The sequence below is a fragment of the Pseudomonas sp. S04 genome (assembly GCF_009834545.1).
Taxonomy (GTDB): Bacteria; Pseudomonadota; Gammaproteobacteria; order Pseudomonadales; family Pseudomonadaceae; genus Aquipseudomonas.
Genome location: NZ_CP019427.1, coordinates 5,444,646 through 5,500,581 on the forward strand (window position 1 = coordinate 5,444,646; position 55,936 = coordinate 5,500,581).

Consider the following 55,936-nt stretch of genomic DNA (forward strand, 5'->3'; position numbering starts at 1 on the left):
ATTGGCAATCCAGCAACTGGCCCGCCAGCAATACGACCCGGCGCTGGACTCGCTGCTCAAGTTGTTCATCCGCAACCGCAGCTACAGCGAAGGTTTGCCGCACAAGACCCTGCTGCAGGTGTTTGAGCTGCTGGGCAACGATCACCCGCTGGTCACCACCTACCGCCGCAAGTTGTTTGCTGCGTTGTACTGATCGCTACCGGAGCGTCTACAAAGGCTCTACCCAGCTATAGAGCGGTGTATCGCCGCCGCTCAGCACCTTGACCTCGGCGCAGTGGCGCAGGCGCACCAATAGGCGCTTGCCAGCTACTGCGCTGCCGGTCAGTCCTTCCAGTTGCTCGAGCAGATCCGGCCCACTCAGTTGCCCGGACTTGCGCAGCAACGCCTTGGCCAACTGCCACTGGGCGTCGTCCGGATTGGCCGGTTTCGCCGCAACGCTGGCGGCGGGCTCTACGCCGTCGACCTTGCTCACCTGCAACTGCGCGCCAAGTTTCGCCCAATCGCCATCATCGAGCTCCAGGGTCAAGTCCACCGGCCAGTCGCCGATGCTTCCACGTATGCGCAACATTGGGCTTTCCTCAGGTTTATGACGAACATGCTCCCACGCGTCTTGCGCAACGCCAAGCATGCAGTCAAACTCCCGCCGATATTGTTATAAGATCACATAACAAAACAGTTAACTTCCGCCCCGGAGACTTTCCATGCGCCGTCTGCTCCTCGCTTTGCCGTTTGCCCTGTTGCCGCTGGCCATCGCCCAAGCGGCCGACGAACATGATCATGATCATCAACACGCCAGCCTCGGAGCTCACGAACATGGCGTCGGGCGCTTGAACGCGGCGCTGGATGGCCAGACCCTGGAGCTGGAACTGGACAGCCCGGCGATGAACCTGGTGGGCTTCGAACACGCCGCCAATACGCCGGCAGACAAGGTCAAGGTTGCCGCGGTACGGGCACAACTGGAGCAGCCGCTGGTGCTGTTCAGCCTGCCGCAGGCCGCCAACTGCGTGCTCAGCCAGCAGGAGCTGAACAGCCCGCTGTTCGGTGACAAACCGGACGCCGACGATGACCACGACCACGCAGACGCCAAGGACGCCGAGGGTCATGAACACCACCATGACCACAGCGAAATCCACGCACATTACCAGTTCACCTGCAGCCAACCGGATGCGCTGAAGAGCCTGGACCTGGCCCAGGTGTTCAAGACCTTCCCCGCCACCCAGAAAATTCAGGTACAACTCATCAGCCCCAACGGCCAGCAAGGGGTCGAGGTGACGGCCAAGGCGGCTGCGCTTAAATTCTGAATCCACCGAAGATCCCCTGTAGGAGCGAGCCTGCTCGCGATGGAGTGTCAGATACTTTGGTATCGACTGATACACCATCGCGAGCAGGCTCGCTCCTACAGGGGTTCACCACCAACCAGACCGGTTTCACATGACCCAAGCACTCATCGAACTGACCGACCTGGGCTTCCATTGGCCCGGTCACCCGCCCTTGCTGGACATCCCGGCGTTTCGCCTGGAGGCCGGTGAAACCCTGTTTCTCAAAGGCCCCAGTGGCAGCGGCAAGACCACCCTGCTGGGCCTGCTCGGCGGCGTGCAGAAGCCCAATCGCGGCAGCATCCGTTTGCTCGGGCAGGAACTGACGGACCTCTCGGCCGGTGCCCGGGATCGTTTTCGGGTCGACCACACGGGCTACATCTTCCAGCAGTTCAACCTGCTGCCGTTTCTCTCGGTGCGCGAAAACGTCGAGTTGCCCTGCCACTTCTCCAGCGTGCGCGCCAACCGCGCGATCCAGCGTCATGGCAGCGTCGACAGCGCCGCCGCGACGCTGCTGGCGCACCTGGGGCTCAAGGATCCAGGCCTGCTTGGTCGACGGGCCGACTCCCTGTCGATTGGCCAACAGCAACGCGTCGCCGCTGCCCGCGCACTGATCGGCCAGCCGGAATTGGTGATCGCCGACGAGCCGACCTCGGCCCTCGACTACGATGCCCGCGAGGCCTTCATCCGCCTGCTGTTCGCCGAATGCCGGGAAGCCGGTTCCAGCCTGTTGTTCGTCAGCCACGACCAGAGCCTGGCGCCGCTGTTCGATCGTCACCTGTCGCTGGCCGAACTCAATCGCGCCGCCACGCCCGCAGAGGTCTGAGATGTATCTGTTCCGTCTAGCCATGGCCAGCCTGGCTAACCGCCGCTTCACCGCCATCCTCACGGCCCTCGCCATCGCCCTGTCGGTCTGCCTGCTGCTGGCCGTGGAGCGCGTGCGCACCGAAGCCCGCGCCAGTTTCGCCAGCACCATCAGCGGCACGGACCTGATCGTCGGCGCCCGCTCCGGTTCGGTGAACCTGCTGCTGTACTCGGTGTTTCGTATCGGCAATGCCACCAACAACATCCGCTGGGACAGCTTCGAGCACTTCGCCAACAACCCCAAGGTGAAATGGGCAATCCCGATTTCCCTTGGCGACTCCCATCGCGGCTATCGGGTGATGGGCACCACTGACGCCTACTTCCAGCATTACCAATACGGGCGCCAGCAACACCTGCAACTGGCCAGCGGCCGGGCCTTTGCCACGGATCCGTTCGAGGTGGTACTGGGCGCGGAAGTGGCCGACGCGCTGCACTACAAACTCGGCGACCAACTGGTACTGGCCCACGGCGTGGCGGTGATCAGCCTGGTCAAGCATGACGACAAGCCCTTCACCGTGGTCGGCATCCTCAAGCGCACTGGCACCCCGGTGGACCGCACGCTGCACATCAGCCTCGGGGGCATGGAGGCGATCCATGTCGATTGGCACAACGGTGTACCGGCGCGTGGCGATGGCCGGATCAGCGCCGACCAGGCGCGCAACATGGACCTCACGCCCCAGGCCATCACTGCGTTCATGCTCGGCCTCAACAGCAAGATCGCGACTTTCTCCCTGCAACGCGAGATCAATGAATTTCGTGGCGAACCGATGCTGGCGATCCTGCCGGGCGTGGCCTTGCAGGAACTCTGGAGCCTGATGGGCACCGCTGAAAAAGCGCTGTTCGTGGTGTCGCTGTTCGTGGTGCTGACCGGCTTGATCGGCATGCTCACAGCGATCCTCACCAGCCTCAACGAACGCCGACGGGAAATGGCGATCCTGCGTTCGGTCGGCGCCAGGCCCTGGCATATCGCCACGCTGCTGGTGCTGGAGGCCTTTGCGCTGGCGCTGTCGGGGGTGATCGCCGGCCTCGGCCTGCTGTACCTGTGCATCGCCCTGGCGCAAGGTTACGTGCAGTCCAACTACGGCCTGTTTCTGCCGTTGTCCTGGCCAAGCGAGTATGAATGGACGCTGCTCGGTGGCATCCTGCTTGCCGCGCTGCTGATGGGCAGCGTGCCTGCCTGGCGGGCCTACCGGCAATCGCTGGCCGACGGTCTGTCGATCCGTTTATGAGGACGTAAAATGCCCCGCGCTCTGCTTGCGCTGTTGATGCTGGTCGCCCTGCCCCTGTGGGCGGCCGAACCCAGGGACCTGACCTGGTCGGAGATGATTCCGCCGGACGCGCCCGCCGAAGTGCCGAACATGAAGCCGCTGCACGACCTGTCGCAGATGAGCGACGCCTTGTCGGCCGAGTCGGCGCCGGCCGCCCGGCAGGACCTGCCCAACGCGCCGGTGGTGCAGAACCTCGACGGCCAGGCCATTCGGTTGCCCGGCTACATCGTGCCGCTGGAGGTCAATGAGGCAGGACGCACCACCGAGTTTTTGCTGGTGCCGTATTTCGGCGCCTGCATCCACGTGCCCCCGCCGCCGTCGAACCAGATCGTGCATGTCCGGAGCGAGATCGGGGTCAAGCTCGAAGAGTTGTACCAGCCGTACTGGATTGAAGGCGCAATGCAGGTCAAAGCCTCCACCAGCGAACTGGCGGATGCCGGATACCAGATGGATGCCCAGAAGATCTACGTGTACGAATTGCAGGAGTGAAACTGCGAAGTTTTCATGGACTGACCTGAACTTGCGTCTACGCTCAAGCCGGCGCTGACGACGACCGCTCATCCGAGCAACGATCTTAATGCGCCATCACGCTTTCATTGAGCTGCGTCAACGTCCCAGGTCGGATCCCTCCATAAAATGGGATATAGAATTCAAATTGTCCCTTGGAGCCCCCATGCACAAGTCATTGCTTAGCGCTTCCCTCATTGCATTCGCGCTTGCAGCCCCGTCCGCCCAAGCCCACGAAGCCGGCGACATCATCGTCCGGGCGGGTGCCATCACCGTTAATCCGAAGGCCGACAGCTCCAGCGTCAAGGTCGATCGCGGCCCGCTGGCGGGTACCGACCTGGGCGGCAAGGCGACAATGAGCAGCGACACGCAATTGGGCCTGAACTTCGCGTACATGATCACCAACAACCTGGGGATCGAACTGCTGGCGGCAACGCCGTTCGAGCATGACGTCAAACTCAAAGGCACCGCACTCCCTGCGGCCAACGGCAAGCTCGGCTCCTTGAAGCACCTGCCGCCGACCCTGAGCCTGGTGTACTACCCGCTGGATCACAAATCGGTGTTCCAACCCTACGTGGGCGCGGGCATCAACTACACCTGGATCTATGACGAACACGTCGGCAGCCAGGCCAGCGCCAACGGCTTCGACAACTTCCGGGCGAAAAACACCTGGGGCGTGGCATGGCAGGTCGGTGCCGACTACATGCTGACCGACAACATCATGATCAACGGCCAGGTGCGCTACATCGACATCGACACCACCGGTTATGTGGATAACAACGCTGTCGCCCCAGGCACCCGCGCCAAGGTCGACATCGATGTGGACCCATGGGTCTACATGGTTGGCCTGGGCTACAAGTTCTAAGCCACACCCGCAAAAAAAAGGCGCCTCTAATCAGGCGCCTTTTTTGTTCTCGTAAAACCCCTAGCGACCCAGCAGGCGGGCCAGACCGACGTTCATTGGCGTTTGCTCGGGGAAGGTGAAGCGCTGCAGCAGGCGCTGGTTGTTCGCCCGCGAATGGCGGATATCGCCCGAACGGGCCGGGCCGTAGGTGATCGGCGGCAAGTCGCCGACCACTTCGCGCAACGCCTGGAGCATTTGCTTGAGGGTGGTGGCCTGGTTCCAGCCGACGTTGACCGCACCGACTTCCAGCGTAGGCGCTTCGATAGCCTGCACCAGCAGGTCTACCAAGTCTTCGACATAGACAAAATCACGAGTCTGCTCGCCATCGCCGAACACGGTGATCGGCAGCCCCTTGACCGCGCGCTCGCTGAAAATGCTGATCACCCCGGAGTACGGCGACGACGGATCCTGGCGCGGGCCGAAGATGTTGAAGAAGCGAAACACCGCGGGCTCCAGGCCATGCTGGCGGCGGTAGAAATCGAGGTAGTACTCACCCGCCAGCTTGTCCGAAGCGTAGGGCGTGAGCGGCGCCTTGGCGGTGTCTTCGTCGATCGACTGACCTTCGCCATTGTTGCCATAGATCGCCGCGCTCGAGGCAAACAGCACACGCTTGACCCCAGCCTGGCGCATGGCTTCACAGACGTTCAGGGTGCCAATGAAATTGCTCTGGTGCGTACGCACCGGATCGTCCACCGAGGCCTGCACGGAAGCCACGGCAGCCAGGTGCGCCACGGCACAACAACCGACCATCACCTTGGCCACCAGGGCAGCATCGGCGACGTCGCCTTCGATCAACTCGATACGTGGATCGTCCAGTTGCAGGTTGCTGCGCTTGCCGGTGGACAGGTCATCGAGCACACGCACCGAGTAGCCCTTGGCAAGCAAGGCGTCGGCGAGGTGCGAGCCAATGAAACCGGCACCGCCGGTGATTAATACAGGGCCTTCAGCCATGACGATAAAACCTATCCAGTAAGCCCGGGAGCGCGGCACGCCAGGCGCGCGGCTTGATCCCGAAGGTGTGCAGAATTTTCTTGCAGGCCAGGACCGCGTGTTGCGGTTCTTCGGCGGCATCCGGGCGCGCGGCATGGGCCTGCGCAGTCGGTGCTTCGATGGCCAGCGGATGCAGGCTGCGGGCCTCGGTCAAAATGGCCTGGCCCAGCGCCAGCGGCGTGGTCGCCTCGTGTCCGGCGTAGTGATAGGTGCCCCACAGCGGCGCCGCGCAATCGAGTTGCTTGAGCACCGAAATGATCACCCGTGCAGCATCGTCCACCGGGGTTGGGTTGCCCCGCCGGTCGTCGGCCATCAGCAGCTCTTCAGGCTGTTCGGCACGTGCCAGGAAACGCCCCAGCGCGCCGTCGGCACTGTCATCGAGCAACCAGCCAAACCGCAGCATCACGTGTTGCGGGCAGGTTGCGCGCACGCTCTGCTCGATGCGCCACAACGCCTGGCCACGCAGGCCCAGTGGCACCGGCTCGTCCTTTTCACTGTAGGCAGTAGCCCGCGAGCCATCGAACACTCGATAGCTGGAAGGCTGGAGCAGGACGATGTTGTGGTGCTGGCACAATTCCGCCAGGCGCTCGACTGCTCGTTCCTGCCCGGCCAGGCGCGCCTCGGGCACCTGCTCGGCCTGGAACCAGTCGAAGTAGTAGGCGAGGTTGATCAGCGCGTCCGGGCGAGTGTCGTCGAGCAGTTGGGTCAGGCTCGCGGCATCCCAGCCGTCTTGCGGTGGACGGGGGGCGAGGAAACCGATGTCTTCCTCCGCACCGAGGCGAATCAGCGCCTGCCCAAGGGCATTTCCGCCACCCAGTAACATAAGGCGCATTCGCATAGAGTCAGCAGGCCCAGTCTGTTTGAAACGATGAGTGTAGCGACAGCGCCCGCAGGCGTTGTCGTTGAGAGTTGCCGGAATCGTTACATTTTGCGGGTTTAATACGCAACCGTCACTTATAAACTGCCAACCGCAGCCTTTGCAGTCGCAGCCAGGGGCAGCGCTGGGCCGCACTGCGCGCGCACTTGCAACTTGGGCCGGGCCGTCGCATAACTGAGCCCATGAATCTCCCCGAGTCCGCCAACAGCGTCCTCGACGGCTTTCACCCCGCCGTCAGCGCCTGGTTCAGCAGCACCTTCGCGACGGTCACTGCCGCCCAGGCGCGCGCGTGGCCCTTGATCCGCCAGCGCCGCTCGACCCTGATTGCCGCGCCCACCGGCTCCGGCAAGACCCTCACCGCGTTTCTGGCGGTCATCGACGACCTGGTCCGGCAAGGCCTGGCCCTGGGCGGCGAGTTGCCTGACGAAACCCGGGTGGTCTACGTCTCGCCCCTCAAGGCGCTGTCCAACGACATCCAGCTCAACCTGCAGACCCCGCTGGCCGGCATCACTGCGCAACTGCAACAGCAGGGACTGCCCGAATTGCAGATCAGCACCGCGGTGCGCACCGGCGATACCCCGCAAAAGGAGCGCACGGCGATGCGTAAAAGCGCGCCGCACATTCTGGTGACCACCCCGGAATCGCTCTACGTGCTGCTCGGCTCCGACTCGGGCCGACGAATGCTCGCCAGCACCCGCACGGTGATCGTCGATGAAATCCACGCCATGGCCGCCAGCAAGCGCGGCAGCCACCTGGCCCTGAGCCTGGAGCGCTTGCAGGCGTTGTGCCGCGAGCCGCTGCTGCGCATCGGCCTGTCTGCCACGCAAAAGCCCATCGACGCGGTGTCGCGGTTCCTGGTGGGCACTGGACGCCCCTGTGACATCGTCGACATCGGCCACGCCCGCCCCCGGGACCTGGACATCGAAGTGCCGCCCGTGCCGTTGTCGGCAGTGATGGCCAACGATGTCTGGGAGCTGGTCTATGAGCGCATCGCCACCCTCGCCCGCGAGCACCGCACCACCCTGGTCTTCGTCAACACCCGGCGCCTGGCCGAACGCTTGAGCCGCCACCTCAGCGAACGCCTGGGCAAGCACGCGGTGGCCGCGCACCACGGCAGCCTGGCCAAGGAGTTTCGCCTGGATGCCGAGCAACGACTCAAGCGCGGCGAGCTGCAGGTGCTGATCGCCACTGCGTCGCTGGAACTGGGGATCGACATCGGCGACGTCGAACTGGTCTGCCAGATCGCCTCGCCGCGTTCGATTGCCGGGTTCCTGCAACGGGTCGGCCGCTCCGGGCACCAGGTTGGCGGCACGCCCAAGGGGCGCCTGTTCGCCACCACCCGCGACGACCTGATCGAATGCGCCGCCCTGCTCGACTGCGTGCGCCGAGGCGAGCTCGATAGCCTGCTGATCCCCGTCGCGCCGCTGGACGTACTCGCCCAGCAGATCATCGCCGAAGTCAGTTGCCAGGAATGGCCGGAGCAGGCGCTGTTCGACACCCTGCGCCGCGCCTCGCCCTACGCCGCGCTGGACCAGGCGCATTACCAGGCCGTGCTGAAGATGCTTGCCGAAGGCTACAACGGCCGCCAAGGCATCCGCAGTGCGTACCTGCACCGCGACGCCGTCAGCGGTTCCTTGCGCGGCCGCCGCGGGGCCCGGCTGACCGCCGTGACCAGCGGCGGGACGATTCCCGACAACGCCGACTACAGCGTGTTGCTGGAGCCCCAGGGGCTGAACATCGGCAGCGTCAACGAAGACTTCGCGGTGGAGAGTATCGCCGGCGATGTCTTCCAATTGGGCAACAGCTCCTACCGGATCCTGCGGGTCGAAACCGGCAAGGTGCGGGTCGAGGACGCCCAGGGCCAGCCGCCCACCATCCCGTTCTGGCTGGGCGAAGCACCGGGGCGCAGCGCCGAGTTGTCCTACGCCGTGGCGCGCCTGCACGCCCAGCTCGACCAACTGCTGGGCGCCACGCCCGGCGACTTGCAACCGAGCCTGGCCTGGCTGACCGCGACCCTTGGCCTGAACCTGGCCTGCGCCGAACAACTGGTGGACTACCTGGCCCCCGCGCGCCTGGCCCTCGGCGCCCTGCCGTCCCAGGACACGCTGCTGATGGAGCGCTTTTTCGATGAGTCCGGCGGCACCCAACTGATCATCCACACGCCCTTCGGCAGCCGCATCAACCGCGCCTGGGGCCTGGCCTTGCGCAAGCGCTTCTGCCGCACCTTCAACTTCGAATTGCAGGCCGCCGCCAGCGAGGACGCCATCGTCCTGTCGCTGTCCACCAGCCACAGTTTTGAACTGCAGGACGTCTGGCGTTACCTGCACAGCAACAGCGCCGAGCAGATCCTCGTCCAGGCAGTGCTCGACGCCCCGCTGTTCGGCGTGCGCTGGCGCTGGAATGCCGGCGTGGCCCTGGCGCTGCCGCGCTACAGCGGTGGCCGCAAGGTGGCGCCGCAGATCCAGCGGATGAAAAGTGAAGACTTGATCGCCAGCGTGTTTCCCGACCAGATCGCCTGCCTGGAAAACCTCGCCGGTGAACGGGAAATTCCCGATCACCCACTGGTAGAGCAAACCCTCGACGACTGCCTGCACGAAGCCATGGACTGCAACGGCTGGCTGGCCTTGTTGCGGCGCATGGAGCAGGGCGAACTGCGGTTGATCAGTCGCGACCTGCCCGCCCCTTCGCCCCTGGCGGCGGAAATCCTCAACGCCCGACCCTACACTTTTCTTGACGATGCGCCTCTGGAGGAACGTCGCACGCAAGCGGTGCTCAGCCGCCGCTGGAGCGATCCGCAGGCGACCGATGACCTCGGCGCCCTGGACCCGCAAGCGATCGAGTCGGTGCGCGAAGAGGCCTGGCCGCAACCCGCCAGCGTCGATGAAATGCATGAGGCGCTGATGAGCCTGGGAGCCATCACTGACAACGAGGTGCAGCAGAACGATCGATGGCTGCCGTGGCTACGGGAGCTGGCCGAGCAAGGCCGCGCCAGCCGCCTGGCCATCGATGCCGAACATGGCCTGTGGCTGGCGCTGGAGCGCCTGAGCTGCCTGCAAGGAGTTTATCCACAGGCGCTGCTGCAACCGCCGCTCCATCCGCTACCCGGCTTTGACCAGCTGTGGGCACCTGATGAGGCGCTGGTGGAGCTGCTCCGCGCCCGGCTCAGCGCCTTCGGCCCACTGCCCCTGAGTGAGATTGCCGCCGCCCTGGGGCTGATGCCGCTGTTGGTCGAGCAAGGCCTGGCCCAACTGGAGCGCGACGGTTACGTATTGCGTGGGCGCTTCAGCCCAGGCGCGACGCAGGAACAGTGGTGCGAGCGGCATTTACTGGCGCGGATCCATCGCTACACGGTCAAGCGCCTGCGCCGGGAAATCGAACCGGTGGCCCTGCAGGACTTCATGCGATTTCTGTTTGACTGGCAGCACCTGTCCGCGACAACCCAAGGCCAGGGTAACGCCATGTTGTCGGTGATCGTCGCGCAGTTCGAAGGCTACCCGGCGGCGGCTTCGGCCTGGGACAGTGATCTGTTGCCGGCGCGACTCAAAGGCTACTCGGCCACCTGGCTGGATGAACTGTGCCGCAGCGGCAAGCTGGTCTGGACGCGCTTGAGTGCGCGCCACAAGACCGCCAGCGTGGCCCTGCGCAGCACACCGATCGTGTTGTTGCCCAGGGCGCAAGCGGCACTCTGGAGCAGCTTGACCGAACAGGCACAGGTCGAGGATTTGTCGCCCAAGACCCAGAAAGTCCATCAGGCCCTGAGCCAACACGGCGCGCTGTTTTTTGATGAGTTGCTGCACGAGGCGCACCTGCTGCGCAGTGAACTGGAGATCGCCTTGCAGGAGTTGGTCGGCGCCGGCCTGGTGAATGCCGACAGCTTCGCCGGCCTGCGCGCACTGATCACCCCGGCGAGCAAACGCCAGGCCCGCAGCAGCCGACGCGGGCGCGGGCCCCTGGTCGGTGGGATGGACGATGCCGGACGCTGGGCCCTGCTGCGTCGCACAGCCGCCCCCGTCAGCGATGCCCCGCGCGGCACACCCGCAGGCACCCTTGAACACATCGCCATGATCTTGCTGCGCCGCTACGGCGTGGTGTTCTGGCGCTTGCTTTCGCGCGAAGCGGACTGGCTGCCCAGTTGGCGGGAATTGCTGCGCACCTTTCATCGCCTGGAGGCACGCGGGGAGATCCGCGGCGGACGTTTTGTCAGTGGCCTGGCCGGCGAGCAGTTCGCCCTGCCCGAAGCCATCCCGCTGCTGCGCGAAGTGCGCCGCCGCCCCCATGACGGCAGCCTGGTCAGCGTCTGTGGGGTTGATCCGCTGAACCTGGTCGGCACCTTGCTGCCGGGGCAGAAAGTCCCGGCCCTGGCCAGCAATCGACTGGTGTACCGCGACGGCTTGCCGGCGGCGGCCGAGATCGCCGGCGTGCAGCATTTCTGGCTGCAACTGGACCCGCAACAACGCAGCGCGCTGCAGCAGAAGCTGACCCAGTACCGGCTCGCGCCAGTCGCCGACCCTGGTCTGCCGAGCGCTTAAGAACTGTGGCTCGGATTGGGCATCAGCAGCGCTGAGTTGTCCTTGGCGGCGACCGCCTCCTCATGCTTGTCTTCGGGTCGGTCCAGGTGTCGCTCGTGCAGCAGCACCTGCTGTGGATAAGTCTGCGCGAAATGCACCCATGGGCTGTTATCCACAAGCTTTTTCAAGCGCAGGTTGAACGCCCGGTTCACCGCATATTGGCCGCCGGAGACCGTGCGAAACTGCGCCGTCAGGATCACCCCGTTGAGGTCCATCTTGTCGACCCCGAACACTTCCAGCGGGCCTTGCAGGTTGTACTTGAGGAACGGGTCTTCGCTGATCGAACGGCCCGCGTCGCGGATCAGCGCGATGGCCTGGTCGACATCGGTGTCGTAGGTGAACTGCACCGAGAAAAACGCAAAGGCGAATTGCCGCGACTGGTTGGTGACCGCCTTGATCTGGCCGAATGGCACCGAATGCACGAAGCCCTTGCCGTCGCGCAGGCGCAGGGTCCGGATGGTCAGGCCCTCCACCGTGCCGGCATGCCCCGAGTCGAGCACCACCCAGTCGCCGATCGACAGGGTGTCTTCGATGATGATGAACAGCCCGGTGATCACATCCTGTACCAGTTGCTGCGAACCAAAACCGATCGCCAGCCCCACCACCCCGGCACCGGCCAGGAACGGTGCGACGTTGATCCCAAGGTTGGCCATGGTGGTGATTGCGCAGATCACCACCAGGATGATTTTCATCGCGTTGCGCAGCAGCGGCAGGATGGTTTTGATCCGGGTACTGGGCTGGCGCGCATTGCGCTTGTTGACCGGCGGCTTCAAGGCTTCCTGAATGGCCGTGTCGAGTACCACCCACACCAGCCAGGTCACCAGGAAGATCAGGCCGATGCGGCTCAACGAATCGCTGATCGCCCGGCCAATCGCGTTGCTGACCGCGAACTCGAACAACGATACGCCCCAGATCCGCCCCAGGATGTCGATGAAGGCGATGGCCATGACAATCCGCAGCAAGGCGTGGGACAGGCTCAGGAAACGCTCCTTGTAGGCACCGCTGCGCTGCACCGCGAGCGCGCTGCGGGACTTGAACAGGTGTTGCAGCATGGTGCTGATAAACACCGTGGCAATCAGCAGCAACGTGGTGAACAAGGCACAGCGCAGGACCTTTTGATTGTCATCGCCGATGCCGATCAGGTTGATCAGCGACACCAGCACCATCAACAGGATCGGCCAGTACCAGACCCCGGAAAAGATCCGCAGGGTCTCGCGCAATGCCGGTTGTTTCTGGCGCTGGGCCAGCGGCAGGATGCGGATCAACTGACCCACCGGCCTGCGCAGGCGAATCACCAGCAGGCCGAAGATGATCGACGCCGACATACCGGTGAACACCGCGATACTGCTGGTCAGGTTGTCCCCCAGGCGATTGGCGATCTGCGAGCTGGTCAAGGCGTCGCTCAGGGCCACCAGAAAACCCATGGCGAACAACGGCCGCGGGCTGTTCTGCAGCAGGATGCGCACTGCCTGGCGCTTATGCCCGACGTTGAACAGCACCACCAGCGACAGCAACAGCGAGGCGACAAAGATCCCGGCGCTGGTGGCGTAGGCCAGGCTCAAGGCGAGTGCGCGGCCTGCCGATGCGGGCAGGAAATGACTGAGGTAGAGGGTCAGGGGCAAGCTGATCAAGGCGGGCAGCGTGTAGGGCAGCAGGTAACCGAGCAACGCCTGGCCACGCTCCCGGGTGAGCAACAGGCGATGCCGTGCCAGGCGTCGGGCCAGCAGGCCACCGAGTAACCAGAGCAGCGCAAACACCCCGCCCCATACCACGCTCAGCAGGAGGAAATCGCCGACCACGCTCCAACTCGAACGCGGCGAAGGCTGATTGACCAGTTGGTCCACCTCATCCACCGCGCGGTCCGCGCGCAGGCGCCAGGCTTGTACCAGGTGCTCGTTAAGATCGAGCTTTTCCTGGACATCGTCGATGCTCGAACTGATGGCGCCCAGCAGGCCGCCCTGCACCAGCGGTTCGGGTTTGGACGCTGCGGCCGGCTCTTTACCGGTAACCGCCGCAATGGCCGGTAGCGCATTCGCCTGCAAGGCAGGACTGGCGCAACACAACAGTAGCGCGAGCCAGATCGCGGTTTTGATTGGAGACAAAACGCGGTGCTCCTTTTTGACCAGGTGATGTGTGCAGAAGATCGCAGCCTTGAGCGATCGCTACAAGCGTAGATCGGCAAAACCCCATGAAGGTTTCACTGCCCAGGCGTTTGACCGCCTGTAACGCCGTCGAAACTTTCCGCCCTGGCCCACAGTCATCAACAAACAGGGGGCAGCCCGACGATCATCAGGCGGGATCACACATGGCGGCGTTTGACATCAGCGGCGAGCAGGCCGAGCAACCCGATGCAGCGAGTGCAAGCCGCACCGCGGTACGCCGTTTTACCGTGCTCACGGTCAATACCCACAAGGGCTTCGCCGCCCTCAATCGGCGCTTCATCCTGCCCGAACTGCGTGAAGCGGTGCGCAGTGTCGGCGCCGACGTGGTGTTCCTGCAGGAAGTGCACGGCGCCCATGAGCACCATCCCCGGCGCTACAGCAACTGGCCCAGCATGCCCCAGTACGAATTCCTCGCCGACAGCCTCTGGCCGCAGTTCGCCTATGGGCGCAACGCGGTGTATCCGGCAGGCGACCACGGCAACGCCCTGCTGTCGAAATTCCAGATCATCCGTCACGACAACCTCGACGTCTCCATCAGCGGCCATGAAAGCCGTGGCGTGCTGCATTGCGTGTTACGCCTGCCCGGTGACGGCCAGCAGGTGCATGCCATGTGCGTGCACCTGGGCTTGCATCAGGCCCATCGCGATGAACAACTGCAACTGCTGATCAAGCGCCTGCAAGAGTTGCCAGCCGACGCCAGGGTGATAGTCGCCGGCGACTTCAATGACTGGCGCCAGCGCGCCGACGATCTGCTCAATCCGTTGGGCCTGCGCGAGGTGTTTCGCGAGCACCATGGTCAGCCGGCGCGCAGTTTCCCGGCCCGCCTGCCCCTCCTGCGCCTGGACCGCATCTACGTGCGCAACCTCAAGGCCCATCGCCCGCAGGTGCTGGCGGCGCGGCCCTGGTCGCACCTTTCCGATCACGTTCCGCTGTCGGTGGAGATTGAGCTATGAGCAGCGCCCCGCTGGAAAAAAACCTGCTCGAACCCCAGGCCTCCGCCGCCGAATCGGTCACAGCCAGACGCGCCCTCGTCGACCTCGACTATGGCTGGCACGGCAACAACTGCGTGGTCTTGCTGGAAAATGGCGAGGCCTACTTTCCCAAGGTGTTCGAGGCTCTGCGCCAGGCCAAGAGCGAAATTCTGCTGGAGACCTTCATTCTGTTCGAGGACAAGGTCGGCAGCGAGCTGCAGCAGATCCTGATCGAGGCGGCGCAGCGCGGGGTGCGTGTCACCGTCAGCCTCGATGGTTTTGGTTGCGGCGAACTGGCCAGCGAATTCCTCCTGGCGATGTGTGATGCCGGCGTGCACTTGCAGATGTTCGACCCGGCCCCACGGCGCCTGGGCATCCGTACCAACTGGTTCCGCCGCCTGCATCGCAAGATCGTGGTGGTGGACGGCAGCATCGCCTTTGTCGGCGGCATCAACTTCAGCGCCGATCACCTGGCCGACTTCGGCCCCCAGGCCAAGCAGGATTATGCGGTGCAGGTAGAGGGGCCGGCGGTGGTCGACATCCATCACTTCGCCCTGCTGCAAAGCGGCCGCCATGCCCGGGCGCGCTCTGGCTGGCTGCGGCGCAAGCACCGGCGCAGCGAGCTGGCGTTCAGCGATCACGATGGCCAGGTGCGCCTGGTCTACCGCGACAACCGCGACCACCCCCGGGACATCGAAGACGTGTACTTGCAGGTGCTGCGCAGCGCCCAACGCCGGGTGATCATCGCCAACGCCTACTTTTTCCCCGGCTACCGCCTGCTGCGCGAAATTCGCAACGCCGCCCGCCGAGGGGTCGAGGTGCGGCTGATCCTGCAGGGGCAACCGGACATGCTGGTGGCCAAGCTGGCGGCCCGCCTGACCTATGACTACCTGCAGCAAACGGGGGTGAAGATCTATGAGTACTGCGACCGCCCACTGCACGGCAAAGTCGCCTTGGTGGATGAGGACTGGAGCACGGTCGGATCGAGCAACCTCGACCCCTTGAGCCTGTCGTTGAACCTGGAAGCCAACGTGCTGATTCGCGACCGGGCATTCAACCGCGAGCTGTGCGAGCGCCTCGACGAACTGAGCGACCATCACTGTAAGGTCATGCCGGCCAACCAGCGCCCCCGGGGATTGCTGTGGCGCATGACCATTGGCTTCCTGGTGTTCCACTGCCTGCGGCACTTCCCCGCCTGGGCCGGTTGGCTGCCGGCGCACAAACCGCGCCTGCAGCCTTTCACGCCAGCAACTCAGGTGCAGGATGACGCCCATGAATCGCGCTGAAAGCCAAGACGCCCCCGCCGTTGCCGAGCATCCGCCGTCCCGTTGGCGGCGCCTGAAAAAGCCGCTGACGGCGCTGTTTTTCCTGCTGCTGATTGTGTTGTTCACCCTGCTCGCCCACCGCATCGATTGGAGCGAAGTGTTCGACACCCTGCAGGACTTCAAAGTGCGGACCCTGATCATCGCCTCGACGATTACCGTGCTGAGTTTTCTCACCTATGCCTGCTTCGACCTGATCGGCCGCACCTACATCGGGCAAAACCTGACATGGCGACAAATCCTGCCGGTGGGGGTGATCAGCTACGCGTTCAACCTCAACCTGAGTGCCTGGGTCGGCGGTATCGCCATGCGTTATCGCCTGTATTCGCGACTGGGGGTCAGCAAGGGCAACATCGCCAAGATCCTCGGCCTGAGCCTGGCCACCAATTGGTTTGGCTACATGCTGGTGGCCGGGGCGATCTTCAGCAGTGGCCTGGTGCACATGCCACCGGGCTGGAAGCTCAGCAGCGCGGCCTTGCAGGGCGTGGGCCTGCTGTTGCTGCTGGTGAGTGCCGGCTACCTGGCGGCGTGCCGCTTTTCCAGCCGTCGTGAATGGTCGATTCGTGGGGTTGAGATCAACCTGCCGTCACTGCGCATGGCGATGCTGCAACTGGCTCTGGGAGCATTGAACTGGTCGCTGATGGCGGCGGTGATTTTTACTTTGCTGCCGAGCAAACTCGACTATCCGCTGGTGCTTGGGGTGCTGTTGATCAGTGCCATCGCCGGGGTAATCACCCATATTCCGGCCGGGCTTGGGGTACTGGAGGCGGTGTTTGTCGCCCTGCTGCAACACCAGGCCTCTCGCGGCAGCCTGGTCGCCGGATTGCTGGCCTATCGGGCGATCTACTTCCTGTTGCCGCTGTTGATCACCGTGGCCATGTACCTGGTGGTGGAAGCCAAGGCCAAGGCGCTGCGGATCGAGAAAAAACCCTCCTGAACGCCCACTTACACTGTAGGAGCGAGCGCCCGCTTGCGGCCTGCTCGCGATGGTCGCCAACGATGAAGTGCCAAGCCTGATTCCCCGCGGTGTCCTTGCGGGCATCGCGAGCAGGCTCGCTCCCACCCCAAAAACGCCTGTCAGCTGGACTGGATGATGCTCAACCGCTCACCCACCACCATCTCGGTAATCCAGCCCACCAGGATCGAGGTGTAGGCCTGTTGCGCCACGGGCTCGCTGAGGGCGTGATCGGCGCCATCGATGATGCGGTGGGTCAGGGAGTGGGTCTGCTGGCACGCCGCGCGGTAACTCATGATGGTGGCATGGGGTACGTAATCATCGGTTTGCGACTCCACCAGCAACACATCGCCGGTGAATTGCGCGCAGGCATACAGGGCCCGATTGCTGTCGGCATGCACCAGGGTGCTGCGGTAATCGAGCAGGTCTTGCTTGTCGAGATCGCGCTTGGGGGTGTGCCATAGCTCGTCGCGGTACAGCGCGGGCACCCGTAATGCCAGCCAGCGCACGGGGCGCAAGGTGGTGAGGATCGCCGCCAGGTAGCCACCGTAACTGGTGCCCACTACCGCCACCGCTGAAGTATCGATGGCCGGGTGGGCCAGCAGGCGGTCATAGGCGGCCAGGAGGTCCTTGAGGTTATCTTCGCGGGTCACTCGGCTCAGTGGGATGCCCGTACCGCCGGTGTGTCCACGCAAGTCGAAGGTCAGGCACACGCAGCCCAGGCCGGCAATGCCCTTGGCCCGCTCCAGGTCGCGCTCCTGGCTGCCGCCCCAGCCGTGTACGAACAACACACCGGGGACCTTGGATTTGGGACTCAGGAAGGTCGCGCTCATGTGTTCGTCGTCGATCTCGATTTCAATGGTTTCGCTTCTAGCCGTCATAGGGTTTGACCGTCACATACTTGAGGAGAAAATCACTGTTTTCTGCCGGGCCGCGGTACACCTCGATGGCCCCGGCCGGCAAGGGCTGGTCCTGGTAAGTCTCCACCGACGACACGCGAATCGCCGGCAAACCCGGCTGGTTGAGGAAACTCTGCACCGCCGCCACCTCCGCACTGCTGGCCCCGCCCATGCGCCACGACTGCTCAAGCACGCCGCTGCAGCGCTGCCCCCGGGCATCGAGGCCCTGGGCGATGTCGTAATTGCGCCGCGAGGCATAAAAGCCCGGGTAAGCCTCGTCCGCCGCGACGTCGAACACCTGAGCCTGTTCAATGGCCAGGCGCACGTCGTCGGCCAATGGCAACTTGAGCAGGTCGGCGTAATAGCCCTGGACCACCAACAAGTCCGAACCGCCATAGACTTTTTCGCCTAGACCGTCTTCGGTCAGGTATTGCTCGCCGCAGTAACTGAGTACGGTGTCAGCAATGAAACTCTGGCCGACGCTGTGGGTGACGACCTTCTTGAGGTCCTGCTCCAGCACCACGCCACTGGCGAACAAGTCGGCAGCGTCGGCACGGCCGAGGACCTGCCGGAACGCTGCGAGGCTGCTGATCACTTCCTGGCCGCGTCCGGCACATGCGTGTATCGGTTTCAGGCGCAGCGGACCACGCTCGAGCAGTTGCTCGGCCGCTGGCAGGGCGTCCTCGAGGGAAAACACACTGATGCCCTCCAGCACCACCTGGCGCACTCGCTCCGCAAACAAAGGGGCCCAGCCTTCGGGCGCCTTGGCCTGCCTGTTCAATAGACCATGGGTGATAGCTTTGGTGCAGATGAACGAGTGGTCGACGTAGCCGCCCCACAGATCGTCCGGCCCTTTGACTCCCAACTGACGGGCCGCCGCACCTCCGACCAGGGTCTGGGTGGGCAGCAGGTACAGGTCGCGCCCGGCATGGGTGTCCGCGTCGTAACTGCCGCCATATGGCCAGCCGAGAATCTGCGCCAGCCACTGCGCCAGCGCCCGGTTGGTCTCGACCTCGTGCTGCGGCGCCTGGGGCCGCACGGAATGGGCCACCACCAGTTTGTTGCGATTAGTCGGGGTCATGCGTCCCCCTGCCATCTGCGCTTGATGAATGTAGCTCAGGGCGGTGCAGGGATCAGGCCAACCCTGGCTATTGGCGGATGTGCGGTCGATTCGCGTGCTGTGGGGGGCACGGCTGGCAACTGGCTTGTCTTATTCTGCACGACCAGCGCCAACGCTCCGGCATTTTGCACGATCGATCCACGCTGTTACCGCGCCAGTACCGCCGTTGGCGACACCCCGAATTTGCTGCGGTAATCGCTGGGCGCCAGCCCGGTGATTTTCCTGAAGGTCGCGCGAAACGCGCTGGGGTCCGTGTAGCCGACGGTCCAGGCGATATGGTCGATGGTGCCGTTGGTGAACTCGAGCATCTCCCGAGCCTTGCCCACCCGCAGGTGCTGACAGTATTCGGTAGGTTTCAAGCCGGTAGACGTGCGGAAGCGGCGCAGGAAAGTCCGCTCCTCCAGGCCCGCCTGCTGGGCCATCACGCTCAACGAGACTTCCACCGCGCCGTTGGCTTGCAGCCAATGCTGGACCTTGAGGATCGCCGCGTCGCCATGGCTGAGGATCGGCGCGAAGTTGCTGCCGCACTGGCTCGCGCTGTCACTGTGTTCGACCACCAGGAACCGCGCCGTGCCGGTGGCAATGCTCGGCCCGAGCAATCGATCCACCAGGCGCAGGCCCAGTTCGGACCAGGCCATCAGGCCGGCGGTGGTGATCAAATCGCCGTCATCGACGATGGGGGTGTCGGCGTTGAGCTTGACCTGGGGATAACGCTCGGCGAACTGCTTGGCCGAGGTCCAGTGAGTGGTAGCGCTACGGCCATCGAGCAGACCGCTTTCGGCCAGCAGAATCGACCCCACGCAGACCCCACCCAAGGTTGCCCCGCTCGCGTGTTGCTGGCGCAACCAACCGATCAGCGGCGCTGACGCCTGCCCTTCGCAAAAACCGCCGATCGACGGCGGAATCAGCAGCGCCACCAAGCCCGCATCGGGACCAGGATGACTGTCGTAGACACGCTGCGGAGCGTGTCCGGGCTCTGCCTGCCAGTGGCTGACCCGCAACCACGGCAACTGCGCGCTCTGGTGCTCGGCGGCAATGCGATTGGCGACGCCAAACAGATCGGTCAAGCCGTGTACTGCTGCCATCTGCGCACCGGGATAGATCAGCACGCCCAACTCGGCGACTGCGCGTTCTACACCCATTGTCAGTTTTCCCCCTTCTATTGTCGGTGCGGCCAATCCTCGTAGCGTCCGTGCACGGCAATACTGGCGCCCACACCCACTCCAGAGGAAACACCCATGGCCAAGCAAGCACTCATCGTAGTCGATATCCAGAATGACTACTTCCCCCAGGGTAAATGGCCGTTGGTCGGCGCCGATGCCGCTGCCGACAACGCGGTAAAACTGCTCCAGGCGTTCCGCGAAGCCGGCCACCCGGTGGTGCACATCCGCCACGAGTTCACTTCCAGTGACGCCCCGTTCTTCACCCCCGGCTCCGATGGCGCCAAGTTGCACCCCAAGGTGCTGAATCGCAGCGACGAGCCGGTGGTACTCAAGCACTTCGTCAACTCGTTCCGCGAAACCGAACTACAGTCAATCCTCGACCAGCAAGGCATCGAGAGCCTGGTGGTGGTCGGCAGCATGAGCCACATGTGCATCGACGGCATCACGCGCGCTGCGGCGGACCTTGGCTACAACGTCACGGTGATCCACGACGCCTGCGCGTCCCGCGACCTGGAATTCAACGGCCAGGTGGTACCCGCCGCCCAGGTGCACGCCGCCTTCATGTCGGCCCTGGGTTTTGCTTACGCCAGCGTGGTGTCCACCGCAGAGTTCCTGGCGGCACAGCCCTAAGCCTCATTCCCTGAGCATTCATTGGAGACGATCGACATGGCTACTCTCACGACTCGCGAAGGCAACACCCTGTACTACAAAGACTGGGGCAGTGGGCAACCGGTAGTTTTCAGCCATGGCTGGCCGCTCTCCAGTGACAGCTGGGAATCACAGATGCTGCACTTTGCCGACAATGGCTTTCGCGCCATCGCCCACGATCGACGTGGGCACGGACGCTCCAGCCAGCCGTGGGACGGCAATGACATGGATCACTACGCCGACGACCTCGCCGAACTGATCGAACAGCTGGACCTGAAGAACGTGATTCTCTTCGGCTTCTCCACCGGCGGCGGTGAAGTCGCCCGCTATATCGGCCGGCACGGCACTCAACGACTGGCCAAGGCCGGGCTGATTTCAGCGGTGCCGCCGCTGATGCTGAAAACCGAGACCAACCCCAAGGGCCTGCCAATCGAAGTCTTCGACGGCATCCGTGCCGGCTCCATCGCCGACCGCTCGCAACTCTACAAGGACGTTGCCGGCGGCCCATTCTTCGGCTTCAACCGCCCCGGCGCCACACCGTCCCAGGGGCTGATCGACGCATTCTGGATGCAAGGCATGATGGGCGGCCATAAAAACACCCTCGACAGCATCAAGGCCTTCTCGGAAACCGACTTTCGCCAGGACCTGAAGAAATTCGACATCCCTACCCTGATCATCCATGGCGACGACGACCAGATCGTGCCGATCCAGGCCGCGGGGCTTGAGAGCAAACGCTTGATCGAACACGCCGAACTGATCGTCTACCCAGGGGCTCCCCATGGGCTGACGGATACGCATAAAGCGCAGGTGAATGCGGATATGTTGCGATTTGCCCAGCGTTAAGCGGCAAGCGAAAGCAAAAAACCCGCGTTTCGTGGACCGAAACGCGGGTTCTTTCAGCTTGCAGCTTGTGGCTTGAAGCTTGTTGCTGCGTTAAAACGGAATATCGTCATCAAAGCTATCGAAGTCTGCAGCCGGCTGCGGTGCGGCCTGTTGCTGTGGCGCTGGACGCGACTCACGCTGTGGCTGTTGCGACGGAGCCGGACGCGGTGCCTGCTGGCGTGGAGCGGCTTGCTGGTAGTTGTTACCGCCGCCCTGGCCTTGCTGGTCGCCCTGTGGACGGCCGCCCAGCAGTTGCATGGTGCCTTGCATGTCGACCACGATTTCGGTGGTGTAACGCTTGATGCCGTCTTTTTCCCACTCGCGGGTCTGCAGCTTGCCTTCGATGTAGACCTGCGAACCTTTACGCAGGTATTCGCCGGCGATCTCTGCAACCTTGCCGAACATCGATACACGGTGCCATTCGGTCTTTTCGACTTTCTGGCCAGTTTGCTTGTCGGTCCATTGTTCGCTGGTCGCCAGACTCAGGTTGGTCACGGCGTTACCGTTAGGCAAGTAGCGAACTTCGGGATCCTGGCCGCAAGTGCCGACCAATATGACTTTGTTAACCCCACGGGCCATAACGTTCTCCTAGGCTTCGCACGCTGTCGGCGCCGGGTTGTTGACCAGGCGCTCGAGGGTGGTGCGATCCAATAGTTCGGTGTCCAATTTGATGTAAATGGCGGCTTCATCAGCCACCACGATGGCATCGGTTACCCCAACGACGGCCAGCAGGCGCTCAACCAGACCGGCTTCGCGGATCGCTTCGGGCGATAACGGCAAGCGCAGGCTCGTCACATAGGGAGGTTCGCGCATGGTAACAGCAAAGGCCAACCAGAGGGCAGCCAGACCTGCGCATCCGAGGAACACAACCGACAGACCGCCATGCTGGTACATCCAGCCGCCCATGATGCCACCCAGTGCCGAGCCGAGGAACTGGCTGGTGGAGTAGACCCCCATGGCCGTGCCCTTGCCGCCTGCCGGTGAAACCTTGCTGATCAACGACGGCAAGGAGGCTTCCAGCAGATTGAACGCGGTGAAGAACACCACCGTACCAATCACCAGGGCCCGCAAGCTGTCGCCGAACTGCCAGAAGAATAGCTCAGTGAGCATCAGCGTCGCGACGGCACCGAGTAAAACTCGTTTCATTTTGCGTTTCTTCTCGCCGTAGATGATGAACGGAATCATGGCGAAGAACGAAATCAGTAGCGCGGTCAGGTACACCCACCAATGCTGTTCCTTGGGCAGCCCGGCTTTTTCCACCAGCGCCAGCGGCAAGGCGACGAAGCTCGACATCAACATCGCGTGCAACACAAAAATCCCCAGGTCCAGGCGCAGCAGGTCCGGGTGCTTGAGGGTCGGCAACAAGGCCTGGCGGGCGACCCCGGACTCACGGTGCTGCAAGGGGCCCGTGGAGCGCGGCACCATGAACATCACGATGACGATCCCCAGCAATGCCATGCCGCCGGTCGCCAGGAACAGCCCGGACAGGCCGAAGGCACGGGTCAGCAGTGGCCCGACCACCATGGCCACGGCGAACGACAGGCCGATGGTCATGCCGATCATGGCCATGGCCTTGGTGCGGTGCTGTTCGCGGGTCAGGTCGGACAACAAGGCCATGACCGCTGCGGAAATCGCCCCGGCGCCCTGCAGGATGCGTCCGGCGATCACGCCCCAGATCGAGTCGGCGTTGGCCGCCAGCACGCTGCCCAGGGCAAAGACGATCAAACCCAGGTAAATCACCGGGCGCCGCCCGATGCGATCGGAAATGATCCCGAAGGGAATCTGGAATACCGCCTGGGTCAGGCCGTAGGCGCCAATCGCCAGGCCGATCAGGGCCGGGGTCGCGCCTGCCAGGTCCATGCCGTAGGTCGCCAGTACCGGCAACACCATGAACATGCCAAGCATACGGAACGCGAACACCAGGGCCAGACCGCTCGCTGCGCGGGTCTCGCTACCACTCATGCGTTCGCTGTGGGGATCGTGCATGGAATTACCTCATGTGAACCGGCGGCGATTCTATCAGTCCCATCGGTTGACGGGGTATAGGGCGACGCTTTGCCGCGCACGGATGACAGAGTCTTCATGTAAGGCACCATCGTGCACATTTGATAGTGTGCATCCATCCAGTATTTGGCCTTATACTCCTACGTTTACGCCCGCCGAGCGAGGCCACCTTGGACAAGATCCTGATTCGTGGGGCTCGAACCCACAACCTGAAGAATATCGACCTGACCCTGCCACGGGACAAACTGATCGTCATCACCGGCTTGTCCGGGTCCGGCAAGTCGTCCCTGGCCTTTGACACCTTGTATGCCGAGGGTCAGCGGCGTTATGTCGAGTCGCTGTCGGCCTATGCCCGGCAGTTCCTGTCGATGATGGAAAAGCCCGACGTCGACACGATTGAAGGCCTGTCACCGGCCATCTCCATCGAGCAGAAGTCGACCTCCCACAACCCGCGCTCGACGGTTGGCACCATTACCGAAATCTACGACTACCTGCGCCTGCTTTACGCTCGCGTAGGTATTCCGCGTTGCCCGGATCACGACATCCCCCTGGAAGCCCAGACCGTCAGCCAGATGGTCGACCTGGTGCTGGCCCAGCCTGAGGGCAGCAAGCTGATGCTGCTGGCCCCGGTGATCCGTGAGCGCAAGGGCGAACACCTGTCGGTCTTCGAAGAACTGCGGGCCCAGGGTTTCGTCCGTGCCCGGGTCAACGGCAAGCTGTGCGAGCTGGATGAGCTGCCGAAGCTGGATAAACAGAAGAAGCACTCGATCGATGTGGTGGTCGACCGCTTCAAGGTTCGCGAGGACCTGCAGCAGCGCCTGGCCGAGTCGTTCGAGACCGCCCTGAAGCTGGCCGACGGCATCGCGCTGGTCGCACCGATGGACGATGAGCCGGGTGAGGAGATGATTTTCTCCGCACGTTTTGCCTGCCCGATCTGCGGCCACGCCATCAGTGAACTGGAACCCAAGCTGTTCTCCTTCAACAATCCGGCGGGCGCTTGCCCGACCTGCGACGGTCTGGGGGTCAAACAGTTCTTCGACATCAAGCGCCTGGTCAACGGCGAACTGACCCTGGCCGAGGGCGCGATTCGCGGCTGGGACCGGCGCAACGTCTATTACTTCCAGATGCTCGGCTCCCTGGCCGCCCATTATGGGTTTAGCCTGGAAGTGCCGTTCAACCAGCTGCCAGCCGACCAGCAGAAAGTCATCCTGCATGGCAGCGGCAGCCAGAACGTCGATTTCAAATACCTCAACGACCGGGGCGACATCGTCAAGCGTTCGCACCCGTTCGAAGGCATCGTGCCGAACCTCGATCGCCGCTACCGCGAAACCGAGTCTGCTTCGGTGCGCGAAGAGCTGGCCAAGTTCCTCAGCACCCAGCCCTGCCCGGATTGCCGCGGCACCCGCCTGCGCCGTGAAGCGCGGCACGTGTGGGTCGGCGAGAAAACCCTGCCGGCGGTGACCAACCTGCCGATCGGCGATGCGTGCGACTACTTCGGCACCCTGAAACTGACGGGGCGGCGCGGCGAAATCGCCGACAAGATTCTCAAGGAAATCCGCGAACGCCTGCAGTTCCTGGTCAACGTCGGCCTCGACTACCTGTCCCTGGACCGCAGTGCCGACACTCTGTCCGGCGGTGAGGCGCAGCGCATTCGCCTGGCCAGCCAGATCGGCGCCGGCCTGGTGGGCGTACTGTACATCCTCGACGAGCCGTCCATTGGCCTGCACCAGCGGGACAACGACCGACTGCTGGGCACCCTCAAGCATTTGCGCGACATCGGCAACACGGTGATCGTGGTCGAGCACGACGAGGACGCCATTCGCCTCGCCGACTACGTGGTAGACATCGGCCCCGGCGCTGGCGTGCATGGCGGGCATATCGTCGCCGAAGGCACACCGGCCGAAGTCATGGCCCACCCGGATTCGCTGACCGGCAAATACCTGTCGGGCCGGGTGAAGATCGCCGTTCCCGCCAAACGCACGCCACGCAACAAGAAGCTTGCACTGCACCTCAAAGGTGCCCGCGGCAACAACTTGCGCAATGTCGACCTGGAAATCCCCCTGGGCCTGCTGACCTGTGTGACCGGCGTGTCCGGCTCAGGCAAGTCGACACTGATCAACAACACCCTGTTCCCCCTGAGCGCCACCGCGCTCAATGGTGCGACGACCCTGGAAGCCGCAGCCCACGACAGCATCAAGGGCCTTGAGCTGTTGGACAAGGTGGTCGACATCGACCAGAGCCCGATCGGTCGTACGCCGCGCTCCAACCCGGCAACCTACACCGGGCTGTTCACGCCGATTCGTGAGCTGTTCGCAGGCGTCCCGGAGTCGCGCTCACGGGGCTATGGCCCGGGTCGTTTCTCGTTCAACGTCAAGGGTGGACGCTGTGAGGCCTGCCAGGGCGACGGCCTGATCAAGGTCGAGATGCACTTCCTGCCGGATATCTATGTCCCGTGCGACGTGTGCAAGAGCAAGCGCTACAACCGCGAGACCCTGGAGATCAAGTACAAGGGCAAGAGCATCCACGAAACCTTGGAAATGACCATCGAGGAAGCCCGGGTGTTCTTCGACGCGGTACCGGCCCTGGCGCGCAAGCTGCAGACGCTGATGGATGTCGGCCTGTCGTACATCAAGCTCGGGCAATCGGCGACCACCCTGTCGGGCGGTGAAGCACAGCGGGTCAAGTTGTCCCGCGAGTTGTCCAAGCGCGACACCGGCAAGACCCTGTATATCCTCGATGAGCCGACCACCGGCCTGCACTTCGCGGACATCCAGCAATTGCTCGACGTGTTGCACCGCCTGCGCGACCACGGCAACACCGTAGTGGTGATCGAGCACAACCTGGACGTGATCAAGACCGCCGATTGGCTGGTGGACCTGGGGCCGGAAGGCGGCTCCAAGGGCGGTCAGATCATCGCCGTGGGTACGCCTGAGGAAGTGGCCGAGATGAAGCAGTCGCACACTGGCTTCTACCTCAAGCCACTGCTGGAACGCGACCGGGCCTGACACCGTCACATGAAAAAGCCCCTGTCACGTTATCGGTGACAGGGGCTTTTTTGTGTCTTGCGTCTGTAGGAGCGAAGCGTGCTGGTGATGGCGTTTCAAGGACGCCATCGCCGGCACACCGTGCGCCTACAAAGCAGAATCAGAACTGCGATTGCAGGTAGTTTTCCAGACCGATCAACTTGATCAGGCCCAACTGCTTTTCCAGCCAGTAGGTGTGATCTTCTTCGGTATCGGCCAATTGGATACGCAGCATGTCACGACTGATGTAGTCCTTGTGCTGCTCACACAGCTCGATGCCTTTGCACAGTGCGGCACGCACCTTGTACTCCAGGCGCAGGTCGGCGGCGAGCATGTCCGGCACGGTAGTCCCGACGTCGAGGTCGTCCGGGCGCATGCGCGGCGTACCTTCCAGCATCAGGATCCGGCGCATCAGCGCATCGGCGTGCCCGGCTTCTTCTTCCATCTCGTGATTGATGCGCTCGTAGAGCTCGGTAAAGCCCCAGTCCTCATACATCCGCGAATGGATGAAATATTGATCACGCGCTGCCAGTTCGCCCGTGAGCAACGTGTTGAGGTAATCGATTACGTCCGGGTGACCTTGCATCGCCCTACATCTCCCTGCTTGAAAGTCTGTAGTTTGAACCAAGGCGCCCGTTTGGTCACTCGATTCGCGAGATAAAAGCGAAGATATTCTGAGAAAAGTGGTTTAAATAACGCAAAAACCGCCCAATTGAGGGCGGTTCTGCTTCTCGTTTAGACTTCGTTAAGCTGTACACCCAACGCCGTTGCGATTCCTTCTCCGTACGCCGGATCGGCCTTGAAGAAGTGCTGCAGTTGACGGTCGACCACATCACCGGAAACCCCGGCCATGGCGCCAGCAATGTTGCTGACCAACAGGGCTTTCTGTTCAGCGCTCATCAAGCGAAACAGCGCACCGGCATGGCTGTAGTAGTCGGTATCTTCGCGATGATCGTAACGATCAGCCGCTCCACTCAACGCCAGTGGCGGCTCAGCGAAGTGCGGGGCCTGCTTTGGCGACTCCACGTAGCTGTTCGGCTCGTAGTTGGGCGCCGCGCCGCCATTGCTGCCAAATGCCATGGAACCATCGCGCTGATAGCTGTTGACCGGGCTGCGTGGTGCGTTCACCGGCAGTTGCTGGTGATTGGTGCCCACACGGTAGCGGTGCGCATCGGCGTAGGCGAACACCCGGCCTTGCAGCATGCGGTCCGGCGACAGGCCGACACCCGGAACCATGTTGCTCGGGCCAAACGCAGCCTGCTCGACTTCGGCGAAGTAGTTCAGCGGGTTACGGTTGAGTTCCAACTCGCCGACTTCAATCAACGGAAACTCTTTCTGCGACCAGGTCTTGGTCACGTCGAACGGGTTCTCGTAATGCGCCGCTGCCTGGGCTTCGCTCATGATCTGGATGCACACGCGCCATTTCGGGAAATCACCGCGCTCGATGGCGCCGAACAGGTCGCGCTGGGCGTAGTCCGGGTCAGTCCCGGCCAGACGCGCAGCTTCGGCCGGCGCCAGGTTCTTGATGCCCTGCAGGGTCTTGTAGTGCCATTTCACCCAATGCCGCTCACCGCTGGCACTGATCAGGCTGTAGGTATGGCTACCAAAGCCGTGCATGTGACGGTAGCCATCAGGAATGCCACGGTCGGAGAACAGGATAGTCACCTGGTGCAGCGCCTCAGGGGAGTGCGACCAGAAGTCCCACATCATCTGCGCGCTTTTCAGATTGCTTTGCGGCAGACGTTTTTGGGTGTGGATGAAATCCGGAAACTTCAGCGGATCACGAATGAAGAACACCGGCGTGTTGTTACCGACGATGTCCCAGTTGCCTTCTTCGGTGTAGAACTTCAAAGCGAAACCACGAGGATCGCGTTCGGTGTCCGCCGAGCCGCGCTCACCGCCGACAGTGGAGAACCGCAGGAAGGTCGGGGTTTGCTTGCCGACGGCGGCAAACAGCTTGGCGCTGGTGTACTGGGTGATATCGCGAGTGACGGTGAAGGTACCGTAAGCACCCGAGCCCTTGGCATGCACGCGGCGCTCAGGGATATTTTCACGGTTGAAGTGGGCGAGCTTCTCGATCAGGTGAAAATCGTCGAGCAGCAGCGGGCCGCGTGGACCGGCGGAACGGGAATTCTGGTTATCTGCGACGGGAGCGCCACTGGCGGTAGTCAGCGTTTTATTCTGGCTCATGCACAATCTTCCTCTTCAGTCTTGGAAACTGCCGGCTAATCGGCTGAGAAGGAGTATTGACCAGGAACATGACACCATCAAATTCATTAATTGATCAGCATCAATAGAAATTAACTAATTGAAAGCAGCCCCGGATAGACGGAGATAACGCGGTCCGTCGCGACGGTACTTTTCCAGCGCGCACAAAAAACCGGGCACTAGGCCCGGTTCTTCGTTACAGCTTGTCGTCTTACTCGGCGCTTACAGCTTCGCCGGCAGTAGCACGATCAACCAACTCGACGTACGCCATAGGCGCGTTGTCGCCAGTGCGGAAGCCGCACTTGAGGATGCGCAGGTAGCCACCCTCACGGGTAGCGTAACGCTTGCCCAGGTCGTTGAAGAGCTTACCAACGATAGCTTTCGAACGAGTACGGTCGAAAACCAAACGGCGGTTAGCCAGGCTGTCTGTCTTGGCCAAAGTGATCAGCGGCTCAGCAACGCGACGCAGTTCTTTGGCTTTTGGCAGTGTAGTTTTGATCAGCTCGTGCTCGAACAGCGACACCGCCATGTTTTGAAACATGGCCTTGCGGTGCGAGCTGGTGCGGCTCAGGTGACGACCACTTTTACGATGACGCATGGTTCATTCCTTACCAAACACAACGTTCGGTGATTACGACGATCAGGCAGTCGCCTTGTCGTCCTTCTTAAGACTTGCAGGCGGCCAGTTGTCGAGGCGCATGCCGAGGGACAGACCGCGGGAGGCCAGAACGTCCTTGATTTCAGTCAAGGATTTCTTGCCCAGGTTCGGAGTCTTCAACAGCTCTACTTCGGTACGCTGAATCAGGTCACCGATGTAGTAGATGTTTTCCGCCTTAAGGCAGTTAGCCGAACGTACAGTCAGTTCCAGATCGTCAACCGGGCGAAGCAGGATCGGATCGATCTCGTCTTCTTGCTCGATTACCACTGGCTCGCTGTCGCCTTTGAGGTCCACGAACGCAGCCAACTGCTGTTGCAGGATGGTTGCAGCGCGACGGATAGCCTCTTCAGGGTCCAGAGTACCGTTGGTTTCCAGATCAATAACCAGCTTGTCCAGGTTAGTACGCTGCTCGACACGGGCGTTTTCCACCACGTATGCGATACGGCGAACCGGGCTGAACGAAGAGTCAAGCTGCAAGCGACCAATGCTGCGGCTTTCGTCTTCATCGCTCTGACGCGAGTCGGCCGGTTCATAACCACGACCACGAGCTACTACTAGCTTCATGTTCAGGGCGCCGTTAGACGCCAGGTTAGCGATTACGTGATCGGGATTAACGATCTCGACATCATGATCCAGCTGAATATCGGCAGCGGTAACCACCCCCGAACCCTTCTTCGACAAGGTCAGCGTAACTTCGTCACGGCCGTGCAGCTTGATAGCCAGACCTTTAAGGTTCAACAGGATTTCAATTACGTCTTCCTGTACACCTTCGATGGCGCTGTACTCGTGGAGCACACCGTCAATCTCGGCCTCGACTACTGCACAGCCGGGCATTGAGGACAACAGGATGCGGCGCAGCGCGTTGCCCAGGGTGTGGCCAAAACCACGCTCGAGAGGCTCGAGAGTGATCTTGGCGCGGGTTGGACTGACAACCTGCACATCAATATGGCGGGGTGTCAGGAACTCATTTACCGAAATCTGCATGGATGCACCTATTTTCTAGCCCTTACTTGGAGTAGAGCTCGACAATCAGGCTTTCGTTGATGTCGGCGGACAGATCACTGCGAGCTGGAACGTTCTTGAAAACGCCCGACTTCTTCTCAGTGTCTACTTCTACCCATTCTACGCGGCCACGTTGGGCACACAGATCGAGAGCTTGGACAATGCGAAGTTGGTTCTTTGCTTTCTCGCGAATCGCGACCACGTCACCAGCACGAACCTGGTACGACGGCACGTTTACGGTCTGACCGTTAACGCTTACGGATTTGTGCGATACCAGCTGACGGGATTCGGCACGAGTCGAACCAAAGCCCATACGGTATACAACGTTGTCCAGACGGCATTCGAGCAGTTGCAGCAGGTTTTCACCGGTTGCACCTTTCTTGCCAGCAGCTTCTTTGTAGTAGCCGCTGAACTGACGCTCGAGAACGCCGTAGATACGACGGACCTTCTGCTTTTCACGCAGTTGGGTGCCGTAGTCGGACTGGCGACCGCGGCGTTGGCCGTGGATACCAGGTGCTGCTTCAATGTTGCACTTCGATTCGATCGCGCGCACGCCGCTCTTCAGGAAGAGATCGGTGCCTTCGCGACGAGCGAGTTTGCATTTTGGACCAATGTAACGAGCCATTCTTTACAATCTCCTGGATTACACGCGGCGCTTCTTCGGCGGACGGCACCCGTTGTGCGGGATTGGCGTCACGTCGGTGATGCTGGCGATCTTATAGCCACAGCCGTTCAAAGCACGGACAGCGGACTCACGACCTGGACCTGGGCCCTTGACGTTAACGTCGAGGTTTTTCAGGCCATATTCCAGCGCAGCTTGACCAGCACGTTCAGCAGCTACTTGAGCAGCGAACGGGGTGGACTTGCGGGAACCGCGGAAACCCGAACCACCGGAGGTAGCCCAAGAAAGCGCGTTACCTTGACGGTCGGTGATGGTCACGATTGTGTTGTTAAAAGATGCATGGATGTGGGCGATGCCATCAACCACTGTCTTTTTAACTTTTTTACGAGGACGAGCAGCAGGTTTTGCCATGATAATTTTCCTGTCGATTCGCTGGGGCGATTACTTGCGGATCGGCTTACGCGGACCTTTACGGGTACGCGCGTTGGTCTTGGTACGCTGACCGCGTACTGGCAGACCACGACGATGACGCAGACCGCGATAGCAACCGAGGTCCATCAAGCGCTTGATTTTCATGTTGATTTCGCGACGCAGATCACCTTCAGTGGTGAACTTCGCCACTTCGCCACGCAGCTGTTCAATTTGCTCGTCGCTCAGATCTTTGATCTTTGCTGCTGGGTTTACCCCAGTCACTGCACAGATCTTCTGCGCAGTAGTGCGACCAACACCATAGATGTAGGTCAGCGAGATAACAGTATGCTTGTTATCTGGAATGTTGACGCCTGCAATACGGGCCATTCAGTGGGACTCCAATTGACAGCTACCTACGCCCCGGAAGCCAAGAAATAGGGCGCGAGATAATATCGCTGTAATAACAAATAATCAACCCGGCAGCGCACTAGCTGCCGGGCTTGAAGCACAATCACACTCAGCCTTGGCGCTGTTTGTGACGCGGTTCCGCGCTGCAAATTACTCGAACAACACCTTCGCGGCGAATAATCTTGCAGTTACGGCACAGCTTTTTCACCGATGCACGAACTTTCATCACCAACTCCTCGAACCTTATGGGTCAGCGCAGCATGCCGCTGCCGTAACCCTTCAGGTTGGCTTTCTTCATCAGGGATTCGTACTGGTGCGAAACGAGGTGCGATTGTACTTGGGACATGAAGTCCATCACAACCACGACGACGATCAGCAACGAGGTCCCGCCAAGGTAGAACGGAACGTTTGCCGCAACCACCAGGAACTGGGGCAACAGACACACGGCCGTCATATAGAGAGCACCGAACAGGGTCAAACGAGTCAGAACGCCATCAATGTAGCGCGCAGACTGCTCACCTGGACGGATGCCCGGAATAAAGGCACCGGACTTCTTCAGGTTTTCCGCTACGTCTTTCGGATTGAACATCAACGCCGTATAGAAGAAGCAGAAGAAAATAATCCCTGCACTAAACAGCAGAATATTCAACGGCTGACCAGGAGCGATCGACTGCGAGATGTCCTGCAGCCAGCCCAGACCTTCAGACTGACCAAACCAGGTACCCAACGAAGCCGGGAACAGCAAGATGCTGCTCGCGAAAATAGCCGGAATAACACCGGCCATGTTCACCTTCAGCGGCAGGTGGCTGGTCTGCGCAGCAAAAACCTTACGGCCCTGCTGACGCTTGGCGTAGTGAACAGCAATACGACGCTGGCCACGCTCAATGAACACCACAAAACCGATAATCGCTACTGCCAGCAAACCGATGGCAACCAGGGCAAAAATGTTGATATCACCCTGACGCGCAGACTCGAAAGACTGCCCGATCGCTCTCGGAAGACCGGCGACGATACCTGCGAATATCAACATCGAGATACCGTTGCCAACACCACGCTCAGTAATCTGCTCACCCAGCCACATCATGAACATTGCGCCCGCCACAAAAGTGGTTACCGCAACGAAATGGAAGCCAAAGTCACCAGTGAACGCAACGCCCTGCCCCGCCAGACCAATGGACATGCCAATTGCCTGGACGAGAGCGAGGACGACAGTGCCGTAGCGGGTGTACTGAGCGATCTTGCGACGCCCAGCTTCACCTTCCTTCTTCAACTGCTCCAACTGCGGGCTGACGGCTGTCATCAGTTGCATGATGATCGATGCCGAGATGTACGGCATGATCCCCAGTGCAAAGATGCTCATCCGCTCCAGCGCGCCGCCGGAAAACATGTTGAACAAGCTAAGAATGGTCCCCTCATTCTGTCGAAACAGGTCCGCGAGTCGGTCCGGGTTGATACCTGGAACCGGGATGTGTGCGCCTATTCGGTAGACGATAATCGCCAGGAACAGAAAACGCAGACGAGCCCAGAGTTCAGACATACCGCCTTTGCCGAGCGCAGAGAGAGCACCTTGCTTAGCCATTTATTCCTCGAACTTGCCGCCAGCTGCTTCGATAGCCGCACGCGCACCTTTGGTGGCGCCGATTCCCTTGCCGATAGTGACAGCGCGAGTCACTTCACCGGACAGCATGATTTTCACACGCTGTACGTTGACGTTGATCACGTTGGCATCTTTCAGGGACTGCACAGTGACGATGTCGCCTTCCACTTTAGCCAGCTCGGACAGACGCACTTCTGCGCGGTCCATGGCTTTCAGGGAAACGAAACCGAACTTAGGCAGGCGACGATGCAGCGGCTGTTGACCGCCTTCAAAGCCTGGAGCAATGGTGCCACCGGAGCGGGAGGTTTGACCTTTGTGGCCACGGCCACCAGTCTTACCCAAACCGCTACCGATACCACGGCCCGGACGATGCTTTTCGCGACGGGAACCCGGCGCTGGACTCAGATCATTGAGTTTCATCGATTAACCCTCGACACGCAGCATGTAGTAAGCCTTGTTGATCATCCCGCGATTCTCGGGAGTATCCAGTACTTCTACAGTGTGACCGATGCGACGCAGACCCAGACCCTTAACGCACAGTTTGTGGTTAGGGATGCGGCCGGTCATGCTTTTGATCAGCGTTACTTTAACGGTAGCCATGATCAGAAGATCTCCTTGACGCTTTTGCCACGCTTGGCGGCAATGGATTCAGGAGATTGCATAGCTTTCAAACCTTTGAAAGTGGCGTGAACCACGTTTACCGGGTTAGTCGAGCCGTAGCACTTGGCCAGAACGTTCTGAACGCCAGCAACCTCGAGGACAGCACGCATAGCGCCGCCAGCGATGATACCGGTACCTTCAGAAGCAGGCTGCATGTACACCTTGGAAGCGCCATGGGCGGATTTCATTGCGTACTGCAGAGTGGTGCCGTTCAGGTCCACTTGGATCATGTTGCGACGAGCAGCTTCCATTGCCTTCTGGATTGCAGCAGGCACTTCACGCGACTTGCCACGGCCGAAGCCAACACGGCCCTTACCATCACCAACCACGGTCAACGCGGTGAAGGTGAAGATACGGCCGCCTTTAACGGTTTTGGCTACGCGGTTAACTTGAACCAGCTTCTCGATGTAGCCTTCGTCGCGCTTTTGGTCGTTATTTGACATAACTTAGAACTCCAGCCCAGCTTCACGAGCAGCATCAGCCAGCGCTTTAACGCGGCCGTGGTACTTGAAGCCAGAGCGGTCGAAAGCCACTTGCGAGACGCCAGCGGCCTTAGCACGCGTAGCGACCAGCTGGCCAACCTTTGTGGCCGCGTCAATGTTGCCAGTGGCACCATCACGCAGTTCTTTGTCCAAAGTCGAGGCAGATGCCAGAACTTTGTTGCCGTCGGCCGAAATGACCTGGGCGTAGATGTGCTGCGAAGAGCGGAACACGCAGAGACGCACGACTTCTAGTTCGTGCATTTTCAGGCGTGCTTTGCGAGCGCGACGCAGTCGAGTAACTTTTTTGTCGGTCATTTGCTATGCCCTACTTCTTCTTGGCTTCTTTACGACGGACGACTTCGTCCGCGTAGCGCACACCTTTGCCTTTGTACGGCTCTGGTGGACGGAAGTCGCGGATCTCGGCGGCCACTTGACCTACCAGCTGCTTGTCGATGCCCTTGATCAGGATATCGGTCTGGCTAGGAGTCTCAGCGGTGATGCCTTCCGGCAGTTCGTAATCCACTGGGTGCGAGAAGCCGAGAGCCAGGTTCAGCACTGTGCCTTTTGCTTGCGCTTTGTAACCAACACCGACCAGCTGGAGCTTGCGCTCGAAGCCTTGGCTTACGCCTTGGACCATGTTGTTTACCAACGCACGAGTGGTACCAGCCATTGCGCGAGTCTGTTGATCGCCATTGCGAGCAGCAAAACGCAGCTCACCGGCTTCTTCAACGATCTCAACGGACGAATGGATGTTCAGTTCAAGAGTACCCTTGGCACCCTTCACCGAAAGCTGTTGGCCTGCGAATTTTACTTCGACACCGGCTGGCAGCTTAACGGGGTTCTTAGCGACGCGAGACATGCTTATCCCCCCTTAGAACACAGTGCAAAGAACTTCGCCGCCGACACCGGCAGCGCGCGCAGCACGATCCGTCATCACACCTTTGTTGGTGGAGACGATAGACACACCGAGACCGCCACGAACTTTTGGCAGATCATCGACGGACTTGTACTGACGCAGGCCTGGACGGCTAACGCGCTTCACTTCTTCGATGACCGGACGGCCTTCGAAATATTTCAGCTCGATAGACAGCAGTGGTTTGATTTCGCTGCTGATCTGATAACCCGCGATGTAACCTTCGTCCTTCAGGACTTTAGCTACAGCCACCTTCAACGTGGAAGACGGCATGCTTACGACGGACTTTTCAGCCATCTGGGCATTACGGATTCGAGTTAGCATGTCCGCTAACGGGTCCTGCATACTCATGGGCTAGACGCTCCTAATACAGAAAAATTAGCCTTGCGGCTACTACGTGTCGCCGAGAATCTCCGAGCATAAAAAACACGGGCTCAGGCGAGCCGGATATTCTAGACACACTCCGGAAATGAAACAAGCCCCAAAAGGGGCTTGATTCAGATTCAAGGCCACCGATGGTCGGGATCATGCGATCCCGACCATCGAGACTTTGACAGCACTTACCAGCTGGCTTTAACCAGACCTGGTACGTCACCACGCATTGCAGCTTCACGCAGCTTGTTACGGCCAAGGCCGAACTTGCGGTAAACGCCGTGCGGACGACCAGTCAGGCGGCAGCGGTTACGCATGCGCGCAGCGCTTGCGTCACGTGGCTGCTTCTGCAGAGCTACTGTAGCTTCCCAACGCGCTTCTGGACTTGCGTTCAGATCAACGATGATAGCTTTCAGCGCTGCACGCTTGGTGGCGTACTTGGCAACGGTGAGCTGACGCTTCAGCTCACGGTTTTTCATGCTCTTCTTGGCCATTTTCCTACTCCAATCAGTTGCGGAACGGGAATTTGAAAGCACGCAGCAGAGCGCGGCCTTCATCATCGTTCTTGGCAGTGGTGGTCAGGGTAATGTCCAGACCGCGGAGAGCGTCGATCTTGTCGTAATCGATTTCCGGGAAAATGATCTGCTCTTTCACGCCCATGCTGTAGTTACCACGACCATCGAAGGACTTGGCATTCAGGCCGCGGAAGTCGCGAACCCGAGGCAGGGAGATCGACAGCAGGCGATCCAGGAACTCGTACATACGCTCACGGCGCAGAGTCACTTTGACGCCGATCGGCCAACCTTCACGGACTTTAAAGCCAGCGATGGATTTCCGAGCGTAAGTCACAACGACTTTTTGACCGGTGATCTTTTCCAGGTCAGCAACAGCGTGCTCGATGACTTTTTTGTCGCCGATCGCTTCGCCCAGACCCATGTTCAGGGTGATTTTGGTAACGCGCGGAACTTCCATCACGTTCGAAAGCTTAAGTTCTTCCTTAAGTTTCGGAGCAATTTCCTTCCGGTAAATCTCTTTTAGTCGTGCCATGGTCTCATCTACCTAGCAGTGTTCAAGCATCAACCGCTTTTTGGGTCGACTTGAAGACACGAATTTTCTTGCCGTCTTCTACTTTGAAACCAACGCGGTCAGCCTTGTTGGTTTCGCCGTTGAAAATGGCGACGTTAGAAGCGTCCAGTGGAGCTTCTTTTTCGACGATACCGCCCTGCACGCCCGACATCGGGTTTGGCTTGGTATGACGCTTGACCAGGTTCAGACCACCAATAACCAGACGGTTGTTAGCGAGAACCTTAAGCACCTTACCGCGCTTACCTTTGTCTTTGCCGGCGATCACGATGATCTCGTCGTCACGACGAATCTTTTGCATGTCGGATCTCCTTACAGCACTTCTGGGGCGAGCGAGACGATCTTCATGAACTTCTCAGTACGAAGTTCACGGGTCACTGGCCCAAAGATACGGGTGCCGATCGGCTCTTGCTTGTTGTTCAACAGAACAGCAGCGTTGCCATCAAAGCGGATAATGGAGCCATCAGCACGGCGAACACCGTGGCGAGTGCGGACTACAACAGCAGTCATCACTTGGCCTTTTTTCACTTTACCGCGAGGAATTGCTTCCTTCACGGTAACTTTGATGATGTCACCGATACCAGCGTAACGACGATGGGAGCCACCCAGCACCTTGATGCACATAACGCGGCGTGCGCCGCTGTTATCGGCCACATCGAGCATGGATTGAGTCTGAATCATATAATTTCTCCGACCCCTAGTCCTTAGACTTCCACAGCGCGTTCGAGAACATCAACCAGTGCCCAAGACTTGGTCTTGGCCAGCGGACGAGTTTCACGAATAGTGACTTTGTCGCCGATGTGGCACTGATTGGTTTCGTCGTGCGCGTGCAGCTTAGTCGAACGCTTAACGTATTTACCGTAGATCGGGTGCTTAACGCGGCGCTCGATCAGAACGGTGATGGTCTTGTCCATCTTGTCGCTGACAACACGGCCAGTCAGCGTACGGACAGTTTTTTCGGCTTCAGCCATGATTACTTACCTGCCTGCTGGTTGAGCACAGTCTTCACGCGAGCGATGTCACGTTTAACTTGCGAGAGCAGATGAGACTGCCCCAACTGGCCAGTTGCTTTCTGCATACGCAGATTGAACTGGTCGCGCAGCAGGCCGAGCAGTTGCTCGTTCAGCTGCTGTGCTGATTTTTCACGAAGTTCATTCGCTTTCATCACATCACCGTCCGCTTAACAAAGGAGGTGGCGAGTGGCAGCTTTGCAGCAGCCAGGGCGAACGCCTCACGCGCCAACTCTTCAGAAACACCCTCGATTTCATACAGGACTTTGCCTGGCTGAATCTGGGCAACCCAGTATTCCACGTTACCCTTACCTTTACCCATCCGAACTTCGAGTGGCTTTTTGGTTACAGGCTTGTCCGGGAACACACGGATCCAGATCTTGCCGCCACGTTTTACGTGACGGGTCAGAGCACGACGCGCTGACTCGATCTGACGAGCGGTGAGACGACCACGAGCTACAGACTTCAGCGCATACTCGCCGAAGCTGACTTTGCTACCGCGCAATGCCAGACCACGGTTGTGGCCAGTCATTTGCTTGCGGAACTTCGTACGCTTTGGTTGCAACATTTGGCGTACCCCTTACTTAGCAGCTTTTTTACGAGGCGCTGGTGCTTGTGGTTTCAGCTCTTCTTGGCGACCACCAATTACTTCGCCTTTGAAGATCCAAACCTTTACACCGATCACACCGTAGGTGGTGTGAGCTTCGTAGTTGGCATAGTCGATGTCGGCACGCAGGGTGTGCAGTGGCACACGACCTTCGCGATACCATTCAGTACGTGCGATTTCAGCACCGCCGAGACGACCGCTCACTTGGATTTTGATGCCTTTGGCACCAATGCGCATGGCGTTCTGAACAGCGCGCTTCATAGCGCGACGGAACATTACGCGACGCTCCAGCTGCTGAGCTACGCTCTGCGCAACCAGCATACCGTCGAGTTCCGGCTTGCGGATCTCTTCGATATTGATGTGCACAGGCACACCCATTTGCTTGGTCAGGTCCTGGCGCAGTTTCTCAACATCTTCACCTTTCTTCCCGATAACGATACCTGGGCGAGCGGTGTGGATGGTGATACGTGCAGTTTGGGCCGGACGATGGATATCGATACGGCTTACGGACGCGCTTTTTAGTTTGTCTTGGAGATACTCACGCACCTTCAGATCAGCGAACAAGTAGTCCGCATAAGTCCGACCGTCTGCGTACCAGACGGAGGTGTGCTCCTTGACGATTCCCAGGCGAATGCCAATGGGATGTACTTTCTGACCCATCTCTTCGACTCCGTTACTTGTCAGCAACCTTGACAGTGATATGGCAAGACCGCTTGACGATGCGATCAGCACGGCCTTTGGCACGTGGCATGATGCGCTTCAGCGAACGCCCTTCGTTGACGAAAACGGTGCTGACCTTCAGGTCATCAACGTCTGCGCCTTCGTTATGCTCGGCGTTGGCTACGGCCGACTCCAGCACTTTCTTCATGATCTCGGCGGCTTTCTTACTGCTGAAAGCCAACAGGTTGAGCGCTTCGCCCACCTTCTTCCCGCGGATCTGGTCGGCGACCAAGCGGGCTTTCTGGGCGGAGATTCGAGCGCCCGACAACTTAGCGGCTACTTCCATTTCCTAACCCCTTAACGCTTGGCTTTCTTGTCTGCCACGTGCCCACGATAAGTGCGGGTACCGGCGAACTCGCCCAGTTTGTGGCCGACCATGTCTTCGTTAACGAGAACTGGGACGTGTTGACGACCGTTGTGTACTGCGATGGTCAGACCGACCATTTGTGGCAGGATCATCGAACGACGCGACCAGGTTTTCACCGGTTTGCGATCATTCTTTTCCGCCGCCACTTCGATCTTCTTCAGTAGGTGAAGATCGATAAAAGGACCTTTTTTCAGAGAACGTGGCACTGTCGTATCCCTCTATTTACTTGCGACGACGGACGATCATTTTGTCGGTACGCTTATTACCACGAGTCTTCGCGCCCTTAGTCGGGAAGCCCCATGGCGATACCGGATGACGACCACCAGAGGTACGACCTTCACCACCACCATGTGGGTGGTCAACCGGGTTCATGGCAACACCACGAACGGTTGGGCGAACGCCACGCCAGCGTTTGGCACCAGCTTTACCCAGCGAACGCAGGCTGTGCTCGGAGTTCGAGACTTCGCCCAGGGTCGCACGGCATTCAGCCAGGACTTTACGCATTTCACCGGAACGCAGACGCAGGGTCACGTATACGCCTTCACGAGCGATCAGCTGAGCCGAAGCACCAGCGGAACGAGCGATCTGAGCGCCTTTACCCGGCTTCAGTTCGATGCCGTGTACGGTGGAACCGACTGGAATGTTGCGCAGTTGCAGAGCGTTGCCTGGCTTGATTGGAGCCAGTGCGCCTGCGATCAGCTGGTCGCCAGCACTCACGCCTTTAGGGGCGATGATGTAGCGGCGCTCGCCGTCTGCGTAGCACAGCAGTGCGATGTGAGCAGTACGGTTTGGATCGTATTCGATACGCTCGACAGTGGCGACGATGCCATCTTTGTCGTTGCGACGGAAATCGACCATACGATAATGCTGCTTATGACCACCACCGATATGACGGGTAGTAATACGGCCATTGTTGTTACGACCACCAGTCTTCGATTTTTTCTCGAGCAGCGGTGCGTGAGGAGCGCCTTTATGCAGCTCCTGGTTGACCACCTTGACCACAAAACGGCGGCCAGGGGAAGTCGGTTTGCATTTAACGATTGCCATGATGCACCCCTTCCTTACTCAGCACTGCTGCTGAAATCGAGATCTTGGCCTGGCTGAAGGGAGATAACTGCCTTCTTCCAGTCATTACGCTTGCCCAGACCGCGAGCAGTGCGCTTGCTCTTACCCAGAACATTCAGGGTAGTAACACGCTCTACTTTCACGCTGAACAGGCTTTCGACGGCCTTCTTGATTTCCAGCTTGGTTGCATCAGTAGCAACCTTGAAAACGAACTGGCCTTTCTTGTCTGCCAGAACCGTAGCCTTCTCGGAAACGTGCGGGCCAAGCAGAACTTTAAATACGCGTTCCTGGTTCATCCCAGCAGCTCCTCGAATTTCTTCACGGCCGACACGGTGATCAACACCTTGTCGTATGCGATCAGACTAACTGGATCGGAACCTTGCACGTCACGTACATCAACGTGTGGCAGGTTACGAGCAGCCAGGTACAGGTTCTGATCAACAGCGTCGGACACGATCAGAACGTCGGTCAGGCTCATGTTGTTCAGTTTGCCCAGCAGGTCTTTGGTTTTCGGCGTTTCAACGGCGAAATCCTGAACCACGACCAGACGATCAGTACGCACCAGCTCAGCAAGGATGGAACGCATTGCTGCGCGATACATCTTCTTGTTCAGCTTCTGGGAGTGATCCTGTGGACGAGCTGCGAAAGTGGTACCGCCGCCGCGCCAGATTGGGCTACGGATAGTACCGGCACGAGCACGGCCAGTACCTTTCTGACGCCATGGGCGCTTACCGCCACCACGAACGTCGGAACGGGTCTTTTGCTGCTTGCTACCTTGACGGCCGCCGGCCATGTAGGCCACGACTGCTTGGTGAACCAGCGTCTCGTTGAACTCGCCGCCAAATGTCAGTTCGGAAACTTCGATCGCTTGAGCGTCATTTACATTTAATTGCATGTCAGCTTCCCCTTAACCGCGAGCCTTGGCTGCTGGACGTACAACCAAGTTGCCGCCAGTAGCGCCAGGAACAGCGCCCTTGACCAACAACAGATTGCGTTCAGCGTCCACGCGCACTACTTCGAGGGACTGCACGGTCACGCGCTCAGCGCCCATATGACCGGACATTTTTTTGCCCTTGAATACACGACCAGGAGTCTGGCACTGGCCGATAGAGCCTGGAACGCGGTGGGACACGGAGTTACCGTGGGTATTATCTTGCCCGCGGAAGTTCCAACGCTTGATCGTACCCTGGAAGCCTTTACCCTTGGACTGACCGGTTACATCAACCAGTTGACCAGCGGCGAAGATTTCAGCGTTGATCAGATCGCCGGCCTGGTACTCGCCTTCTTCAAGGCGGAATTCCATTACGGTACGACCAGCGGCAACGTTCGCTTTAGCGAAGTGGCCAGCTTGAGCAGCTGTAACACGCGAAGCACGACGCTCGCCGACAGTGACTTGCACTGCACGATAGCCATCGGTTTCTTCAGTTTTGAACTGGGTGACGCGATTCGGCTCGATCTCAATGACCGTGACCGGAATGGAGACACCTTCTTCGGTGAAAATACGGGTCATACCGCATTTACGACCGACTACACCAATAGTCATGTTGTAAACCTCATGAGTGTACGGGGCTTTCACCCGCTATGGCCGCCCATTTCAGAGCGTTACACGACTAAGACCGAGTCTTAGCCGAGGCTGATCTGCACTTCCACACCGGCCGCAAGATCAAGCTTCATAAGTGCATCAACGGTTTTATCCGTTGGCTGGACGATGTCCAGAACGCGCTTATGAGTACGGATCTCGTACTGGTCACGCGCGTCTTTGTTGACGTGCGGGGAGACCAGAACGGTGAACCGCTCTTTACGGGTAGGCAGTGGAATTGGACCACGCACTTGAGCACCAGTACGTTTCGCGGTTTCCACGATTTCCTGGGTGGATTGGTCGATCAGGCGATGGTCAAAAGCCTTCAACCTGATACGGATTTGCTGATTTTGCATTGGATTTCAGACTCCGGCTGCTATTCCCAGCGAGCGCAATACGCCCGTTAAAAGGAGGCGCAATTCTATAGACGGGCTATCACAGTGTCAACTCAATAAAAAAAGCCCCCGCTGAGCGGGGGCTTTTTTCAAGTCATCACTTACTTAAGCGATGATTTTGGCTACGACGCCAGCGCCGACGGTACGACCGCCTTCACGGATAGCGAAACGCAGACCATCTTCCATTGCGATGGTTTTGATCAGGGTGACAACCATTTTGATGTTGTCGCCTGGCATTACCATTTCAACGCCTTCCGGCAGTTCGCAGTTACCGGTCACGTCAGTGGTCCGGAAGTAGAACTGTGGACGGTAGCCTTTGAAGAACGGAGTGTGACGACCGCCTTCTTCTTTGCTCAACACGTACACTTCAGCTTCGAAGGTAGTGTGCGGCTTAACCGAACCTGGCTTGACCAGAACCTGGCCACGCTCAACGTCGTCACGCTTGGTGCCGCGCAGCAGCACGCCGCAGTTCTCGCCAGCACGACCTTCGTCGAGCAGCTTACGGAACATTTCAACACCGGTGCAGGTGGTGACGGTAGTGTCACGCAGACCAACGATTTCCAGTGGATCCTGAACCTTGACGATACCGCGCTCGATACGACCAGTTACAACAGTACCGCGACCCGAGATCGAGAATACGTCTTCGATTGGCATCAGGAACGGCTTGTCGATAACACGGACTGGATCTGGAATGTAGCTGTCCAGAGTCTCAACCAGTTTACGAACGGCAGTGGTGCCCATTTCGTTGTCATCTTGGCCGTTCAGAGCCATCAGAGCCGAACCGATGATGATCGGAGTGTCGTCACCTGGGAAGTCGTAAGTGCTCAGCAGATCGCGCACTTCCATCTCAACCAGTTCCAGCAGCTCAGCGTCGTCTACCATGTCAGCCTTGTTCAGGAAGACAACGATGTACGGAACGCCAACCTGACGGGACAGCAGGATGTGCTCACGGGTTTGTGGCATCGGACCATCAGCGGCCGAGCAAACCAGGATAGCGCCGTCCATCTGAGCAGCACCGGTGATCATGTTCTTCACGTAGTCAGCGTGACCTGGGCAGTCGACGTGAGCGTAGTGACGGATCAGCGAGTTGTATTCAACGTGCGCGGTGTTGATGGTGATACCACGAGCCTTTTCTTCTGGAGCGCTGTCGATTTTATCGAAAGCAACAACAGCCGAACCGAAAACTTCGGAGCAGACGCGAGTCAGAGCAGCGGTCAGCGTGGTTTTACCGTGGTCGACGTGACCGATGGTGCCAACGTTGACGTGCGGGAGGGTACGGTCAAATTTTTCTTTAGCCACGACAATTAACTCCTTGCCTAAAGGGCTGAATCAGCCTTGTTTTTTGGTTACAGTTTCGACGATGTGCGTCGGAGCTGGATTGTATTTTTTGAATTCCATGGAGTAGCTTGCGCGACCTTGGGACATGGAACGAACGTCGGTTGCATAACCGAACATTTCACCCAACGGCACTTCAGCACGAATTACCTTGCCGGAAACCGTGTCTTCCATACCCAGGATCATGCCGCGACGACGGTTAAGGTCGCCCATCACGTCACCCATGTAGTCTTCAGGCGTAACAACTTCTACTGCCATGATCGGCTCGAGCAACTCACCACCGCCCTTCTGGGCCAGTTGCTTGGTCGCCATGGAAGCAGCCACCTTGAACGCCATCTCGTTGGAGTCGACGTCGTGGTAAGAACCATCGAACACGGTAGCCTTCAGGCCGATCAGCGGATAGCCGGCAACAACGCCGTTCTTCATCTGCTCTTCGATACCCTTCTGGATAGCCGGGATGTATTCCTTAGGAACCACACCACCCACTACTTCGTTCAGGAATTGCAGACCTTCCTGACCTTCGTCAGCAGGAGCAAAACGAATCCAGCAGTGACCGAACTGGCCACGACCGCCGGACTGACGAACGAACTTGCCTTCGATTTCGCAGTTCTTCGTGATGCGCTCACGATAGGAAACCTGAGGCTTGCCGATGTTGGCTTCGACGTTGAACTCACGGCGCATCCGGTCAACCAGGATGTCCAAGTGCAGCTCGCCCATGCCGGAGATGATCGTTTGACCAGTCTCTTCATCGGTTTTAACGCGGAAAGATGGATCTTCCTGAGCAAGTTTGCCCAGAGCGATACCCATTTTTTCCTGGTCATCCTTGGTCTTAGGCTCTACGGCAACCGAAATAACCGGCTCCGGGAAGTCCATGCGAACCAGGATGATTGGCTTGTCAGCGTTGCAGAGGGTTTCACCAGTGGTGACGTCCTTCATGCCGATCAGGGCCGCGATGTCACCAGCGCGTACTTCCTTGATCTCTTCACGGGCGTTTGCGTGCATTTGCACCATACGACCCACGCGCTCTTTCTTGCCTTTAACCGAGTTGATCACGCCGTCGCCGGAGCTCAACACGCCCGAGTAAACGCGGACGAAGGTCAAAGTACCCACGAATGGGTCGGTAGCGATCTTGAACGCCAGAGCCGAGAACGGCTCCGCATCGTCTGCATGACGCTCCAGCTCGATAGTCTCGTCATCCGGGTCAGTACCCTTGATGGCAGGAATATCGGTAGGTGCAGGCAGGTAGTCGATAACGGCGTCGAGAACCAGGGGAACACCCTTGTTCTTGAAGGAAGAACCGCAAACAGCCAAGACGATCTCACCAGCGATAGTACGCTGACGCAGAGCGGCCTTGATTTCCTCGTTGGTGAGCTCTTCACCTTCGAGGTACTTGTTCATCAGCTCTTCGTTGGCTTCGGCAGCAGCCTCAACCATGTTGTTGCGCCATTCGTCAGCCAGTTCCTGCAGTTCAGCAGGGATAGCTTCACGACGTGGAGTCATGCCTTTGTCAGCATCGTTCCAGTAGACGGCTTCCATGTTGAGCAGATCGATCTGCCCCTGGAAGTTGTCTTCCGAACCAATGGCCAACTGGATTGGCACCGGAGTGTGACCCAGACGCTGCTTGATCTGAGCGATCACGCGCAGGAAGTTCGCACCAGCACGGTCCATCTTGTTGACGTAAACAAGACGTGGAACGCCGTATTTGTTGGCTTGACGCCATACGGTTTCCGACTGTGGCTCAACACCCGAAGTACCGCAGAACACAACGACAGCGCCGTCGAGTACGCGCAGGGAACGTTCAACTTCAATTGTGAAGTCTACGTGGCCCGGGGTATCGATTACGTTGAAGCGATGCTCGTCTTTGTACTGCTTGGCAGAACCTTTCCAGAAGGCGGTGATCGCAGCAGAAGTAATGGTAATACCACGCTCCTGCTCCTGCACCATCCAGTCTGTGGTCGCGGCGCCGTCATGCACCTCGCCCATCTTGTGACTTTTGCCAGTGTAAAAAAGGACGCGCTCGGTGGTGGTGGTTTTACCAGCATCCACGTGAGCGACGATACCGATGTTACGGTAGCGACTAATCGGAGTAGTACGAGCCATAAAGCCCTCGCAAAATTAGTGAAGCTAAAATTAGAAGCGGTAGTGCGAGAAAGCTTTGTTAGCTTCGGCCATACGGTGCACGTCTTCACGCTTCTTAACAGCAGCACCTTTACCTTCAGCAGCGTCCAACAGTTCGCCGGCCAAACGCAGAGCCATAGACTTCTCGCCGCGCTTACGGGCGAAGTCTACCAACCAGCGCATTGCCAGGGCGTTACGACGGGACGGGCGAACTTCGACCGGAACCTGGTAAGTAGCACCGCCTACACGGCGCGACTTCACTTCGACCAGCGGAGCGATGGCGTCGAGAGCTTTCTCGAAGATTTCCAGGGGATCGCTGTTCTTGCGTTCTTTAACCTTTTCCAGCGCGCCATAAACGATACGCTCGGCAACGGCTTTCTTGCCGCTTTCCATCACGTGGTTCATGAACTTGGCCAGGATTTGGCTTCCGTATTTTGGATCGTCAAGCACTTCGCGCTTGGCTGCTACGCGTCTTCTTGGCATGGATAAGCCCTCAAACGGTCTTCAGGTTCGCTCGGAATCGGTGCCCTTGCGGGACGCCTCCGACCTTACTCTTATCGACTCAGAAAATAAGATGATTCAGTTTTTACAAAAAGCCGCTACTACTTAGGCTTCTTGGTACCGTACTTCGAACGACCCTGGTTACGACCTTTAACGCCGGAAGTATCCAAGGAGCCGCGTACGGTGTGGTAACGAACACCTGGCAAGTCTTTTACACGACCGCCGCGGATCAGTACCACGCTGTGCTCTTGCAGGTTGTGGCCTTCACCGCCGATGTACGAGGAAACCTCGAAACCGTTGGTCAGACGCACACGGCATACTTTACGCAGTGCCGAGTTAGGTTTTTTCGGCGTGGTGGTATACACACGGGTGCATACGCCACGACGTTGCGGGCAGTTCTGCAGCGCAGGCACGTCGGATTTCTCGACGATACGCTTACGCGGCTGACGTACCAGCTGGTTGATAGTTGCCATCTACTAGCTCCACTGTTGTCTTGCGACGCTATTGTCTTGCAAGAAAAGCAAAATGGCAGGAACGAATTCCCGCCAAATTTAGGGGTACAAGAGTCTAAAGAGGATCTTGCCCCCAGTCAAGGCAAGGCCCCAACCTCCCCACCCATCGAACCTCGACAAATTGTCAGGATTCGACGAACGGAGCGGTCAGGGCCTTACGCTCATTTATCGCAGAACTCAGTTACCGCTCGAGTTCAGCGCTTCGGTCAGTGCAGCTTCCACTTCACTGGCGCTTACGCGCAACGGTTTGTCAGCATCACGGCGACGCTTGCGCTCGCTGTGATAAGCCAGACCGGTACCAGCCGGGATCAGACGACCCACGACCACGTTTTCTTTCAGGCCGCGCAGGTAGTCGCGCTTGCCGGTTACCGCCGCTTCCGTCAGTACACGAGTGGTCTCTTGGAAAGAGGCCGCCGAGATGAACGATTCGGTGGACAACGACGCCTTGGTGATACCCAGCAGAACGCGAGTGAACTTGGAGACGAACTTGTCGTCGCCAGCCAAACGCTCGTTCTCGACCAGGACGTGAGTCAATTCCATCTGGTCGCCCTTGATGAAAGTGGAATCGCCGGATTCAGCGATTTCAACTTTACGCAGCATCTGACGCAGGATGGTCTCGATGTGCTTATCGTTGATCTTCACGCCTTGCAGACGGTAAACGTCCTGGATCTCGTTGACGATGTACTTGGCCAGCGCACTTACACCCAGCAGACGCAGGATGTCGTGTGGATCGCTCGGGCCGTCGGAGATAACTTCGCCGCGGTTTACCTGTTCGCCTTCGAAGACGTTCAGGTGACGCCACTTCGGAATCAGCTCTTCGTACGGATCGGTACCGTCGTTCGGAGTGATAACCAGACGGCGCTTGCCTTTGGTCTCTTTACCGAACGCGATGGTGCCGCTGACTTCAGCCAGAATCGAGGCTTCTTTCGGACGACGAGCTTCGAACAAGTCGGCAACACGCGGCAGACCACCGGTGATGTCACGGGTTTTCGAAGTCTCTTGCGGAATACGCGCGATAACATCACCGATCGCGATTTTCGCACCATCCGCTACGCCGACCAGGGCGTTTGCTGGCAGGAAGTACTGAGCAATTACGTCAGTGCCTGGCAGCAACAGATCCTTGCCGTTGTCGTCGACCATCTTCACGGCTGGACGGATGTCTTTACCGGCAGCTGGACGATCTTTGGCGTCGAGTACTTCAATGTTGGTCATACCGGTCAATTCGTCAGTCTGACGCTTGATCGTGATGCCTTCTTCCATGCCCACGTAGGTCACGGTACCTTTCATTTCGGTAACGATTGGGTGAGTGTGCGGATCCCACTTGGCCACGATTGCGCCAGCGTCGACCTTGTCACCCTCTTTAACCGAAATCACAGCACCGTACGGCAGCTTGTAGCGCTCACGCTCACGACCGTAGTCATCAGCGATCGCCAGCTCACCGGAACGGGACACAGCAACCAGGCAACCATCCACTCGCTCAACGTGCTTCAGGTTATGCAGACGGACGGTACCGCCATTCTTCACCTGAACGCTGTCGGCTGCGGAGGTCCGGCTTGCCGCACCACCGATGTGGAACGTACGCATGGTCAGCTGGGTACCCGGCTCACCGATGGACTGGGCAGCGATTACGCCGACCGCTTCACCGATGTTCACCTGGTGACCACGAGCCAGATCACGGCCGTAGCACTTGGCGCAGATGCCGTAGCGGGTTTCGCAGCTGATCGGCGAACGCACGATCACTTCGTCGATGCTGTTCAGCTCGATGAACTCGACCCACTTCTCGTCAACCAGGGTGCCAGCAGGAACGATGACGTCCTCGGTACCTGGTTTGAACACGTCACGGGCAATAACACGACCCAATACGCGCTCACCCAGCGGCTCTACAACGTCACCGCCTTCAATGTGCGGAGTCATCAGCAGGCCGTGCTCGGTACCGCAGTCGATCTCGGTTACAACCAGATCTTGTGCCACGTCTACCAGACGACGAGTCAGGTAACCGGAGTTAGCGGTTTTCAACGCGGTATCCGCCAGACCTTTACGAGCACCGTGAGTGGAGATGAAGTACTGGAGTACGCTCAAACCTTCACGGAAGTTCGCAGTGATCGGCGTTTCAATGATGGAACCGTCCGGCTTGGCCATCAGGCCACGCATACCGGCGAGCTGACGGATCTGCGCAGCAGAACCCCGTGCGCCCGAGTCGGCCATCATGTACATCGAGTTGAAGGACTCTTGCTCGACTTCGACGCCATGACGGTCGATGACTTTCTCTTTCGAGAGGTTGGCCATCATCGCCTTGGAAACTTCGTCGTTCGCCTTGGACCAAAGGTCGATCACTTTGTTGTACTTCTCGCCCTGGGTTACCAGGCCGGAGGCGTACTGACTTTCGATCTCTTTCACTTCATCGGTGGCTGCACTGATGATGCGGGCTTTTTCATCCGGGATAACGAAGTCGTTAACACCGATGGAAACGCCGGAAATGGTCGAATAGGCAAAACCGGTGTACATCAGCTGGTCAGCGAAGATCACGGTCTCTTTCAAACCAACCACGCGGTAGCACTGGTTGATCAGCTTGGAGATCGCCTTTTTCTTCATCGGCAGGTTGACGACATCGTACGACAGACCTTTCGGCACAACCTGGTACAACAAGGCACGGCCGACAGTGGTGTCGACGATACGAACGTTGCTCACGCTGCCGCCATCACGGTCGTTGACGGTTTCGTGGATGCGCACTTTGACCTTGGCGTGCAGTGCGGCTTCGCCGGCACGGAACACACGGTCAACTTCTTGCAGATCCGCGAACACACGACCTTCGCCCTTGGCGTTGATCGCTTCACGCGTCATGTAGTACAGACCCAATACAACGTCCTGCGACGGAACGATGATTGGCTCACCGTTGGCTGGCGACAGGATGTTGTTGGTCGACATCATCAACGCACGCGCTTCCAACTGGGCTTCCAGTGTCAGCGGTACGTGCACGGCCATTTGGTCGCCGTCGAAGTCGGCGTTGTACGCAGCACAGACCAGAGGGTGCAGCTGGATAGCCTTACCTTCGATCAGTACCGGTTCAAACGCCTGGATACCCAGACGGTGAAGGGTCGGTGCACGGTTGAGGAGAACCGGGTGTTCACGGATCACTTCAGCGAGAACGTCCCAAACCTCTGGCAGCTCGCGCTCGACCATTTTCTTGGCCGCTTTGATGGTGGTTGCGAGACCACGCATTTCCAGCTTGCCGAAAATGAACGGCTTGAACAGCTCGAGAGCCATTTTCTTCGGCAGACCGCACTGGTGCAGACGCAGGGTCGGGCCTACGGTAATTACCGAACGACCGGAGTAGTCAACACGCTTACCGAGCAAGTTCTGACGGAAACGACCCTGCTTACCCTTGATCATGTCAGCCAGGGATTTCAGAGGACGCTTGTTGGAACCGGTGATAGCGCGGCCACGACGACCGTTGTCGAGCAGTGCATCGACAGCTTCCTGCAACATACGCTTTTCGTTGCGCACGATGATGTCCGGAGCGGACAGATCAAGCAGGCGCTTCAAACGGTTGTTACGGTTGATCACTCGACGATACAGATCGTTGAGGTCGGAAGTCGCGAAGCGACCGCCATCCAGCGGGACCAGTGGACGCAGGTCTGGCGGCAGAACCGGCAGAACGGTCAGCACCATCCATTCTGGAAGGTTGCCGGAACCCTGAAAGGCTTCCATCAACTTCAGACGCTTGGACAGCTTCTTGATCTTGGTTTCCGAGTTGGTTTGCGGAATTTCTTCACGCAGGCGGCCAATCTCGTGCTCCAGGTCGATAGCGTGCAGCAGTTCGCGGACAGCTTCGGCACCCATGCGGGCATCAAAGTCGTCGCCGAACTCTTCCAGCGCTTCGAAGTACTGCTCGTCGTTGAGCAGCTGACCTTTTTCAAGGGTGGTCATGCCTGGATCGATAACGACGTAGCTCTCGAAGTAGAGAACGCGTTCGATATCACGCAGGGTCATGTCCATCAGCAAGCCGATACGCGACGGCAGCGATTTCAGGAACCAGATGTGGGCAACTGGCGAGGCCAGCTCGATGTGCGCCATGCGCTCACGACGAACTTTTGCCAGTGCAACTTCAACGCCGCACTTCTCGCAGATCACACCACGGTGCTTCAAGCGCTTGTACTTACCGCACAGGCACTCGTAATCCTTTACCGGGCCAAAGATCTTGGCGCAGAACAGGCCGTCACGCTCAGGTTTGAACGTACGGTAGTTGATGGTTTCCGGCTTTTTAACTTCACCGAACGACCACGAACGGATCATCTCAGGCGATGCCAATCCGATACGGATGGCGTCGAACTCTTCGACTTGACCCTGGTTTTTCAGCAAATTCAGTAGGTCTTTCAAGGCCTTTCCTCCTGGCGGAGCAGAGAGCGGGCAATCGCGCCCCGCTCTCGATTCACGTCACGTGTTATTCGGTTTCCAGATCGATATCGATGCCGAGGGAACGAATTTCTTTGATCAACACGTTGAAGGACTCGGGCATGCCCGGCTCCATACGGTGATCGCCGTCCACGATGTTTTTGTACATCTTGGTCCGGCCGTTCACATCGTCCGACTTCACTGTGAGCATTTCTTGCAGAGTGTATGCAGCACCGTATGCTTCCAGTGCCCAGACCTCCATCTCCCCGAAACGCTGACCACCGAACTGCGCCTTACCACCCAGCGGCTGCTGGGTAACCAGGCTGTACGAACCGGTAGAACGAGCGTGCATCTTGTCGTCTACCAAGTGGTTCAGCTTCAGCATGTACATGTAGCCAACGGTAACCGGGCGCTCGAACTTGTTGCCGGTACGGCCGTCGGTCAGCTGCATCTGGCCGCTTTCTGGCAGGTCTGCCAGTTTCAGCATGGCCTTGATTTCGCTTTCCTTGGCACCGTCGAACACTGGAGTGGCCATTGGTACGCCGCCACGCAGGTTTTTCGCCAGATCCAGGATTTCCTGGTCGGAGAAGTCATCAAGACTTTCCTGGCGCCCGCCGATCTCGTTGTAGATCTCGTGCAGGAACTTGCGCAGCTCGGCAACTTTACGCTGCTCTTCGATCATGCGGTTGATCTTCTCGCCCAGCCCCTTGGCCGCGAGGCCCAGGTGGGTTTCAAGAATCTGACCAACGTTCATACGCGAAGGTACGCCCAGTGGGTTGAGGACCACGTCGACCGGAGTGCCATTGGCATCGTGCGGCATGTCTTCAACCGGCATGATCACGGAGACCACACCTTTGTTACCGTGACGACCGGCCATCTTGTCGCCCGGCTGGATGCGGCGACGGATTGCCAGGTAAACCTTGACGATTTTCAGCACGCCTGGAGCCAGGTCATCGCCCTGCTGCAGTTTGCGCTTCTTGTCTTCGAACTTGTCGTCCAGCAGACGGCGGCGATCAACGATGTAGGCCTGGGCCTTCTCGAGCTGCTCGTTCAGAGCATCTTCAGCCATGCGCAGTTTGAACCACTGGCCGTGCTCAAGACCGTCGAGTACTTCGTCGGTGATCTCCTGACCTTTCTTCAGGCCGGCGCCGCCTTCGGCTTTGTGGCCGACCAGAGCGGAACGCAGACGTTCGAAAGTCGCGCCTTCAACGATACGGAACTCTTCGTTCAGATCCTTGCGGATCTCGTCGAGCTGAGTCTTCTCGATGGACAGAGCACGAGCATCACGCTCAACGCCGTCACGGGTGAAGACCTGTACGTCGATGACAGTGCCCTTGGTACCGGTTGGTACACGCAGGGATGTGTCTTTAACGTCGCTGGCTTTTTCACCGAAGATCGCACGCAGCAGTTTTTCTTCCGGAGTCAGCTGGGTCTCGCCTTTCGGAGTGACCTTACCCACCAGGATGTCGCCTGCGCCTACTTCAGCACCTACGTAAACGATACCGGCTTCGTCCAGCTTGTTCAGTGCCGCTTCACCCACGTTCGGGATGTCGGCAGTGATTTCCTCTGGCCCAAGCTTGGTGTCACGTGCCACACAGGTCAGTTCCTGGATGTGGATCGTGGTGAAGCGATCTTCCTGAACTACACGTTCCGACAGGCAGATGGAGTCTTCGAAGTTGAAGCCGTTCCATGCCATGAAGGCGATGCGCATGTTCTGACCCAGCGCCAGTTCACCCATGTCGGTGGACGGGCCGTCGGCCATGATATCGCTACGCTGAACCCGATCACCTTTACGCACCAGCGGACGCTGGTTGATGCAGGTGTTCTGGTTGGAGCGGGTGTACTTGGTCAGGTTGTAGATGTCGACACCAGCTTCGCCGGTTTCAACTTCGTCATCAGCAACACGAACCACGATACGGCTGGCGTCGACGGAATCGATAACGCCGCCACGACGAGCCACGACGCAAACGCCGGAGTCACGAGCTACGTTACGCTCCATGCCGGTACCGACCAGCGGCTTGTCAGCGCGCAGGGTGGGTACAGCTTGACGCTGCATGTTCGAACCCATCAACGCACGGTTGGCGTCATCGTGCTCGAGGAACGGGATCAGCGACGCTGCAACCGAAACTACCTGCTTCGGTGATACGTCCATCAGGGTGACGTCTTCCGGCGCCTTGACGGTGAACTCGTTTAGGTGACGAACAGCTACCAGCTCGTCGATCAGGACTTTCTTGTCGTTCATCGTGGCCGAAGCCTGAGCGATCACGTGATCAGCTTCTTCGATGGCGGACAGGAACACGATCTCGTCGGTAACCAGGGCGTCTTTCACCACACGGTACGGGCTCTCGAGGAAGCCGTACTGGTTGGTGCGCGCATAGGCCGCCAGGGAGTTGATCAGACCGATGTTCGGACCTTCCGGCGTTTCAATCGGGCAGACACGACCGTAGTGAGTCGGGTGTACGTCACGGACTTCAAAGCCAGCACGCTCACGAGTCAAACCGCCCGGGCCGAGTGCAGAGACACGACGCTTGTGGGTGATCTCGGACAGCGGGTTGTTCTGGTCCATGAACTGGGACAGCTGGCTGGAACCGAAGAACTCTTTCACCGCCGCAGCAACTGGCTTGGCGTTGATCAGGTCTTGCGGCATCAGGCCTTCGCTTTCAGCCATCGACAGACGCTCTTTGACCGCACGCTCAACACGTACCAGGCCAACGCGGAACTGGTTCTCGGCCATTTCGCCTACGCAGCGAACACGACGGTTACCCAGGTGGTCGATGTCATCGACGATGCCTTTACCGTTACGGATGTCGACCAGGGTCTTCAGTACCGCGACGATGTCTTCCTTGCACAGCACGCCCGAACCTTCGATCTCGGTACGACCGATACGACGGTTGAACTTCATCCGGCCGACCGCAGACAGGTCATAGCGCTCAGGGCTGAAGAACAGGTTGTTGAACAGGGTCTCGGCAGCGTCTTTGGTTGGCGGCTCGCCTGGACGCATCATGCGATAGATCTCGACCAGCGCTTCCAATTGGTTGCTGGTGGAGTCGATCTTCAGGGTGTCGGAGACGAACGGACCGCAGTCGATATCGTTGGTGTACAGAGTCTCGACGCGAACAACCTGGGCCTTAGCGATTTTCGCCAGGATTTCGGTGTTCAGCTCGGTGTTGCACTCTGCCAGGATTTCGCCGGTTGCCGGGTGCACGATGGCCTTGGCGGTAGTGCGGCCCAGGACGTAGTCCAGAGGCACTTCCAGGGTCTTGAGGCCGGCTTTTTCGATCTGGTTGATGTGGCGCGCAGTAATACGGCGACCAGCCTCAACGATGACCTTGCCCTTCTCGTCCTGAATATCAAGAACAGCGATTTCACCACGCAGACGCGAAGCAATCAGTTCCAGACTGAGGGTTTCGCCGCTCAGGTGGAAAACGTTGGTGGTGTAGAACGCGTCCAGCACTTCTTCAGTGGTATAGCCCAGCGCGCGCAGCAGTACCGATGCAGGCAGCTTGCGACGACGGTCGATACGCACGAATACGCAGTCTTTCGGGTCGAACTCGAAGTCCAGCCACGAACCGCGGTAAGGAATGATCCGCGCCGAGTACAGCAGTTTGCCAGAGCTGTGCGTCTTGCCACGGTCGTGGTCGAAGAACACGCCCGGGGAACGGTGCAGCTGGGAAACGATTACACGCTCGGTACCGTTGATTACGAAGGTACCGTTCTCAGTCATCAGGGGGATTTCACCCATGTAGACTTCTTGCTCTTTGATGTCCTTGATCGCTTTGTTCGACGATTCTTTGTCGAAAATGATCAGGCGCACTTTTACCCGCAAAGGTACGGCGTAAGTTACACCGCGCAATACGCATTCTTTGACATCAAATGCCGGTTCGCCCAGGCGATAACCGACGTACTCCAGCGCAGCATTGCCGGAGTAGCTGATGATCGGGAAAACGGATTTGAAGGCCGCATGCAGGCCCACGTCGCGGAACTGATCTTTAGTCGCTCCCGCTTGCAAGAATTCACGATACGAATCCAGCTGGATGGCCAGGAGGTAAGGCACATCCATGACGTCCGGCAACTTGCTAAAGTCCTTGCGGATACGTTTTTTCTCAGTATATGAGTAAGCCATCAGCGTTCCCCAGCTTGGTCACCTGCTTGTTTGGCCCCTCCCGACGGGAGCAGCCAGAAAATCGTGCAAACCCCATGGTTTGCGCCACCGCATCGGGTGGTTACAGCACGTTATCGACACCGACCCAATCGGCTGCCAATAACGGAAAAAGGCCGGTGGCAAGAGCCACCAGCCATCAGCCTTTCGCTTAACGCTCGGGCTGGAGACGCAAAGTCGAAGCTTACTTCAGCTCGACTTTAGCGCCTGCTTCTTCCAGAGTTGCTTTGGCTTTGTCAGCTGCGTCTTTCGAAACAGCTTCCAGAACCATGGCAGGAGCGCCGTCAACTACAGCCTTGGCTTCTTTCAGGCCCAGA

At 59.3% G+C, this 55,936-nt stretch carries 59 protein-coding genes (2 of these 59 only partly in view); 13 read left to right on the forward strand and 46 right to left on the reverse strand.

Translation table 11 applies throughout. From position 1 onward, the window contains the following. Nucleotides 1–193: the final stretch of a thioredoxin gene (gene trxA / locus PspS04_RS24345; protein WP_159998159.1), read on the forward strand. The gene continues 680 nt to the left of window position 1, outside the view; only the last 193 of its 873 coding nucleotides appear in the window; the start codon falls outside the window, past its left edge; the stop codon is at nucleotides 191–193. 15 nt (nucleotides 194–208) lie between these two features. Here the strand turns inward: trxA and PspS04_RS24350 are convergent, their stop codons facing one another. Next, nucleotides 209–568 (reverse strand): hypothetical protein, encoded by a 360-nt coding sequence (locus PspS04_RS24350; RefSeq protein WP_159998161.1) that lies wholly within the window; start codon nucleotides 566–568, stop codon nucleotides 209–211. Between the two features lie 133 nt (nucleotides 569–701). Between PspS04_RS24350 and PspS04_RS24355 the strand changes: the two genes are divergently transcribed. From PspS04_RS24355 to PspS04_RS24375, 5 genes are all read left to right on the forward strand, one after another. Continuing rightward, nucleotides 702–1,301, forward strand: coding sequence for a DUF2796 domain-containing protein (locus PspS04_RS24355; protein ID WP_159998163.1), 600 nt, complete (start codon nucleotides 702–704; stop codon nucleotides 1,299–1,301). A gap of 130 nt (nucleotides 1,302–1,431) precedes the next feature. Beyond that, nucleotides 1,432–2,142 (forward strand): ABC transporter ATP-binding protein, encoded by a 711-nt coding sequence (locus tag PspS04_RS24360; protein ID WP_159998165.1) that lies wholly within the window; start codon nucleotides 1,432–1,434, stop codon nucleotides 2,140–2,142. A gap of 1 nt (nucleotide 2,143) precedes the next feature. After that, nucleotides 2,144–3,409: an ABC transporter permease gene (locus PspS04_RS24365; protein WP_095166209.1), complete on the forward strand. Its 1,266-nt coding sequence runs from the start codon at nucleotides 2,144–2,146 to the stop codon at nucleotides 3,407–3,409. 9 nt (nucleotides 3,410–3,418) lie between these two features. Further along, nucleotides 3,419–3,937: a DUF3299 domain-containing protein gene (locus tag PspS04_RS24370; RefSeq protein WP_159998167.1), complete on the forward strand. Its 519-nt coding sequence runs from the start codon at nucleotides 3,419–3,421 to the stop codon at nucleotides 3,935–3,937. A gap of 184 nt (nucleotides 3,938–4,121) precedes the next feature. Then, nucleotides 4,122–4,820: an OmpW/AlkL family protein gene (locus tag PspS04_RS24375; protein ID WP_095166205.1), complete on the forward strand. Its 699-nt coding sequence runs from the start codon at nucleotides 4,122–4,124 to the stop codon at nucleotides 4,818–4,820. Between the two features lie 60 nt (nucleotides 4,821–4,880). On the opposite strand, the gene PspS04_RS24380 is transcribed toward PspS04_RS24375, so the two are convergent. Together PspS04_RS24380 and PspS04_RS24385 are read right to left on the reverse strand one after the other, a co-directional pair. Beyond that, on the reverse strand, nucleotides 4,881–5,810 hold the full coding sequence (locus PspS04_RS24380) for an NAD-dependent epimerase/dehydratase family protein (RefSeq protein ID WP_159998169.1): 930 nt from the start codon (nucleotides 5,808–5,810) through the stop codon (nucleotides 4,881–4,883). Further along, the gene (locus PspS04_RS24385; protein ID WP_095166201.1) at nucleotides 5,803–6,687 is read right to left on the reverse strand and encodes a sugar nucleotide-binding protein; all 885 of its coding nucleotides are present in this window, start codon (nucleotides 6,685–6,687) and stop codon (nucleotides 5,803–5,805) included. Before PspS04_RS24385 ends, PspS04_RS24380 begins: the two co-directional genes overlap by 8 nt. Before the next feature lie 221 nt (nucleotides 6,688–6,908). Here PspS04_RS24385 and PspS04_RS24390 point away from each other — a divergent pair, with 221 nt between their 5' ends. Next, nucleotides 6,909–11,255 carry a DEAD/DEAH box helicase gene (locus PspS04_RS24390; RefSeq protein WP_159998171.1) on the forward strand — a complete coding sequence of 1,449 codons (4,347 nt, stop codon included), beginning with the start codon at nucleotides 6,909–6,911 and terminating at the stop codon, nucleotides 11,253–11,255. Here the strand turns inward: PspS04_RS24390 and PspS04_RS24395 are convergent. Further along, nucleotides 11,252–13,396 (reverse strand): mechanosensitive ion channel family protein, encoded by a 2,145-nt coding sequence (locus PspS04_RS24395; protein ID WP_159998173.1) that lies wholly within the window; start codon nucleotides 13,394–13,396, stop codon nucleotides 11,252–11,254. The two genes, PspS04_RS24390 and PspS04_RS24395, sit on opposite strands and share 4 nt — an antisense overlap. 203 nt (nucleotides 13,397–13,599) lie before the next feature. On the opposite strand from PspS04_RS24395, the gene PspS04_RS24400 reads away from it, so the two are divergent. From PspS04_RS24400 to PspS04_RS24410, 3 genes are read left to right on the forward strand one after another with little or no spacing between them, the layout of a single operon-like run. Beyond that, complete coding sequence (locus PspS04_RS24400) at nucleotides 13,600–14,409, forward strand: endonuclease/exonuclease/phosphatase family protein (protein ID WP_159998175.1); 810 nt, start codon at nucleotides 13,600–13,602, stop codon at nucleotides 14,407–14,409. Next, nucleotides 14,406–15,713, forward strand: coding sequence for a cardiolipin synthase ClsB (gene clsB, locus PspS04_RS24405; protein WP_159998177.1), 1,308 nt, complete (start codon nucleotides 14,406–14,408; stop codon nucleotides 15,711–15,713). The genes PspS04_RS24400 and clsB overlap by 4 nt, the downstream gene beginning before the upstream one ends. Continuing rightward, on the forward strand, nucleotides 15,700–16,686 hold the full coding sequence (locus tag PspS04_RS24410) for a lysylphosphatidylglycerol synthase domain-containing protein (protein WP_095166191.1): 987 nt from the start codon (nucleotides 15,700–15,702) through the stop codon (nucleotides 16,684–16,686). Before clsB ends, PspS04_RS24410 begins: the two co-directional genes overlap by 14 nt. A gap of 140 nt (nucleotides 16,687–16,826) precedes the next feature. Here the strand turns inward: PspS04_RS24410 and PspS04_RS24415 are convergent, their stop codons facing one another. The 3 genes from PspS04_RS24415 to PspS04_RS24425 all read right to left on the reverse strand — a co-directional run bounded on the left by PspS04_RS24415 (nucleotide 16,827) and on the right by PspS04_RS24425 (nucleotide 19,865). Further along, nucleotides 16,827–17,585, reverse strand: a complete 759-nt coding sequence (locus PspS04_RS24415; RefSeq protein WP_159998179.1) for an alpha/beta hydrolase family protein — start codon at nucleotides 17,583–17,585, stop codon at nucleotides 16,827–16,829. Continuing rightward, nucleotides 17,575–18,684 carry a DUF3182 family protein gene (locus PspS04_RS24420; RefSeq protein ID WP_159998181.1) on the reverse strand — a complete coding sequence of 370 codons (1,110 nt, stop codon included), beginning with the start codon at nucleotides 18,682–18,684 and terminating at the stop codon, nucleotides 17,575–17,577. Before PspS04_RS24420 ends, PspS04_RS24415 begins: the two co-directional genes overlap by 11 nt. A 185-nt stretch (nucleotides 18,685–18,869) precedes the next feature. After that, complete coding sequence (locus PspS04_RS24425; RefSeq protein ID WP_095166185.1) at nucleotides 18,870–19,865, reverse strand: GlxA family transcriptional regulator; 996 nt, start codon at nucleotides 19,863–19,865, stop codon at nucleotides 18,870–18,872. A 96-nt stretch (nucleotides 19,866–19,961) separates the two neighbouring features. Between PspS04_RS24425 and PspS04_RS24430 the strand changes: the two genes are divergently transcribed. Both PspS04_RS24430 and PspS04_RS24435 read left to right on the forward strand, forming a co-directional pair. Continuing rightward, nucleotides 19,962–20,516 (forward strand): cysteine hydrolase family protein, encoded by a 555-nt coding sequence (locus PspS04_RS24430; protein ID WP_159998183.1) that lies wholly within the window; start codon nucleotides 19,962–19,964, stop codon nucleotides 20,514–20,516. Nucleotides 20,517–20,552: 36 nt separating this feature from the next. Continuing rightward, a complete protein-coding gene (locus PspS04_RS24435) occupies nucleotides 20,553–21,377 on the forward strand; it encodes an alpha/beta fold hydrolase (RefSeq protein WP_159998185.1) in 825 nt (274 codons plus the stop codon). Nucleotides 21,378–21,467: 90 nt separating this feature from the next. On the opposite strand, the gene PspS04_RS24440 is transcribed toward PspS04_RS24435, so the two are convergent. Together PspS04_RS24440 and PspS04_RS24445 are read right to left on the reverse strand one after the other, a co-directional pair. Then, complete coding sequence (locus PspS04_RS24440) at nucleotides 21,468–21,995, reverse strand: single-stranded DNA-binding protein (RefSeq protein WP_159998187.1); 528 nt, start codon at nucleotides 21,993–21,995, stop codon at nucleotides 21,468–21,470. 9 nt (nucleotides 21,996–22,004) lie between these two features. After that, nucleotides 22,005–23,402, reverse strand: a complete 1,398-nt coding sequence (locus PspS04_RS24445; protein WP_095166174.1) for an MFS transporter — start codon at nucleotides 23,400–23,402, stop codon at nucleotides 22,005–22,007. A 188-nt stretch (nucleotides 23,403–23,590) separates the two neighbouring features. On the opposite strand from PspS04_RS24445, the gene uvrA reads away from it, so the two are divergent. Further along, nucleotides 23,591–26,425 (forward strand): excinuclease ABC subunit UvrA, encoded by a 2,835-nt coding sequence (uvrA, locus tag PspS04_RS24450; protein ID WP_095166173.1) that lies wholly within the window; start codon nucleotides 23,591–23,593, stop codon nucleotides 26,423–26,425. Between the two features lie 139 nt (nucleotides 26,426–26,564). Here uvrA and bfr read toward each other — a convergent pair whose 3' ends face one another. From bfr to rplL, 37 genes are all read right to left on the reverse strand, one after another. Beyond that, nucleotides 26,565–27,029, reverse strand: a complete 465-nt coding sequence (gene bfr, locus PspS04_RS24455; protein ID WP_095166171.1) for a bacterioferritin — start codon at nucleotides 27,027–27,029, stop codon at nucleotides 26,565–26,567. Nucleotides 27,030–27,178: 149 nt separating this feature from the next. Next, a complete protein-coding gene (locus PspS04_RS24460) occupies nucleotides 27,179–28,633 on the reverse strand; it encodes a catalase (protein WP_159998189.1) in 1,455 nt (484 codons plus the stop codon). A gap of 229 nt (nucleotides 28,634–28,862) precedes the next feature. Beyond that, the gene (gene rplQ / locus PspS04_RS24465) at nucleotides 28,863–29,249 is read right to left on the reverse strand and encodes a 50S ribosomal protein L17 (RefSeq protein ID WP_017135967.1); all 387 of its coding nucleotides are present in this window, start codon (nucleotides 29,247–29,249) and stop codon (nucleotides 28,863–28,865) included. 42 nt (nucleotides 29,250–29,291) lie between these two features. Beyond that, nucleotides 29,292–30,293 carry a DNA-directed RNA polymerase subunit alpha gene (locus PspS04_RS24470; RefSeq protein ID WP_007924176.1) on the reverse strand — a complete coding sequence of 334 codons (1,002 nt, stop codon included), beginning with the start codon at nucleotides 30,291–30,293 and terminating at the stop codon, nucleotides 29,292–29,294. Nucleotides 30,294–30,315: 22 nt separating this feature from the next. Continuing rightward, nucleotides 30,316–30,936, reverse strand: a complete 621-nt coding sequence (rpsD, locus tag PspS04_RS24475) for a 30S ribosomal protein S4 (RefSeq protein WP_003210056.1) — start codon at nucleotides 30,934–30,936, stop codon at nucleotides 30,316–30,318. 18 nt (nucleotides 30,937–30,954) lie between these two features. Further along, entirely contained in the window at nucleotides 30,955–31,344 is a 390-nt protein-coding gene (rpsK, locus tag PspS04_RS24480) for a 30S ribosomal protein S11 (protein WP_002555466.1), read from the reverse strand. A gap of 30 nt (nucleotides 31,345–31,374) precedes the next feature. Further along, nucleotides 31,375–31,731 (reverse strand): 30S ribosomal protein S13, encoded by a 357-nt coding sequence (gene rpsM, locus PspS04_RS24485; protein ID WP_003186020.1) that lies wholly within the window; start codon nucleotides 31,729–31,731, stop codon nucleotides 31,375–31,377. Nucleotides 31,732–31,861: 130 nt separating this feature from the next. Beyond that, a complete protein-coding gene (gene rpmJ, locus PspS04_RS24490; RefSeq protein WP_002555468.1) occupies nucleotides 31,862–31,978 on the reverse strand; it encodes a 50S ribosomal protein L36 in 117 nt (38 codons plus the stop codon). A 24-nt stretch (nucleotides 31,979–32,002) separates the two neighbouring features. Further along, nucleotides 32,003–33,331 carry a preprotein translocase subunit SecY gene (gene secY / locus PspS04_RS24495; RefSeq protein WP_095166168.1) on the reverse strand — a complete coding sequence of 443 codons (1,329 nt, stop codon included), beginning with the start codon at nucleotides 33,329–33,331 and terminating at the stop codon, nucleotides 32,003–32,005. After that, on the reverse strand, nucleotides 33,332–33,769 hold the full coding sequence (gene rplO, locus PspS04_RS24500) for a 50S ribosomal protein L15 (protein WP_003228720.1): 438 nt from the start codon (nucleotides 33,767–33,769) through the stop codon (nucleotides 33,332–33,334). Between the two features lie 3 nt (nucleotides 33,770–33,772). After that, nucleotides 33,773–33,949 (reverse strand): 50S ribosomal protein L30, encoded by a 177-nt coding sequence (gene rpmD, locus PspS04_RS24505; protein ID WP_003186033.1) that lies wholly within the window; start codon nucleotides 33,947–33,949, stop codon nucleotides 33,773–33,775. 2 nt (nucleotides 33,950–33,951) lie between these two features. After that, nucleotides 33,952–34,452 (reverse strand): 30S ribosomal protein S5, encoded by a 501-nt coding sequence (gene rpsE / locus PspS04_RS24510; RefSeq protein ID WP_003186035.1) that lies wholly within the window; start codon nucleotides 34,450–34,452, stop codon nucleotides 33,952–33,954. A 3-nt stretch (nucleotides 34,453–34,455) separates the two neighbouring features. Further along, a complete protein-coding gene (gene rplR / locus PspS04_RS24515) occupies nucleotides 34,456–34,806 on the reverse strand; it encodes a 50S ribosomal protein L18 (RefSeq protein WP_003186037.1) in 351 nt (116 codons plus the stop codon). A gap of 10 nt (nucleotides 34,807–34,816) precedes the next feature. Beyond that, nucleotides 34,817–35,350, reverse strand: a complete 534-nt coding sequence (rplF, locus tag PspS04_RS24520) for a 50S ribosomal protein L6 (RefSeq protein ID WP_003176412.1) — start codon at nucleotides 35,348–35,350, stop codon at nucleotides 34,817–34,819. Nucleotides 35,351–35,362: 12 nt separating this feature from the next. After that, on the reverse strand, nucleotides 35,363–35,755 hold the full coding sequence (gene rpsH / locus PspS04_RS24525) for a 30S ribosomal protein S8 (protein WP_003186040.1): 393 nt from the start codon (nucleotides 35,753–35,755) through the stop codon (nucleotides 35,363–35,365). A 209-nt stretch (nucleotides 35,756–35,964) separates the two neighbouring features. After that, nucleotides 35,965–36,270: a 30S ribosomal protein S14 gene (gene rpsN, locus PspS04_RS24530; protein ID WP_007918460.1), complete on the reverse strand. Its 306-nt coding sequence runs from the start codon at nucleotides 36,268–36,270 to the stop codon at nucleotides 35,965–35,967. 13 nt (nucleotides 36,271–36,283) lie between these two features. Continuing rightward, nucleotides 36,284–36,823, reverse strand: coding sequence for a 50S ribosomal protein L5 (gene rplE / locus PspS04_RS24535; protein WP_003210069.1), 540 nt, complete (start codon nucleotides 36,821–36,823; stop codon nucleotides 36,284–36,286). A gap of 22 nt (nucleotides 36,824–36,845) precedes the next feature. Beyond that, nucleotides 36,846–37,160 (reverse strand): 50S ribosomal protein L24, encoded by a 315-nt coding sequence (gene rplX, locus PspS04_RS24540; protein WP_003176416.1) that lies wholly within the window; start codon nucleotides 37,158–37,160, stop codon nucleotides 36,846–36,848. 11 nt (nucleotides 37,161–37,171) lie between these two features. After that, on the reverse strand, nucleotides 37,172–37,540 hold the full coding sequence (gene rplN, locus PspS04_RS24545) for a 50S ribosomal protein L14 (RefSeq protein WP_002555479.1): 369 nt from the start codon (nucleotides 37,538–37,540) through the stop codon (nucleotides 37,172–37,174). 23 nt (nucleotides 37,541–37,563) lie between these two features. Continuing rightward, nucleotides 37,564–37,830, reverse strand: a complete 267-nt coding sequence (gene rpsQ, locus PspS04_RS24550; protein WP_003176419.1) for a 30S ribosomal protein S17 — start codon at nucleotides 37,828–37,830, stop codon at nucleotides 37,564–37,566. Nucleotides 37,831–37,832: 2 nt separating this feature from the next. Then, on the reverse strand, nucleotides 37,833–38,024 hold the full coding sequence (gene rpmC / locus PspS04_RS24555) for a 50S ribosomal protein L29 (RefSeq protein ID WP_002555481.1): 192 nt from the start codon (nucleotides 38,022–38,024) through the stop codon (nucleotides 37,833–37,835). Then, nucleotides 38,024–38,437, reverse strand: a complete 414-nt coding sequence (rplP, locus tag PspS04_RS24560; protein WP_027898303.1) for a 50S ribosomal protein L16 — start codon at nucleotides 38,435–38,437, stop codon at nucleotides 38,024–38,026. Before rplP ends, rpmC begins: the two co-directional genes overlap by 1 nt. Nucleotides 38,438–38,449: 12 nt before the next feature. Next, nucleotides 38,450–39,136 (reverse strand): 30S ribosomal protein S3, encoded by a 687-nt coding sequence (gene rpsC, locus PspS04_RS24565; protein WP_003176422.1) that lies wholly within the window; start codon nucleotides 39,134–39,136, stop codon nucleotides 38,450–38,452. Between the two features lie 13 nt (nucleotides 39,137–39,149). Then, nucleotides 39,150–39,482, reverse strand: a complete 333-nt coding sequence (gene rplV / locus PspS04_RS24570) for a 50S ribosomal protein L22 (protein WP_003103908.1) — start codon at nucleotides 39,480–39,482, stop codon at nucleotides 39,150–39,152. 11 nt (nucleotides 39,483–39,493) lie between these two features. Then, nucleotides 39,494–39,769: a 30S ribosomal protein S19 gene (gene rpsS, locus PspS04_RS24575; protein ID WP_002555486.1), complete on the reverse strand. Its 276-nt coding sequence runs from the start codon at nucleotides 39,767–39,769 to the stop codon at nucleotides 39,494–39,496. A 16-nt stretch (nucleotides 39,770–39,785) separates the two neighbouring features. After that, nucleotides 39,786–40,610, reverse strand: a complete 825-nt coding sequence (gene rplB / locus PspS04_RS24580; RefSeq protein ID WP_003228734.1) for a 50S ribosomal protein L2 — start codon at nucleotides 40,608–40,610, stop codon at nucleotides 39,786–39,788. A gap of 14 nt (nucleotides 40,611–40,624) precedes the next feature. Further along, a complete protein-coding gene (gene rplW, locus PspS04_RS24585) occupies nucleotides 40,625–40,924 on the reverse strand; it encodes a 50S ribosomal protein L23 (RefSeq protein ID WP_002555488.1) in 300 nt (99 codons plus the stop codon). Continuing rightward, complete coding sequence (rplD, locus tag PspS04_RS24590; protein WP_003228735.1) at nucleotides 40,921–41,523, reverse strand: 50S ribosomal protein L4; 603 nt, start codon at nucleotides 41,521–41,523, stop codon at nucleotides 40,921–40,923. The genes rplW and rplD overlap by 4 nt, the downstream gene beginning before the upstream one ends. A gap of 12 nt (nucleotides 41,524–41,535) precedes the next feature. Further along, nucleotides 41,536–42,171 (reverse strand): 50S ribosomal protein L3, encoded by a 636-nt coding sequence (gene rplC / locus PspS04_RS24595; RefSeq protein WP_003186059.1) that lies wholly within the window; start codon nucleotides 42,169–42,171, stop codon nucleotides 41,536–41,538. Between the two features lie 80 nt (nucleotides 42,172–42,251). Continuing rightward, nucleotides 42,252–42,563, reverse strand: coding sequence for a 30S ribosomal protein S10 (gene rpsJ, locus PspS04_RS24600; RefSeq protein ID WP_003186070.1), 312 nt, complete (start codon nucleotides 42,561–42,563; stop codon nucleotides 42,252–42,254). 144 nt (nucleotides 42,564–42,707) lie between these two features. Continuing rightward, complete coding sequence (gene tuf / locus PspS04_RS24605; protein WP_008145495.1) at nucleotides 42,708–43,901, reverse strand: elongation factor Tu; 1,194 nt, start codon at nucleotides 43,899–43,901, stop codon at nucleotides 42,708–42,710. Nucleotides 43,902–43,931: 30 nt separating this feature from the next. Next, nucleotides 43,932–46,037, reverse strand: a complete 2,106-nt coding sequence (gene fusA / locus PspS04_RS24610; protein ID WP_095166166.1) for an elongation factor G — start codon at nucleotides 46,035–46,037, stop codon at nucleotides 43,932–43,934. Nucleotides 46,038–46,067: 30 nt separating this feature from the next. Then, entirely contained in the window at nucleotides 46,068–46,538 is a 471-nt protein-coding gene (gene rpsG / locus PspS04_RS24615; RefSeq protein ID WP_002555493.1) for a 30S ribosomal protein S7, read from the reverse strand. Nucleotides 46,539–46,657: 119 nt separating this feature from the next. Next, the gene (rpsL, locus tag PspS04_RS24620) at nucleotides 46,658–47,029 is read right to left on the reverse strand and encodes a 30S ribosomal protein S12 (RefSeq protein ID WP_002555494.1); all 372 of its coding nucleotides are present in this window, start codon (nucleotides 47,027–47,029) and stop codon (nucleotides 46,658–46,660) included. Between the two features lie 216 nt (nucleotides 47,030–47,245). Continuing rightward, nucleotides 47,246–51,445, reverse strand: coding sequence for a DNA-directed RNA polymerase subunit beta' (gene rpoC / locus PspS04_RS24625; RefSeq protein WP_095166164.1), 4,200 nt, complete (start codon nucleotides 51,443–51,445; stop codon nucleotides 47,246–47,248). Between the two features lie 64 nt (nucleotides 51,446–51,509). Beyond that, complete coding sequence (gene rpoB / locus PspS04_RS24630; protein ID WP_095166162.1) at nucleotides 51,510–55,583, reverse strand: DNA-directed RNA polymerase subunit beta; 4,074 nt, start codon at nucleotides 55,581–55,583, stop codon at nucleotides 51,510–51,512. 220 nt (nucleotides 55,584–55,803) lie between these two features. Further along, a protein-coding gene (gene rplL, locus PspS04_RS24635) for a 50S ribosomal protein L7/L12 (protein WP_025215758.1) crosses the window boundary here: on the reverse strand, nucleotides 55,804–55,936 show its final stretch. The gene runs 233 nt beyond the window's last position; the window shows 133 of its 366 coding nt (coding positions 234–366); the start codon falls outside the window, past its right edge; it ends in the stop codon at nucleotides 55,804–55,806.

Excerpts from the sequence above, each read along its gene's own strand:
- rpsQ (WP_003176419.1), bottom strand. The coding sequence starts at position 37,830 with ATGGCTGAAGCCGAAAAAACTGTCCGTACGCTGACTGGCCGTGTTGTC.
- rplV (WP_003103908.1), bottom strand. The coding sequence starts at position 39,482 with ATGGAAGTAGCCGCTAAGTTGTCGGGCGCTCGAATCTCCGCCCAGAAA.
- rplO (WP_003228720.1), bottom strand. The coding sequence starts at position 33,769 with ATGAAACTCAATGATCTGAGTCCAGCGCCGGGTTCCCGTCGCGAAAAG.
- rplC (WP_003186059.1), bottom strand. The coding sequence starts at position 42,171 with ATGACTATTGGTGTAGTCGGTCGTAAATGCGGTATGACCCGTATTTTC.
- PspS04_RS24400 (WP_159998175.1), top strand. The coding sequence starts at position 13,600 with ATGGCGGCGTTTGACATCAGCGGCGAGCAGGCCGAGCAACCCGATGCA.
- PspS04_RS24420 (WP_159998181.1), bottom strand. The coding sequence starts at position 18,684 with ATGACCCCGACTAATCGCAACAAACTGGTGGTGGCCCATTCCGTGCGG.
- fusA (WP_095166166.1), bottom strand. The coding sequence starts at position 46,037 with ATGGCTCGTACTACTCCGATTAGTCGCTACCGTAACATCGGTATCGTC.
- rplQ (WP_017135967.1), bottom strand. The coding sequence starts at position 29,249 with ATGCGTCATCGTAAAAGTGGTCGTCACCTGAGCCGCACCAGCTCGCAC.
- PspS04_RS24350 (WP_159998161.1), bottom strand. The coding sequence starts at position 568 with ATGTTGCGCATACGTGGAAGCATCGGCGACTGGCCGGTGGACTTGACC.
- PspS04_RS24430 (WP_159998183.1), top strand. The coding sequence starts at position 19,962 with ATGGCCAAGCAAGCACTCATCGTAGTCGATATCCAGAATGACTACTTC.
- clsB (WP_159998177.1), top strand. The coding sequence starts at position 14,406 with ATGAGCAGCGCCCCGCTGGAAAAAAACCTGCTCGAACCCCAGGCCTCC.
- rpsD (WP_003210056.1), bottom strand. The coding sequence starts at position 30,936 with ATGGCTCGTTACATTGGTCCAAAATGCAAACTCGCTCGTCGCGAAGGC.
- rpsN (WP_007918460.1), bottom strand. The coding sequence starts at position 36,270 with ATGGCCAAGAAGAGCATGAAAAACCGTGAGCTGAAGCGTCAGCTCACC.
- rpmC (WP_002555481.1), bottom strand. The coding sequence starts at position 38,024 with ATGAAAGCGAATGAACTTCGTGAAAAATCAGCACAGCAGCTGAACGAG.
- rplB (WP_003228734.1), bottom strand. The coding sequence starts at position 40,610 with ATGGCAATCGTTAAATGCAAACCGACTTCCCCTGGCCGCCGTTTTGTG.
- rpmJ (WP_002555468.1), bottom strand. The coding sequence starts at position 31,978 with ATGAAAGTTCGTGCATCGGTGAAAAAGCTGTGCCGTAACTGCAAGATT.
- bfr (WP_095166171.1), bottom strand. The coding sequence starts at position 27,029 with ATGCAAGGTCACCCGGACGTAATCGATTACCTCAACACGTTGCTCACG.
- rpsH (WP_003186040.1), bottom strand. The coding sequence starts at position 35,755 with ATGAGTATGCAGGACCCGTTAGCGGACATGCTAACTCGAATCCGTAAT.
- rplN (WP_002555479.1), bottom strand. The coding sequence starts at position 37,540 with ATGATTCAGACTCAATCCATGCTCGATGTGGCCGATAACAGCGGCGCA.
- PspS04_RS24365 (WP_095166209.1), top strand. The coding sequence starts at position 2,144 with ATGTATCTGTTCCGTCTAGCCATGGCCAGCCTGGCTAACCGCCGCTTC.
- PspS04_RS24375 (WP_095166205.1), top strand. The coding sequence starts at position 4,122 with ATGCACAAGTCATTGCTTAGCGCTTCCCTCATTGCATTCGCGCTTGCA.
- rplW (WP_002555488.1), bottom strand. The coding sequence starts at position 40,924 with ATGAACCAGGAACGCGTATTTAAAGTTCTGCTTGGCCCGCACGTTTCC.
- PspS04_RS24460 (WP_159998189.1), bottom strand. The coding sequence starts at position 28,633 with ATGAGCCAGAATAAAACGCTGACTACCGCCAGTGGCGCTCCCGTCGCA.
- PspS04_RS24435 (WP_159998185.1), top strand. The coding sequence starts at position 20,553 with ATGGCTACTCTCACGACTCGCGAAGGCAACACCCTGTACTACAAAGAC.
- rplR (WP_003186037.1), bottom strand. The coding sequence starts at position 34,806 with ATGACCGACAAAAAAGTTACTCGACTGCGTCGCGCTCGCAAAGCACGC.
- PspS04_RS24410 (WP_095166191.1), top strand. The coding sequence starts at position 15,700 with ATGAATCGCGCTGAAAGCCAAGACGCCCCCGCCGTTGCCGAGCATCCG.
- rplD (WP_003228735.1), bottom strand. The coding sequence starts at position 41,523 with ATGCAATTAAATGTAAATGACGCTCAAGCGATCGAAGTTTCCGAACTG.
- rpsE (WP_003186035.1), bottom strand. The coding sequence starts at position 34,452 with ATGTCAAATAACGACCAAAAGCGCGACGAAGGCTACATCGAGAAGCTG.
- rpsJ (WP_003186070.1), bottom strand. The coding sequence starts at position 42,563 with ATGCAAAATCAGCAAATCCGTATCAGGTTGAAGGCTTTTGACCATCGC.
- PspS04_RS24470 (WP_007924176.1), bottom strand. The coding sequence starts at position 30,293 with ATGCAGATTTCGGTAAATGAGTTCCTGACACCCCGCCATATTGATGTG.
- rpsK (WP_002555466.1), bottom strand. The coding sequence starts at position 31,344 with ATGGCAAAACCTGCTGCTCGTCCTCGTAAAAAAGTTAAAAAGACAGTG.
- rpmD (WP_003186033.1), bottom strand. The coding sequence starts at position 33,949 with ATGGCTACCGTTAAAGTAACGCTGATCAAAAGCATGACCGGCCGCATC.
- rpsG (WP_002555493.1), bottom strand. The coding sequence starts at position 46,538 with ATGCCAAGAAGACGCGTAGCAGCCAAGCGCGAAGTGCTTGACGATCCA.
- PspS04_RS24440 (WP_159998187.1), bottom strand. The coding sequence starts at position 21,995 with ATGGCCCGTGGGGTTAACAAAGTCATATTGGTCGGCACTTGCGGCCAG.
- rplE (WP_003210069.1), bottom strand. The coding sequence starts at position 36,823 with ATGGCACGACTAAAAGAGATTTACCGGAAGGAAATTGCTCCGAAACTT.
- rplP (WP_027898303.1), bottom strand. The coding sequence starts at position 38,437 with ATGTTGCAACCAAAGCGTACGAAGTTCCGCAAGCAAATGACTGGCCAC.
- PspS04_RS24385 (WP_095166201.1), bottom strand. The coding sequence starts at position 6,687 with ATGCGAATGCGCCTTATGTTACTGGGTGGCGGAAATGCCCTTGGGCAG.
- PspS04_RS24425 (WP_095166185.1), bottom strand. The coding sequence starts at position 19,865 with ATGGGTGTAGAACGCGCAGTCGCCGAGTTGGGCGTGCTGATCTATCCC.
- PspS04_RS24355 (WP_159998163.1), top strand. The coding sequence starts at position 702 with ATGCGCCGTCTGCTCCTCGCTTTGCCGTTTGCCCTGTTGCCGCTGGCC.
- rpsL (WP_002555494.1), bottom strand. The coding sequence starts at position 47,029 with ATGGCAACTATCAACCAGCTGGTACGTCAGCCGCGTAAGCGTATCGTC.
- rpoB (WP_095166162.1), bottom strand. The coding sequence starts at position 55,583 with ATGGCTTACTCATATACTGAGAAAAAACGTATCCGCAAGGACTTTAGC.
- PspS04_RS24445 (WP_095166174.1), bottom strand. The coding sequence starts at position 23,402 with ATGCACGATCCCCACAGCGAACGCATGAGTGGTAGCGAGACCCGCGCA.
- rpsM (WP_003186020.1), bottom strand. The coding sequence starts at position 31,731 with ATGGCCCGTATTGCAGGCGTCAACATTCCAGATAACAAGCATACTGTT.
- rplF (WP_003176412.1), bottom strand. The coding sequence starts at position 35,350 with ATGTCTCGCGTCGCTAAGAACCCCGTTAAGCTGCCAGCCGGTGTCGAA.
- PspS04_RS24415 (WP_159998179.1), bottom strand. The coding sequence starts at position 17,585 with ATGACGGCTAGAAGCGAAACCATTGAAATCGAGATCGACGACGAACAC.
- PspS04_RS24390 (WP_159998171.1), top strand. The coding sequence starts at position 6,909 with ATGAATCTCCCCGAGTCCGCCAACAGCGTCCTCGACGGCTTTCACCCC.
- rplX (WP_003176416.1), bottom strand. The coding sequence starts at position 37,160 with ATGCAAAAGATTCGTCGTGACGACGAGATCATCGTGATCGCCGGCAAA.
- secY (WP_095166168.1), bottom strand. The coding sequence starts at position 33,331 with ATGGCTAAGCAAGGTGCTCTCTCTGCGCTCGGCAAAGGCGGTATGTCT.
- PspS04_RS24360 (WP_159998165.1), top strand. The coding sequence starts at position 1,432 with ATGACCCAAGCACTCATCGAACTGACCGACCTGGGCTTCCATTGGCCC.
- PspS04_RS24380 (WP_159998169.1), bottom strand. The coding sequence starts at position 5,810 with ATGGCTGAAGGCCCTGTATTAATCACCGGCGGTGCCGGTTTCATTGGC.
- rpsC (WP_003176422.1), bottom strand. The coding sequence starts at position 39,136 with ATGGGTCAGAAAGTACATCCCATTGGCATTCGCCTGGGAATCGTCAAG.
- PspS04_RS24370 (WP_159998167.1), top strand. The coding sequence starts at position 3,419 with ATGCCCCGCGCTCTGCTTGCGCTGTTGATGCTGGTCGCCCTGCCCCTG.